55 protein-coding genes and 1 pseudogene (2 of these 56 running past the window's edge) are annotated in these 55,919 nt (G+C 65.5%); 25 read left to right on the top strand and 31 right to left on the bottom strand.

Annotated features, from left to right (window positions below; all coding sequences use genetic code 11):
* Positions 1–358 carry the 3' portion of an META domain-containing protein gene (locus IVB18_RS44195; protein WP_247986348.1) on the top strand. The gene continues 41 nt to the left of window position 1, outside the view, so only the last 358 of its 399 coding nucleotides appear in the window; the start codon falls outside the window, past its left edge; it ends in the stop codon at positions 356–358.
* Positions 359–489: 131 nt separating this feature from the next.
* Here IVB18_RS44195 and IVB18_RS44190 read toward each other — a convergent pair whose 3' ends face one another.
* The 3 genes from IVB18_RS44190 to IVB18_RS44180 form a co-directional block, all read right to left on the bottom strand.
* Positions 490–1,701 (bottom strand): hypothetical protein, encoded by a 1,212-nt coding sequence (locus IVB18_RS44190; RefSeq protein ID WP_247986347.1) that lies wholly within the window; start codon positions 1,699–1,701, stop codon positions 490–492.
* Positions 1,702–1,842: 141 nt separating this feature from the next.
* Positions 1,843–3,468 carry a chaperonin GroEL gene (groL, locus tag IVB18_RS44185; RefSeq protein WP_247986346.1) on the bottom strand — a complete coding sequence of 542 codons (1,626 nt, stop codon included), beginning with the start codon at positions 3,466–3,468 and terminating at the stop codon, positions 1,843–1,845.
* 146 nt (positions 3,469–3,614) lie between these two features.
* Complete coding sequence (locus IVB18_RS44180; RefSeq protein WP_247986345.1) at positions 3,615–3,911, bottom strand: co-chaperone GroES; 297 nt, start codon at positions 3,909–3,911, stop codon at positions 3,615–3,617.
* Between the two features lie 328 nt (positions 3,912–4,239).
* Between IVB18_RS44180 and IVB18_RS44175 the strand changes: the two genes are divergently transcribed.
* Positions 4,240–4,761, top strand: coding sequence for a hypothetical protein (locus tag IVB18_RS44175; RefSeq protein WP_247986344.1), 522 nt, complete (start codon positions 4,240–4,242; stop codon positions 4,759–4,761).
* A 159-nt stretch (positions 4,762–4,920) separates the two neighbouring features.
* Here IVB18_RS44175 and IVB18_RS44170 read toward each other — a convergent pair whose 3' ends face one another.
* Positions 4,921–5,700 (bottom strand): protein phosphatase CheZ, encoded by a 780-nt coding sequence (locus tag IVB18_RS44170; protein ID WP_247986343.1) that lies wholly within the window; start codon positions 5,698–5,700, stop codon positions 4,921–4,923.
* A 314-nt stretch (positions 5,701–6,014) separates the two neighbouring features.
* On the opposite strand from IVB18_RS44170, the gene IVB18_RS44165 reads away from it, so the two are divergent.
* Positions 6,015–6,815 carry a L,D-transpeptidase gene (locus tag IVB18_RS44165; RefSeq protein WP_247986342.1) on the top strand — a complete coding sequence of 267 codons (801 nt, stop codon included), beginning with the start codon at positions 6,015–6,017 and terminating at the stop codon, positions 6,813–6,815.
* A 239-nt stretch (positions 6,816–7,054) separates the two neighbouring features.
* Here IVB18_RS44165 and IVB18_RS44160 read toward each other — a convergent pair whose 3' ends face one another.
* The 6 genes from IVB18_RS44160 to IVB18_RS44135 form a co-directional block, all read right to left on the bottom strand.
* Positions 7,055–7,885, bottom strand: a complete 831-nt coding sequence (locus IVB18_RS44160; RefSeq protein ID WP_247986341.1) for a DUF2076 domain-containing protein — start codon at positions 7,883–7,885, stop codon at positions 7,055–7,057.
* A 126-nt stretch (positions 7,886–8,011) separates the two neighbouring features.
* Positions 8,012–8,857: a ChbG/HpnK family deacetylase gene (locus tag IVB18_RS44155; protein WP_247986340.1), complete on the bottom strand. Its 846-nt coding sequence runs from the start codon at positions 8,855–8,857 to the stop codon at positions 8,012–8,014.
* Positions 8,854–9,900, bottom strand: a complete 1,047-nt coding sequence (locus IVB18_RS44150) for a glycosyltransferase family 2 protein (RefSeq protein WP_247986339.1) — start codon at positions 9,898–9,900, stop codon at positions 8,854–8,856. Before IVB18_RS44150 ends, IVB18_RS44155 begins: the two co-directional genes overlap by 4 nt.
* 86 nt (positions 9,901–9,986) lie before the next feature.
* Entirely contained in the window at positions 9,987–10,964 is a 978-nt protein-coding gene (hisG, locus tag IVB18_RS44145; RefSeq protein WP_247986338.1) for an ATP phosphoribosyltransferase, read from the bottom strand.
* Complete coding sequence (locus IVB18_RS44140; protein WP_247986337.1) at positions 10,961–12,115, bottom strand: ATP phosphoribosyltransferase regulatory subunit; 1,155 nt, start codon at positions 12,113–12,115, stop codon at positions 10,961–10,963. Before IVB18_RS44140 ends, hisG begins: the two co-directional genes overlap by 4 nt.
* Before the next feature lie 294 nt (positions 12,116–12,409).
* Positions 12,410–13,198 carry a 16S rRNA (uracil(1498)-N(3))-methyltransferase gene (locus tag IVB18_RS44135; RefSeq protein WP_247986336.1) on the bottom strand — a complete coding sequence of 263 codons (789 nt, stop codon included), beginning with the start codon at positions 13,196–13,198 and terminating at the stop codon, positions 12,410–12,412.
* Positions 13,199–13,409: 211 nt separating this feature from the next.
* On the opposite strand from IVB18_RS44135, the gene IVB18_RS44130 reads away from it, so the two are divergent.
* Both IVB18_RS44130 and ubiA read left to right on the top strand, forming a co-directional pair.
* Positions 13,410–14,069 carry a hypothetical protein gene (locus IVB18_RS44130; protein ID WP_247986335.1) on the top strand — a complete coding sequence of 220 codons (660 nt, stop codon included), beginning with the start codon at positions 13,410–13,412 and terminating at the stop codon, positions 14,067–14,069.
* A complete protein-coding gene (ubiA, locus tag IVB18_RS44125; protein ID WP_247986334.1) occupies positions 14,066–14,998 on the top strand; it encodes a 4-hydroxybenzoate octaprenyltransferase in 933 nt (310 codons plus the stop codon). Before IVB18_RS44130 ends, ubiA begins: the two co-directional genes overlap by 4 nt.
* Positions 14,999–15,104: 106 nt before the next feature.
* Here ubiA and IVB18_RS44120 read toward each other — a convergent pair whose 3' ends face one another.
* Positions 15,105–15,623 (bottom strand): DUF6101 family protein, encoded by a 519-nt coding sequence (locus IVB18_RS44120; RefSeq protein WP_247986333.1) that lies wholly within the window; start codon positions 15,621–15,623, stop codon positions 15,105–15,107.
* 275 nt (positions 15,624–15,898) lie between these two features.
* On the opposite strand from IVB18_RS44120, the gene IVB18_RS44115 reads away from it, so the two are divergent.
* The 6 genes from IVB18_RS44115 (at position 15,899) to lpxK (ending at position 21,430) form a co-directional block, all read left to right on the top strand.
* On the top strand, positions 15,899–17,308 hold the full coding sequence (locus IVB18_RS44115; RefSeq protein WP_247986332.1) for a TldD/PmbA family protein: 1,410 nt from the start codon (positions 15,899–15,901) through the stop codon (positions 17,306–17,308).
* A complete protein-coding gene (locus IVB18_RS44110) occupies positions 17,295–18,104 on the top strand; it encodes a 3'(2'),5'-bisphosphate nucleotidase CysQ (protein WP_247986331.1) in 810 nt (269 codons plus the stop codon). Before IVB18_RS44115 ends, IVB18_RS44110 begins: the two co-directional genes overlap by 14 nt.
* A 61-nt stretch (positions 18,105–18,165) precedes the next feature.
* Complete coding sequence (locus IVB18_RS44105) at positions 18,166–18,414, top strand: DUF4170 domain-containing protein (RefSeq protein WP_247986330.1); 249 nt, start codon at positions 18,166–18,168, stop codon at positions 18,412–18,414.
* On the top strand, positions 18,411–19,124 hold the full coding sequence (locus tag IVB18_RS44100; RefSeq protein ID WP_247986329.1) for a lysophospholipid acyltransferase family protein: 714 nt from the start codon (positions 18,411–18,413) through the stop codon (positions 19,122–19,124). The genes IVB18_RS44105 and IVB18_RS44100 overlap by 4 nt, the downstream gene beginning before the upstream one ends.
* Positions 19,087–20,421, top strand: a complete 1,335-nt coding sequence (locus IVB18_RS44095) for a 3-deoxy-D-manno-octulosonic acid transferase (RefSeq protein ID WP_247986328.1) — start codon at positions 19,087–19,089, stop codon at positions 20,419–20,421. Before IVB18_RS44100 ends, IVB18_RS44095 begins: the two co-directional genes overlap by 38 nt.
* Entirely contained in the window at positions 20,414–21,430 is a 1,017-nt protein-coding gene (lpxK, locus tag IVB18_RS44090) for a tetraacyldisaccharide 4'-kinase (protein ID WP_247986327.1), read from the top strand. Before IVB18_RS44095 ends, lpxK begins: the two co-directional genes overlap by 8 nt.
* A gap of 328 nt (positions 21,431–21,758) precedes the next feature.
* On the opposite strand, the gene IVB18_RS44085 is transcribed toward lpxK, so the two are convergent.
* Entirely contained in the window at positions 21,759–21,986 is a 228-nt protein-coding gene (locus IVB18_RS44085; protein WP_247986326.1) for a hypothetical protein, read from the bottom strand.
* A gap of 499 nt (positions 21,987–22,485) precedes the next feature.
* Between IVB18_RS44085 and IVB18_RS44080 the strand changes: the two genes are divergently transcribed.
* Positions 22,486–22,800: a hypothetical protein gene (locus IVB18_RS44080; RefSeq protein WP_247986325.1), complete on the top strand. Its 315-nt coding sequence runs from the start codon at positions 22,486–22,488 to the stop codon at positions 22,798–22,800.
* A gap of 16 nt (positions 22,801–22,816) precedes the next feature.
* Here IVB18_RS44080 and IVB18_RS44075 read toward each other — a convergent pair whose 3' ends face one another.
* Positions 22,817–23,044 (bottom strand): DUF2093 domain-containing protein, encoded by a 228-nt coding sequence (locus tag IVB18_RS44075; RefSeq protein WP_247986324.1) that lies wholly within the window; start codon positions 23,042–23,044, stop codon positions 22,817–22,819.
* Positions 23,045–23,255: 211 nt separating this feature from the next.
* Here IVB18_RS44075 and IVB18_RS44070 point away from each other — a divergent pair, with 211 nt between their 5' ends.
* Positions 23,256–24,080 (top strand): dienelactone hydrolase family protein, encoded by an 825-nt coding sequence (locus IVB18_RS44070; protein WP_247986323.1) that lies wholly within the window; start codon positions 23,256–23,258, stop codon positions 24,078–24,080.
* Positions 24,081–24,343: 263 nt separating this feature from the next.
* A complete protein-coding gene (locus IVB18_RS44065) occupies positions 24,344–24,487 on the top strand; it encodes a hypothetical protein (protein ID WP_247986322.1) in 144 nt (47 codons plus the stop codon).
* 266 nt (positions 24,488–24,753) lie between these two features.
* Here the strand turns inward: IVB18_RS44065 and xseA are convergent, their stop codons facing one another.
* Positions 24,754–26,394 carry an exodeoxyribonuclease VII large subunit gene (gene xseA, locus IVB18_RS44060; protein ID WP_247986321.1) on the bottom strand — a complete coding sequence of 547 codons (1,641 nt, stop codon included), beginning with the start codon at positions 26,392–26,394 and terminating at the stop codon, positions 24,754–24,756.
* A 119-nt stretch (positions 26,395–26,513) separates the two neighbouring features.
* On the opposite strand from xseA, the gene IVB18_RS44055 reads away from it, so the two are divergent.
* From IVB18_RS44055 to IVB18_RS44035, 5 genes are all read left to right on the top strand, one after another.
* On the top strand, positions 26,514–27,524 hold the full coding sequence (locus IVB18_RS44055) for an alpha/beta fold hydrolase (RefSeq protein WP_247986320.1): 1,011 nt from the start codon (positions 26,514–26,516) through the stop codon (positions 27,522–27,524).
* Positions 27,521–28,072, top strand: coding sequence for a hypothetical protein (locus IVB18_RS44050; RefSeq protein WP_247986319.1), 552 nt, complete (start codon positions 27,521–27,523; stop codon positions 28,070–28,072). Before IVB18_RS44055 ends, IVB18_RS44050 begins: the two co-directional genes overlap by 4 nt.
* A gap of 2 nt (positions 28,073–28,074) precedes the next feature.
* The gene (locus tag IVB18_RS44045; protein ID WP_247986318.1) at positions 28,075–28,374 is read left to right on the top strand and encodes a transcriptional regulator; all 300 of its coding nucleotides are present in this window, start codon (positions 28,075–28,077) and stop codon (positions 28,372–28,374) included.
* A gap of 215 nt (positions 28,375–28,589) precedes the next feature.
* A complete protein-coding gene (purD, locus tag IVB18_RS44040; protein WP_247986317.1) occupies positions 28,590–29,873 on the top strand; it encodes a phosphoribosylamine--glycine ligase in 1,284 nt (427 codons plus the stop codon).
* Positions 29,874–30,099: 226 nt separating this feature from the next.
* Positions 30,100–31,005 (top strand): alpha/beta hydrolase, encoded by a 906-nt coding sequence (locus IVB18_RS44035; RefSeq protein WP_247986316.1) that lies wholly within the window; start codon positions 30,100–30,102, stop codon positions 31,003–31,005.
* Here the strand turns inward: IVB18_RS44035 and IVB18_RS44030 are convergent.
* Positions 31,002–31,460 carry a nucleoside deaminase gene (locus IVB18_RS44030; protein ID WP_247986315.1) on the bottom strand — a complete coding sequence of 153 codons (459 nt, stop codon included), beginning with the start codon at positions 31,458–31,460 and terminating at the stop codon, positions 31,002–31,004. The genes IVB18_RS44035 and IVB18_RS44030 overlap by 4 nt on opposite strands.
* Positions 31,461–31,579: 119 nt before the next feature.
* Here IVB18_RS44030 and IVB18_RS44025 point away from each other — a divergent pair, with 119 nt between their 5' ends.
* Complete coding sequence (locus IVB18_RS44025) at positions 31,580–33,637, top strand: pseudouridine synthase (protein WP_247986314.1); 2,058 nt, start codon at positions 31,580–31,582, stop codon at positions 33,635–33,637.
* Positions 33,638–33,778: 141 nt separating this feature from the next.
* A complete protein-coding gene (gene rsmD / locus IVB18_RS44020) occupies positions 33,779–34,336 on the top strand; it encodes a 16S rRNA (guanine(966)-N(2))-methyltransferase RsmD (RefSeq protein ID WP_247986313.1) in 558 nt (185 codons plus the stop codon).
* A 1-nt stretch (position 34,337) separates the two neighbouring features.
* On the opposite strand, the gene mutL is transcribed toward rsmD, so the two are convergent.
* Positions 34,338–36,149 carry a DNA mismatch repair endonuclease MutL gene (gene mutL, locus IVB18_RS44015; RefSeq protein WP_247986312.1) on the bottom strand — a complete coding sequence of 604 codons (1,812 nt, stop codon included), beginning with the start codon at positions 36,147–36,149 and terminating at the stop codon, positions 34,338–34,340.
* A gap of 230 nt (positions 36,150–36,379) precedes the next feature.
* Here mutL and IVB18_RS44010 point away from each other — a divergent pair, with 230 nt between their 5' ends.
* Positions 36,380–36,697 (top strand): ribbon-helix-helix domain-containing protein, encoded by a 318-nt coding sequence (locus tag IVB18_RS44010; protein ID WP_247986311.1) that lies wholly within the window; start codon positions 36,380–36,382, stop codon positions 36,695–36,697.
* 154 nt (positions 36,698–36,851) lie between these two features.
* Here the strand turns inward: IVB18_RS44010 and IVB18_RS44005 are convergent, their stop codons facing one another.
* The 4 genes from IVB18_RS44005 to IVB18_RS43990 are packed head-to-tail and all read right to left on the bottom strand — an operon-like array spanning position 36,852 to position 39,810.
* Complete coding sequence (locus IVB18_RS44005) at positions 36,852–38,417, bottom strand: GMC family oxidoreductase (protein ID WP_247986310.1); 1,566 nt, start codon at positions 38,415–38,417, stop codon at positions 36,852–36,854.
* A gap of 28 nt (positions 38,418–38,445) precedes the next feature.
* On the bottom strand, positions 38,446–38,994 hold the full coding sequence (locus tag IVB18_RS44000) for a gluconate 2-dehydrogenase subunit 3 family protein (protein WP_247986309.1): 549 nt from the start codon (positions 38,992–38,994) through the stop codon (positions 38,446–38,448).
* A gap of 33 nt (positions 38,995–39,027) precedes the next feature.
* A complete protein-coding gene (locus tag IVB18_RS43995) occupies positions 39,028–39,423 on the bottom strand; it encodes a VOC family protein (RefSeq protein ID WP_247986308.1) in 396 nt (131 codons plus the stop codon).
* Positions 39,424–39,810 (bottom strand): c-type cytochrome, encoded by a 387-nt coding sequence (locus IVB18_RS43990; RefSeq protein WP_247991878.1) that lies wholly within the window; start codon positions 39,808–39,810, stop codon positions 39,424–39,426. It lies immediately after the preceding gene.
* A gap of 322 nt (positions 39,811–40,132) precedes the next feature.
* Here IVB18_RS43990 and IVB18_RS43985 point away from each other — a divergent pair, with 322 nt between their 5' ends.
* A complete protein-coding gene (locus tag IVB18_RS43985; protein WP_247986307.1) occupies positions 40,133–40,432 on the top strand; it encodes a hypothetical protein in 300 nt (99 codons plus the stop codon).
* A gap of 56 nt (positions 40,433–40,488) precedes the next feature.
* On the opposite strand, the gene arfB is transcribed toward IVB18_RS43985, so the two are convergent.
* The 7 genes from arfB to IVB18_RS43950 form a co-directional block, all read right to left on the bottom strand.
* A complete protein-coding gene (arfB, locus tag IVB18_RS43980) occupies positions 40,489–40,911 on the bottom strand; it encodes an alternative ribosome rescue aminoacyl-tRNA hydrolase ArfB (protein WP_247986306.1) in 423 nt (140 codons plus the stop codon).
* 114 nt (positions 40,912–41,025) lie between these two features.
* On the bottom strand, positions 41,026–42,396 hold the full coding sequence (locus tag IVB18_RS43975) for a pitrilysin family protein (RefSeq protein WP_247986305.1): 1,371 nt from the start codon (positions 42,394–42,396) through the stop codon (positions 41,026–41,028).
* A complete protein-coding gene (locus IVB18_RS43970) occupies positions 42,393–43,784 on the bottom strand; it encodes a pitrilysin family protein (protein ID WP_247986304.1) in 1,392 nt (463 codons plus the stop codon). Before IVB18_RS43970 ends, IVB18_RS43975 begins: the two co-directional genes overlap by 4 nt.
* Positions 43,785–43,988: 204 nt before the next feature.
* Positions 43,989–44,711: a hypothetical protein gene (locus IVB18_RS43965; protein WP_247991877.1), complete on the bottom strand. Its 723-nt coding sequence runs from the start codon at positions 44,709–44,711 to the stop codon at positions 43,989–43,991.
* Between the two features lie 84 nt (positions 44,712–44,795).
* Entirely contained in the window at positions 44,796–45,299 is a 504-nt protein-coding gene (lspA, locus tag IVB18_RS43960; RefSeq protein WP_247991876.1) for a signal peptidase II, read from the bottom strand.
* 154 nt (positions 45,300–45,453) lie between these two features.
* A complete protein-coding gene (gene ileS / locus IVB18_RS43955; RefSeq protein WP_247986303.1) occupies positions 45,454–48,489 on the bottom strand; it encodes an isoleucine--tRNA ligase in 3,036 nt (1,011 codons plus the stop codon).
* Positions 48,490–48,690: 201 nt separating this feature from the next.
* Positions 48,691–49,662 (bottom strand): bifunctional riboflavin kinase/FAD synthetase, encoded by a 972-nt coding sequence (locus tag IVB18_RS43950; RefSeq protein WP_247986302.1) that lies wholly within the window; start codon positions 49,660–49,662, stop codon positions 48,691–48,693.
* A gap of 231 nt (positions 49,663–49,893) precedes the next feature.
* On the opposite strand from IVB18_RS43950, the gene IVB18_RS43945 reads away from it, so the two are divergent.
* Entirely contained in the window at positions 49,894–50,289 is a 396-nt protein-coding gene (locus IVB18_RS43945; RefSeq protein WP_007596883.1) for a response regulator, read from the top strand.
* 163 nt (positions 50,290–50,452) lie between these two features.
* On the opposite strand, the gene IVB18_RS43940 is transcribed toward IVB18_RS43945, so the two are convergent.
* From IVB18_RS43940 to IVB18_RS43930, 3 genes are all read right to left on the bottom strand, one after another.
* Positions 50,453–51,307 (bottom strand): TIGR01459 family HAD-type hydrolase, encoded by an 855-nt coding sequence (locus IVB18_RS43940; RefSeq protein WP_247986301.1) that lies wholly within the window; start codon positions 51,305–51,307, stop codon positions 50,453–50,455.
* Positions 51,308–51,322: 15 nt separating this feature from the next.
* Positions 51,323–52,765 carry an EAL domain-containing protein gene (locus tag IVB18_RS43935; protein WP_247986300.1) on the bottom strand — a complete coding sequence of 481 codons (1,443 nt, stop codon included), beginning with the start codon at positions 52,763–52,765 and terminating at the stop codon, positions 51,323–51,325.
* Between the two features lie 142 nt (positions 52,766–52,907).
* The gene (locus IVB18_RS43930; protein WP_247986299.1) at positions 52,908–54,470 is read right to left on the bottom strand and encodes a winged helix-turn-helix domain-containing tetratricopeptide repeat protein; all 1,563 of its coding nucleotides are present in this window, start codon (positions 54,468–54,470) and stop codon (positions 52,908–52,910) included.
* A gap of 121 nt (positions 54,471–54,591) precedes the next feature.
* Between IVB18_RS43930 and IVB18_RS43925 the strand changes: the two genes are divergently transcribed.
* Complete coding sequence (locus IVB18_RS43925) at positions 54,592–55,431, top strand: class I SAM-dependent methyltransferase (RefSeq protein WP_247986298.1); 840 nt, start codon at positions 54,592–54,594, stop codon at positions 55,429–55,431.
* A gap of 48 nt (positions 55,432–55,479) precedes the next feature.
* On the opposite strand, the pseudogene IVB18_RS43920 reads toward IVB18_RS43925, so the two are convergent.
* A pseudogene (locus IVB18_RS43920) lies at positions 55,480–55,919 on the bottom strand (YihY/virulence factor BrkB family protein); it runs 681 nt beyond the window's last position.

The raw sequence follows: 55,919 nt of genomic DNA, 5'->3' as shown, positions 1-55,919 counted from the left end.
GCTCGTGATGTCCGTTGCCGCGCATGCCGAGGACGGTTTCCCCTTCGGCACCGAGATGACGCTGGAGGCACTGCCACAGCCCGGCTCGAAGCGGATTCCGAACATCGAGATCGGCGACAATGGCGAGGTGGTGCTGGAGCTCTGGTGCAAGGGCGGCAAGGGCCAGTTCTCCGTTGCCGGCAACACCGTGATCTTCGTCCCCGGCCAGACCCAGGACCGTTCCTGCCCGCCCGCGAGGGCGCAAGCCGACGACGATCTCGTCGCAGCCCTCGGCAGTGTCGAGACCTGGAAGCGCCAGGGCGACGTGCTTACGCTCCTTGGCCCCAAGCCGCTACGCTTTCGCGTCAACGGGAATTGAACTCGCCAGCTGTCGTGCCCGGCTTGACCGGGGCACCCAGTACGCCGCGGCCTCTCTATTTAATCACAATCGTCTCGGAGTACTGGATCGCCCGGTCAAGCCGGGCGATGACGGAAAGTTGGTGTGCGCGCCTATTTCCACACCGACTTGTCGGCGTCCCAGCGCTGGCCCTTCAGCTCTTTGACGAGCGCCTCGATCGAGCCGTTGTCGTCGGGCTGATCGCCTTCCTCGTCGGCTGCCGCTTCGTCCGACAGATTGAGCTTGGCGCCGCTGCTCTCGTCGGCGGTCGTGGTCGAGGGGCTGCCGATCCAGAGCATCAGCCGGTCGGTCGCTCCCGGCTTGTCGGGCGAGACCAGGCCTGCGACCTCGATCGTGTCGGTGAGCTCGAGCGCGGGGAAATCCCGGTTCGGCCGCTTGAAGACCAGCTTGAGTTTGCCGGTGGCCGAATTGAAGCTTTGCGAGACCGGCTTTGCCGCGAGCGTCCGGCTCAGCACATTGGCGACGGCGGCGGCGAGCTTGTAGCGGTTGATCTTGTCGCCGTCGCGCCAGTCGGCGGCGGGGATGCGGATGGTGCGGTCCATCTCGGTCATGCCTGCGGTCCAGCCCGCGGCGGTGACGCCCGGCATCGCCTTGAATTTGGCGAGCAGCGCGCCGGCGCGCTCCGGATCGACCGACATGTTGATGGTCTGCTCGCCGGCGCGCAGCGCATCGCAGCCGACGTTGAGGCTCGCCAGCGTCACCTCGACATCCTGGCCCTTCAGGCTCTTCAGGAAGTCGGTCGCAGCATCGAGCTTGACCCTGACCGCGATCGCTTCCGGCGAGACGTCGGTGAAATCCTTCGGTTGCGGCGTGATGCCGTCGTCGGAGGTCTGGTTGTCCAGAAACTCCCTCTCGCTGAGATCGGAATTGTCGGGCGAGGTGACCTCGGTCACGGCCTGTCCGATGCTGATCTGACCGCGGAATTCGAAGGTGTCGCCGCTCGTCTTGCGCAACAGCTTGACGCTGACCGGTGCCTTCTCGCCGAGGCTCTGCGTCGTGCCCGTCAGCGTCTGGCCCGCGACCTGGAGATTGACGACGAAGCGGTCCTTGCGGTCCGAGTTCTTCGCTATCGGATAGCAGACGTCGAGCACCGCCGCCGTAACCGTCTTGCCCTGGCGCGTTTCCTTCAGGATCACGTCGGCATTGCCGTCCATCAGCCCGTCGATCGAGGTGAAATAGCGCGTCTCGGCGCCGCCTGGAGCCGTGGCCTTCGGCGACAGCTTCATCTGGGCGGATGCGACCTCGGGCGAAACGGCAAGCAAGGCCGCCAATAGAGCTGTCGGGCAAACCAGAAGCGCGCGCATCGACGAAATCCTCGAGGAACAGAATCGGGGCCACCGTAGTGGGTTTTGGCCGTCGGTTGAATCGGAAAGCTGGGGCATCGTCGGCAAAAAAGAAGGCCGCCCGGAGGCGGCCTTCGCAACACTGTAACGGAAGAATGGGCTTTAGAAGCCGCCCATGCCGCCGCCCGGCGCGGGCGCGGCTTCCTTCTTCGGCGTTTCGGCGACCATGGCCTCGGTGGTCACCAGCAGGCCGGCAATCGAGGCGGCGTCCTGGAGCGCGGTGCGCACCACCTTGGCGGGATCGATGATGCCCTTCTCGACCATGTCGACATAGTCCTCGGTCTGGGCGTCGAAGCCGAAGGTCTCGGACTTGTTCTCCAGGATCTTGCCGACGACGATGGAGCCTTCGAGGCCCGCATTCTCCGAGATCTGGCGGACCGGGGCTTCCAGCGCCTTCAGCACGATGTTGATGCCGGCCTGCACGTCGGCATTGGCGTTGGTGAGACGGCCGACTGCCTTCTTGGCGCGCAGCAGGGCGACGCCACCGCCGGGGACGATGCCTTCCTGCACCGCGGCGCGGGTGGCGTTGAGTGCGTCCTCGACGCGGTCCTTCTTCTCCTTGACCTCGATCTCGGTCGCGCCGCCGACGCGGATCACCGCGACGCCGCCGGCGAGCTTGGCGAGGCGCTCCTGGAGCTTCTCACGGTCGTAGTCCGAGGTGGTCTCCTCGATCTGCGCCTTGATCTGGCCGACACGAGCCACGATCTCCGGCTTCTTGCCGGCGCCCTTGACGATCGTGGTGTTCTCCTTGTCGATCACCACCTTGCCCGCGCGTCCTAGCATCTTCATCGTGACGTTCTCGAGCTTGATGCCGAGTTCTTCCGAGATGAGCTGGCCGCCGGTCAGGATCGCGAGGTCCTCCAGCATGGCCTTGCGGCGGTCACCGAAGCCCGGCGCCTTGACGGCGGCAACCTTCAGGCCGCCACGCAGGCGGTTGACGACCAGGGTCGCCAGCGCCTCGCCCTCGACGTCCTCGGCGATGATGACGAGCGGCTTGCCGGACTGCACCACCGCTTCCAGCACCGGCAGCATGGCCTGGAGACCGGAAAGCTTCTTCTCGTGCAGGAGGATATAGGCGTCCTCAAGCTCGGCGGTCATCTTCTCGGCGTTGGTGACGAAGTAGGGCGACAGATAGCCGCGATCGAACTTCATGCCTTCGACGATATCGACCTCGGTGTCGAGCGACTTGTTCTCCTCGACGGTGATGACGCCCTCGTTGCCGACCTTCTGCATCGCCTGGGCAATCATCTTGCCGATGGCGGTATCGCCGTTGGCCGAGATGGTGCCGACCTGGGCGACCTCGGAGGAGGCGGCGACCGGCTTGGCGCGCTTCTCGATGTCCTTGATGACAGCCGTAACCGCGGTGTCGATGCCGCGCTTGAGGTCCATGGGGTTCATGCCGGCGGCAACCGCCTTGGCGCCTTCGCGCACGATGGCCTGGGCCAGCACGGTCGCGGTGGTGGTGCCGTCACCGGCGGTGTCGTTGGTCTTGGAGGCGACCTCACGGACCATCTGGGCGCCCATGTTCTCGAACTTGTCGTCGAGCTCGATCTCCTTGGCGACGGTGACGCCGTCCTTGGTGATGCGGGGCGCACCGAAGCTCTTCTCGATGAGGACGTTGCGGCCCTTCGGACCGAGCGTCACCTTGACGGCGTTGGCGAGAACGTCGACGCCGCGCAGCATGCGTTCGCGCGCGTCTCCGGAAAACTTGACGTCTTTGGCAGCCATGTTCTGCAGTCCCTCTTGTTTCGTGATGTGTCTGCCGCTGGTTCGTCGCATCAATTCCGGGGCCCGCAATCGAACCCTGTGGAATGATGGATGCCCGGACCTGAGGATCCGGGCATGGCATTCAGCGGCTGTTCAGGCGTCTGGCCTTAGGCCATCACGCCCATGATGTCCGACTCCTTCATGATCAGGAGCTCTTCGTTGTCGATCTTGACCTCGGTGCCCGACCACTTGCCGAACAGCACGCGGTCGCCGGCCTTGAGGTCGATCGGGATCAGCTTGCCTGCCTCGTCGCGGCCACCGGGGCCGACGGCGACGACTTCACCCTGGGAGGGCTTTTCCTTGGCGGTGTCGGGAATGATGATGCCGCCCTTGGTCTTTTCCTCGGCGTCGATACGTTTGACCACGACACGGTCATGCAGCGGACGAAATTTGGATTTAGCCATGACGTTTCCCTTTGGAGGCTCGCTTCCGAAGCAACAGAAGTAGGTGGGGGCGGCGCTGCCGTCCGCCCTCTCCGAGATCGAACGACGCGCTTAGCAATCGGAGTTTTCGAGTGCTAATAGTGCGCCCGGGAATATGGCTTGGCTGCGATCCTGTCAAGCAAAGGTGGTTAAGCGATTGGTGAGGCGGATATAGGATTGTGGCTCCAGAAACTTATTTGCGGTGCTGGCGTATTAAAGGACGTCATTGCTCCCACAGCGGTTTTGCGCTTGGCTGCCGGAGGGATGCAGCCGCGGTCTTGGTCGGGGGCACTTTGCTCGGGGGAATAGCATGATCATTTCAGCTCACGCGCGCACGGTTGCCAACCTGGCCGCCGCTTCCATGTTGGCGCTGCTGCTGGGCGCCTGCGGCGGTGGCATGAGCCTGCCGTCGTTCTCGTCGTCCTCGCCGCCGCCGGAGGCCGAGCCCGGCACCGGCCCGGAAATGCCGGCAAGCATCCGCGCCGACGAGGTCGTCGGCCGCTGGGGCCTCGCCTCGTTCCAGAACCCGGCCGACCGCGCCCGTACCGAGGCTGCCGCCCGGGCCCAGTGCAAGAATCCCTACGTGATCACCGCCGGCTCTTCCGGCGGCGTGATCATGCATCTCGCCGACCAGGCGACGCCGCAGGAACTGCGGCTGAAGGGCTCGCCGAGCGGCAAGAACTACATCGGACCGGCTGGTCCCACGCCGAGCGAGCAGGATCGCGAGATCGTCTCCTTCGACGGCCGCGTCCTGATCACCCGCTTCATCGACAAGGACGCCGCCACCCGCTACGGCAATATGGTCTACGTCCGCTGCGCGCCGAGGGCGTAAAGCGGGGGCCGGCCTAATCACGCGTGATTGCGAGGAGCGAAACGAATCCAGACTGTTTCCGCGGAGGCAGCCTGGATTGCTTCGCTTCGCTCGCAATGACGAGGCAATAAAAAACGCCGGCTCTCGCCGGCGTTTTTTATTTCGGTATGTCGCGTCCGATCAGTCGAACAGCGCGTCGATGTCGTCCTGCGAGGCGTGGCCGACGTCGCCGGCGAGCTTCGGGCCGTTGAGAAGCTTTTCGTCCTCGCTGCGGGTGTCGGCCTGCGGCACGACGTGAGACTTGATCGCGTCGACGCCGCCCCAGATCTCCATCATCGCGTTGATGTGCTGCTCGATGAATTTCATGGTGCCCATGACCTTGCTGATGCGCTGGCCGGTCAGGTCCTGGAAGTTGCAGGCCTCGAAGATCGAGATGACGCGCTCCTGGATGTCGTCGGCCAGACGCTTCTGCTGGTCGGCCGACTGGACCTTGGACATCGCACTGGCCGCCTGGTCGATCGACTCGGCGGCTTCGAGGATCTGCTGGGTCGCCTGCTCGGTGCCGCCGACCACGGCGCCGAGCTCGCCATTGACCTTGGCCATTTCGCCGCCGTCAAAGCTCTTGCCGTGCAGCGTCGCGATTTCGCGCTTGGTGCGGTCGATGGCGTCATGGATGAGGTCGAGCTCGACCTTCAGCTTCTCGCACTGCTCGATCTGAGCGCGGTAGGTCTCGAGCATCGTGCGCGCGTCGGAGAGCTCCTGGGTCGTGGAGGCGTCGATCGCCGCCATGGCTGCGCTGCCGGACAGCGGGGCAGTGCCCTTCGCCATCTGTACACGGATCGCGCGCAGCTCGGCCATGATCTCGCTATGCATCGGGGCTGCCTCTTCGGTTACGTCGAGGATTGGCATCTCGCCACCGACGATATCTTCGACACGAAAACGTTTGCGGTGAACAGCCATCAGAATACTCCCCCCACCTCACTCACGCGTCTTTGTAGGCAGAAGCGATTTAACACGAAGTTCACAGCAGGAACTGTCGTGCGGCCGCCCGCGCGACGGCTGCAAACGAGCGATTAACCATGCGTGTGCGGTGTTCACCGAAAATAAACGCTGATCGCCAAATTGCCCCTCGCGTGACGGCGTGGTGAATCGAAACGCCGCTTCCGTTTACCAAACAAAACGGCTTTTGCTCTTTATTGACCACGTCGCGAGCGCGGCTCAGCCAGCGCGCCCGACGGCGAATGCAACTAGACGAAACAGTACAGAGTACGTCGATGTTCAAGAAAATGTCTGTCGCGCTGCTTGGCGGCGCTTGCACCTTCATTGCCGGCGCCGACCGCGCAATCGCGTTCGACAATACCGTGCCGAACGATCCGCCCGCGGTGCTCTATTCGCCGCAGGTGCCGCCGGCGCCGGTTCGCGTCGCCTCCAACTCGAACATGGGCGGCGGCTTCATCGAGTTCCTGTTCGGCGATGGGCCCGGCCGTGGTCCAGCTTACGCTCCGCAGCAGCCGATGTATCAGCAGCAGCCGGCTTATAGCGACCCGCGCCGCCTGCCGCCGATGGGCGAGCCGCAGATGCAGGGCGCCAGCTTGCAGCAGGAGACGGTCGACCCGCGGCAACGTCAGCTCGATCCGAGGTTCGAGAAACAACTCGTTGACTATAGCGGCAAGGAAAGTGCCGGCACCTTGGTGGTCGATACGCCGAACAAGTTCCTCTATCTCGTCGAAGGCAACGGCAAGGCGATGCGCTACGGCATCGGCGTCGGACGTCCGGGCTTCACCTGGTCCGGCGTCAAGTCGATCACGGCCAAGCGCGAGTGGCCGGATTGGACGCCGCCGGCGGAAATGATCGCCCGCCGCCCCGACCTGCCGCGACACATGGAAGGCGGCCCGGAAAATCCGCTCGGCGCGCGCGCAATGTATCTGGGCTCGACTCTCTACCGTATCCACGGCTCCAACGAGCCCTGGACCATCGGCACCAACGTCTCTTCCGGTTGTATCCGCATGCGCAACGAGGACGTCATCGACCTCTATGGCCGCGTCAATGTCGGCACCAGGGTCGTAGTGATGTGATCCCTCTTGCCCTCTCCCCTTGTGGGAGAGGGTGCCTCGCGAAGCGAGGCGGGTGAGGGGTCTCTCTCCGCGAATGAAGTTCAGGCATTTGGTTTCGCGGACGCAACCCCTCATCCGGCGCTTCGCGCCACCTTCTCCCACAAGGGGAGAAGGGAAAAGGCCTGTGCAAGACGCTTCAAAATAGAAACGGCCGCCTCATCGGCGGCCGTTTTTGTTTGGTGCAAGGACGAGAAGCAGCGTCACGCGTAATCGCTGCCGCCGTCATCTCCGCCGCCGAAATCGCTGTCGTCGGCCACGTCCATATTGCCGTTGTCGCGATCGTCGTCGTCGTTCTGGTCGTTGTCATTCTGGCCGTCGTTCGACGCGTGATCTGCGAAGCCCTGGCGGGAATTGTCGCCGCGGTCGCGGTTCGAACCGATGTCGTTCAGGCCGGCGTCGCGGGCGAGCGAGCCGCCGGACTGGTCGCTACCGCCCCACGGGCTGCCGCCGCGGTCGCCCAAGGCGTTGGTGTCGCCGAAAGCCTGGTGCGGTCCGCCCATCATGCCGCGGATGCTCGAGAGCAGCAGCGAGCCGCCGACGACGCCGGCCGCAGCGGCCGCTGCGGTGCCGAGGAACGAGCCGCCGCCACCGCCGACCGGCGGAGCCCCGTAACCTTGGCCTTGGCCCTGACCGGGAGCCTGCCCGTAAGGCGGCTGGCCGTAACCCGGCTGGGTCTGCTGCATCGTCTGGCCGCTGTTCCAGACCGGCCGCGCGTCGCGTGGCGGCACGTTGGGAACCGAGCCGCGCGAGGGGCCTGAGCCGAACAGGCTTTCGCGCATGGTATCCAGGAAACCTCCGGACTGGGCTTGCTCAGGTGCATGCCCCGCTTCCAGCTCCTGGATGCGGGCATGCGCGCGCTTCAACGCCTCGTCCTGCAACAGCACGGTCTGCACCAGCGCATAGATCGCGCCGGGTGCCTTGCGCAGCCCGTCGGAGATGGCGGCGATCGCGTCGGGATCGCGCGGTGCATTTTCCAGTTTCGAAAGCCGGTCGAAAAGCTCGTCAACGAGCTGGCGTTCCTGCGGCGTCATGATCTGTCTCCTTCGCGCGAAACCAAGCGCGACGAAGATGTAGGGTTCCATTATGGCCCCAACAGTGGCGCGCGGATTAAATTTCGGTATGCGACAAGCTGCCTCGCAGGCCAGCTTTCGCCGGTTTCACCCCAATGTCACGTTGCTGTCCGCCAGCAGGCGCGCGAAGGCTTCGCCGGCGAGATAGGCGTGCTCGCGTTCGCGGACATCCGTCATCGGGTCGAGGCCGGTAAGGACGTCGTCGACAAAGCCGGGGTGACACATGATGAGGCCGCCATTCGGCAGGCCTTCCAAAAATTGCCGCATCAGCTCGCCGAAATCGGCGGCCCGCGTGAAGTCATAGGCGCCGGCAAAACCGGGATTGAAAGCGAGGCCGACGCTGCCGGCGCGGCGGCGGAATTGCGCGCTCAGGATGTCGAGCACGAGCGCCTTCGGCGACGCAAGGCGTTGCGCCAGTGGCAGGTCGCGGCCGCCCTGGCGCACCCAGGCCTTTGGCGCGGCTTCGCTGACTGCGTCGACAAAGCCGTCGCGCACCTGCGGAAAGAGCTGCACATGCTGGTGGCCGTCGACGAAATCGGGTGCGCGCCCGAACGCTTCTGCGAAGGCTGCCAATTGCGCCTTTACCTCATTGCGAAAGAACTCGCGGTCGAGCCGCCGCGCAAGGCCCGCGCGCAAGAGTTTTGGAAAGGCTAGGAACATGTCGCCGTCGAGCGGGCGGAAATGCATGGTCAGCGGCCGGAACGGCGCCGTCAGCGTCACGTGCAATCCAATCGCGCAACGCGGGCTGGCTTTGGCCGCCGCCTGCAGCGCATCGATCTCGCTGCGATCGATCGCCGGGCCAACCATCATCACCGAGGTGGCGTTGAGGCGGCCGCGTTCGATCAGGTCGCGGATGGCGCGGTTGACGCCCGGGCTGATGCCGTAATCGTCGGCGCAGAGCCAGATCCGCCGCGGCGTCGCGGCGGCGCTCATTCGGCCGCCGTCCTCTTCGAGGCGTCGTCGGCCTTGTCGGCCTCGAAATGCTTCTGGCTGTGCTCGGCGACGAAGTAGATCGGACGCGCCTTCAGCTCGGAGAGGATCTTGCCGATATATTCGCCGACAATGCCGATCATGATGAGCTGCACGCCGCCGATCGTCATCAGGCCGATCACCAGCGAGGGATAGCCGGGCACCTGCTTGCCGGTGGTCCAGACCTCCCAGAGGATCGACAGGCCGAACAGGAAGGCGCCGCCTGCCAGGATCACGCCGAGCAGGCTCGCAAAGCGCAGCGGCGCCACTGAAAATGAGGTGAGGCCTTCGATCGAAAGACCGAGCAGGCGCGTGGCGCTGAAGGTCGTCACGCCGTGGACGCGCGGCGCGGGCTCGTAGTCGACGCGGATCTGGCGGAAGCCGATCCAGCTTGCGAGACCCTTGAAGAAGCGGTTGCGCTCCGGCAGCTGCCTGAGCGCTGCGACCGCGCGGGGCGAGAGCAGGCGGAAGTCGCCGGCGTCCTCGGGGATCTTCTGGCGAGCGCCCCAGTTGATCAGCGCGTAGAAGCCGTGCACCGCGAGCCGGCGCAGGAAGGTCTCGTTGTCGCGATGTGCCTTGGCGGTATAGACGACGTCATAGCCGTCATCGATCCAGTGCCGCACCAGCTGCTCGACCAGAGTCGGCGGGTGCTGGCCGTCACCGTCCATGAACAGCACGGCGCCGAGCCGGGCGTGGTCGAGGCCGGCCATCAGCGCCGCCTCCTTGCCGAAATTGCGCGACAGCGAGACCACCTGGACGTCGATCGCGTCGGCCGGCAGCGCGTGGGCGATCGACAGCGTCGCATCCGCACTGCCGTCGTCGACATAGACGACCTCGCAGGCGAGGCGATAGCGCAGCCGCAAGGTCTTGGCGAGATCACAGATGCGCTGGTGCAGGGATGTCAGTCCCGCCGCCTCGTTGTAGACGGGGACGACAATCGACAGTCCCTTCGCCGCGGCGCCGGTGGCGGTGGTGGTCAGGGCGGAAACGTCAGAGCCCAGCGTCATCGATCAAGGTTCCAGATGCGTTCAAGTCTTCTCAACAGCATATGGTAGCTGCGGTTTGCTGTCGCTACGCTGAACGGACCTGAGGCTCACCGCCGCAGGAACGCCTCGAGCTTGGCGAACAGCGGGTTCTCCCGGTCGAACACGTAGTCGAGCGAGACCACCGAGACCGTCTCGGCGCCGTGGTCGCGCAGGAAGCTCGCGAGCGCATAGAGCTGGCCCGGTGGGCAGTGCAGCGTCAGCATCCCCGACGAGGTCGGGCCGCCGAACGGGGCCTCGACGCCGAAGCGCTCGTGGGCTTCGCCGAGCAGGGCTGCGTCGCATTGCCGGAAGCGGGTGCGGACCTCGCGATACTTGTTGGCCCGCGCCCGCGCCGCGATGTGATCGAGGATGACGCGCGCGGTCTCCCGCGCCTGCGGTGACCAGTCTGCCTCCTTCGAGGCGACCAGATTGGCCTGGCTGCGCAGGATCACGCCGTCGTCGAGCACTCTCAGGCCATTGGCAGCGAGCGTCGCACCTGTCGTGGTGATGTCGACGATCAGCTCGGCGGCGCCGGCTGCCGGCGCGCCTTCGGTCGCGCCGGTGCTTTCGACGATGCGGTAGTCGGTGATGCCGTGGCTCGAGAAAAAGGCACGGGTGAGGTTGATGAACTTGGTCGCGACCCGCATCCGCATGTGATGCTGTTCGCGGAAGCCGGTGGTGACGTCGTCGAGGTCGGCCATGGTGCGGACATCGATCCACGCCTGCGGCACCGCGACGACGACGTCGGCGTAGCCGAAGCCAAGCCCCTCGATCAGGGATACGCGGTTGTCGGCGTCCGCAATGTTCTCGCGCACCAGATCTTCCCCGGTGACGCCGAGATGCGCCACGCCGCGGGACAATTGCGAGGCGATCTCGCTGGCCGAGAGATAGGCGACTTCGACATTGTCGAGGCCCGCGATCGTGCCGCGATAGTCGCGCGCGCCACCGGCCTTCGACAGCTTGAGCCCTGCGCGGGCGAAAAAGGCCTCGGTGTTCTCCTGAAGGCGGCCCTTGGAGGGAACGGCCAGAACGAATGGCGCGCTCATGACTTGAGCTCCTTGCGGCCGATCCGGGTCAGCGCGTCGACCCAGACCGAGAAGCCGACGGCCGGAATCGGGTCGGGCGACCCGAGCTGGGTCATCAGTCCGTCATAGCGGCCGCCGGCAACCAGCGGCTCGGCGCCGTTGCCCCTGTGATGCACTTCGAATTCGAAGCCGGTGTAATAGTCGAGCCCACGCCCGAACGCGGTCGAGAAGCGCGTCTGCTTCACGTCGATGCCGCGCGCGGCCATGAAGCCGACCCGGCTCTCGAACTGGTCGACGGCGGAGCCGAGATCGAGCTTAGCGTCGGCGGTGAGCGCGCGTAGCTCGGCGATCGCATCGTCGGGGTTGCCCGATATCGACAGGAAGCGCTTGAGCACGGTGAGGGCATCACGCGGCAGCGCGCCGCCCTTCAGCGTCGATTGCTCGAGGAAGCGGTCGGCGATCTCGGCCGTGGTGCGGCCGCCGACATTGGTGGTGCCGGCGATCGACATCAGGTCGGTGACGAAGGCGAGCGCCGCCTTGCGGTCGGACCCGGCGAGCGCGGCGAGTACGCCTTCGTATTCGCTGCGGGTGGCGGTCGTCGTGCGCGCCAGCCGTTCCAGATCCTGTTCCAGGCTGATCTTGCGGTTGAAGTCCTTGATCAGCCGGCGGCGCCAGACCGGATAGAGGTCGAGCGCATCGAGCAAGGCATTGAACAGCGCCACGTCGCCGGTGCGGATCTCGACGTCGCGCACGCCGAAGGCGGCGGTTGCTTCCAGCGCCAGCGCCAGCATCTCGGCATCCGCCGCGGCGCGGTCCTGACGGCCGAAGGATTCGATGCCGGCCTGGAGGAATTCACTGGCTTGCCCGCTGCGGTAGCGGAACACCGGGCCAAGGTAGCTGAACCCCGCCGGCTGGCCGGCGCGCCCCGAGGCGAGGTAGTCGCGCGCCACCGGGATCGTCAGGTCCGGGCGCAAGCAGAGCTCCTCGCCGGACAGGTCCGTCGTCAGGTACAGGCTTTTGCGGATGTCCTCGCCGGAGAGATCCAGAAACGGCTCGGCCGGTTGCAGGATGGCGGGCTCGGCCCTGACATAGCCGGCCTGCGCGAACGACAACAGCAGCGTATCCGCCCAGGCGGGGGAGCCGGCAGCATTTGAGGTGGCAGTCGCGGTCATCTCGAGGTCCATCGTCCCGGGGCAACCGGGCAGGAAAGGGGAATTGGCGCAGCCCTTAGCATGGCCGGAAAGCGGTTTCGACCTCGAAAGGATCAATCGCTTAATGGTCGGCCAATGCGTGCGGCCGCGAAACAGGTGCGCTCCCTCTCCCGCTTGCGGGGGAGGGCTGGGGTGGGGGTATCGCCGCAGGCGATATTCCCGACGTGGTGAGAGCCCCCACCCGCCGGGCTTCGCGCGTCGACCTCCCCCGCAAGCGGGAGAGGTTGACGGAGCCAGCGGCCCGATCGAGCCAATTCAGTCTCGTCCGGGTTTCCAGGCCGATGTTCCGCCCCAATCGCCCAGCACCGCCTGCACCAGCGCCAGCGCCGCCACCGCGGCCGTGTCGGCCCGCAGGATCCGCGGGCCCAGCGCCAGCCGCAGGATCTTGGGCTGCCGCAGCAGCAGTGCCCGCTCTTCCTCGGCAAAACCGCCTTCGGGGCCGATCAGCACATCGATGCCAACTCTGCCTTGGTCATGTCCGTCCTCGCGCGCTCCATGCAGGCTCTGAACGGGGCTTCCGACCTCGGCGGCCTCGTCGCAGAACACCAGCAGGCGGTCGGATGCGCGCTGGCTGAGAAAGCGTTCCAGCGGCACCGGCTCGGCCACGGCGGCGAGGCTCAGAATGCCGCATTGCTCGGCCGCCTCGGTAACATTGGCGCGCATCCGTTCGGTGTTGACGCGGGAGGTCTGGGTGAATCGCGTCAGGACGGGTTGCAGGGTGGCGGCGCCCATCTCGACGGCCTTCTGCACCATGTAGTCCAGCCGGGCATGCTTGAGCGGGGCGAAGACGTAAGCGAGGTCGGGCAGCCGGTCCTGGGGACGGGTCTGCTGGAGGATCACCAGGCCATCCGGGCGCTTGCGGCCTTCGATCGCGGCCTGCCACTCGCCATCGCGGCCGTTGAAGGCCAGTATCGGGGCCCCGGCGGCAAGTCTCAGCACATTGCCGAGATAATTGCTCTGGTCGCGGTCGAGCTCGACCCTGGCGTCCTGGGCAAGGGGGGCGTCGACGAACAGGCGGGGGGCGCGAAAATCGTAGGCGGGCATCGTTCAAAAGTCCGATTTGCCGCCGTTCTTAACCGAAAGCAGCCAATTCGGGGGTAAATTTTGCCGAATTCGTGCGTGCCCGCGCCGCGCTCTTGCCCTATTCGACGGGTTGTTAAGGGCCGGCGGGAATCGTAAAATCGCGAACACGCTGGTTGCGCTTCAATTGGGAAGACGCCGCACCCCGTAAGCTCCTGCCGGAGAGACTGCCTTGATGATCCGTCATTTGATGGTTCCGATCACTGCCGCCATGGTCACCATGGGCGCCGCGGGAGCTTATGCGCAGGGATTCCCGGCGCCGCTGCCCGGCCAGGCTACAACCAGTTCCGCGTTTCCGCCGGTGAGCGGCTCGGCGCCGGTCGCCTCCGTCGGCGGCGCGCCGCAATCGTCCTTTCCCGTGAACGGCGCCGCGCCCGTCGGCGGTTCCGGCGCCTTCAGCGCTGCGCCTCCCACACAGGGCGGTCCCGGCGAGGATTGCATGAAGGCGTTCATGCCCCTGCGCGAGGAGGCCGAGAAACGCGGCAAGCTGATCAAGGCCGCGAGCGATCGCCATGCTCCGCCGGACGAGGCCTGCAAGCTGATCGGCAACTTCAGCCAGGCTGAAGTCAAGATGATCAAGTACATCGAGACCCACGCCGCCAAATGCGGAATCCCGCCGCAGGTAGGCGATCAGATGAAGACCGGCCACAAGAACACCGAGGCCATGCAGAAGAAGGTCTGCACGGTGGCGCAGCAGATGCAGCAGCAGCCGCGCGGTCCGGCCGGCCCGTCGCTGAGTGAGGTGCTGGGTTCGGGCTCGGCGCCGGAAGCCAATGCCGGCAAGAAGGGCGGCAGCACCTTCGATACGCTCAACGGCAACGTCCTGACCCGATGAGTGATGCATCCGCCCGCGTTGCCGATTCCACCGGCAACTGGGTCGATACGCTCGCTCCGCAATGGGCACGGCCTTACTTGCGGCTCTCCCGCTTTGATCGTCCGATCGGGTCCTGGCTTCTGCTGATGCCGTGCTGGTGGTCGGCGGCGCTGGCTGCCGGCATGGCGCACGATTTCAGCCGCCTGCCGCTCACCATCATCCTGTTCTTCATCGGCGCCTTCGTGATGCGCGGGGCGGGCTGCACCTGGAACGATATCACCGACCGCGACCTCGACGCCAAGGTCGAGCGCACGCGCTCGCGCCCGCTGCCGTCGGGACAGGTGAGCGCGAAACAGGCACTGGCCTTCCTGGTCGCGCAGGCCCTGATCGGTCTCATCGTGCTCCTGCAATTCAACCGCTTCGCGATCCTGACCGGCATTGCCTCGCTCGTGATCGTCGCGGTCTATCCGTTCATGAAGCGCATCACGTGGTGGCCGCAGATCGTGCTTGGCCTTGCCTTCTCCTGGGGCGCCCTGATGGGTTTTGCCGTCATTTTTGCGCGCATCGATGTGACTGCACTGGTGCTCTATGCCGGCGCGATTTCCTGGGTGATCGGCTACGATACCATCTACGCGCATCAGGACACCGAGGACGACGCCCTGATCGGCGTCAAGTCGACCGCACGTCTGTTCGGCGCGCACACGCATCAGGCGCTGATCATGTTCTACGGGCTCGCGGTGATGCTGATCGGCGTCGCGCTCGCGTCGGGCGATGCGCGCTGGCCGGCGTGGCTCGGGCTGGCGGCGTTCGCCGCGCATTTGGCGTGGCAGATCAGGCGGCTGAACATCGACGATTCCGCGCTCTGCCTGCGCGTGTTCAAGTCGAACCGTGATGCGGGGCTATTGCTGTTCGCGGGATTGCTGGTGGACGCGGTGATGCGGGCTTCGTAACGCTGTAGGGTGGGCAAGGGCGCTCTTGCGCCGTGCCCACCTTCTCTCCACGATTGCGACAGAAGAGGTGGCGCGCTTTCGCTTTGCCCACCCTACCAAATCTCACTCAGCTCCGCGCGATGATCTCGCGCTCGTCGCGATGAATTGGCAACTCGCGTGCGACGCCGGTGCGACGGCGCATCAGAAATTTCGGACGGCGGGTGCGGATCGCGTTGCAGCGGCGACGGCGCGGCGCCGGCTTGCGCGTACCTTCGTCGAGTTGCGGAAGCGCGAAGATCTCGCTCCAGATTGCCCAGGCTTCGGCGAGCTCGTCGCCATCGGCGCTGACGAGCAGCGGAACGGAGAGCGAGGGGTCGCGATGAACGAGGACCAGGGTCTGCGCCTCGTCATTGCCACGCAGCGCGACGCCGGTGAAATCGGTGACACGGACGTTGATCGCCATCCGCATGCCGCGGACGGCACGGCGCAGCACGACGCGTTCGCGATGAAGCTCGATCTGCCGGACATATCCGTCGGCGCGCGGATCATGCGCATCGAAGCGGACCGGAAGGGAAAGAGGGTCGAGCCGCAGGCTGCGGCTCGACCCGGCGGGAGTGGCCCCGCATGTTGCTGTTTGACGCCTCACGGCTTTAGTCTCCCCGCCAGGATTATGTTCCCGGTCGATGCGAGGACCTTAGCGCGGCCGCTTCCGAAACCGCTTAAAAATGCTGGTTAATCCAGCGTCACCGCCGCGCATGATTGACAAGACCTTGGCGCGCATGATTGACGAGACGTTGCGCGCAAGCTGCCAATCTGAGCTTTTTGCGGGCTGAAAACGCTTGAAGTCCGTGCCAATTGGGCACATCTGGTGTTGAGGGCCGGTATCGCCCCGAAACCTCCCGCCGCAACAGGATTTCGTTTGTGAACCCTTCACCATCCGCAAGCTCGACGCTTTCGCCCCAGGATTCGTCTAAAGCCAACCGCGACCTGTTCGATCAGTCCGCGCTCTCCGATCTCGCACAGCGGCTGGTCGAGGCGGCAAAGCGCGCCGGTGCCGACGCGGCCGATGCGGTCGCGGTGCGCGGCATCTCGCAAGGCGTCGAGGTGCGCGACGGCCGCGTCGAGGAATCCGAGCGTTCCGAGGGTGACGATGTCGGCCTGCGCGTGCTGGTCGGCCGGCGCCAGGCGGTGGTTTCGACCAACGACGCCAGCGGCGATGCGGTGACCAAGCTTGCCGAGCGCGCCGTTGCGATGGCACGCGTCGCGCCCGACGACAAATATGTCGGCCTTGCCGATCCCGCGCTGCTCGCGCGCGACTTCCCCGATCTCGATCTGCTCGATCCCGATGTGCCCGCGACCGCCGAACTCGAGCGCCGCGCGCTCGAAGCGGAAGCCGCCGCGCTCGCGGTCAAGGGCGTGACCAAGTCCGGCGGCGCCTCGGCCTCCGCCGGCATCGGCGGCATGGTGCTGGTGACCAGCACCGGCTTCCACGGCTCTTACTTGCGCTCGAGCCAGGGCATCTCGGCGACCGCGATTACGGGCGAAGGCACCGGCATGGAGCGCGATTACGATTTCACTTCGGCGCCCCATGCCGCCGATCTGCTGTCGCCGGAAATCGTCGGCCGCTCCGCGGGCGAGCGCACGGTGGCGCGCTCCAATCCGCGCAAGGTCGAGACCTGCAAGGTGCCGGTGGTATTCGATCCGCGCGTCGCGGGCTCGCTGGTCGGCCATGTCGTCGGCGCCATCAACGGCGCATCGATCGCGCGCAAGACGAGTTTCCTGAAGGACAAGCTCGGCCAACAGCTCTTCGCCAAGAACATCCGCATCATCGACGATCCCCTGCGCAAGCGTGGCCTGCGCTCGCAGACGTTTGACGCCGAGGGCGTGGCTGTGAAGAAGATCGCGCTGATCGACGAAGGCGTGCTCACGACCTGGCTGCTCGACTGTGCGACCGCCCGTGAGCTGGGCCTCGTCACCACCGGACACGCCCATCGCGGCGTCTCGTCCTCGCCGTCGCCCGGTCCGTATAATCTGCATCTCGAAGCAGGCACGCCGACGCCGGCTGAGCTGATCTCCGACATCAAGCAGGGTTTTTACGTCACCGATCTGATCGGCTCCGGCGTCAACGGCGTCACCGGCGATTACAGCCGCGGCGCCTCCGGCTTCTGGATCGAGAATGGCGAGCTCACCTACCCCGTGAGCGAGGTGACGATCGCGGGCCATCTGTTCGAAATCTTCAAATCGATGCAGCCTGCGAACAATCTCGAATTCCGCTACGGCGTCAATGCGCCGACGGTGCGCATCGAGGGCTTGACGCTTGGCGGACGCTGACGCGAACGAGACCATCCTGACGCGCGACGCGGCGCTGCTGAAAGACACGGTGCGGGAGGCGGGCGCGCTGGCGCGGTCGATGTTCGGCACCGAGCTGAAGAAGTGGACCAAGGGCGCGTCCTCGCCGGTCTCGGAAGCCGACATTGCCGTCAACGACCTCCTCGAAGCGCGATTACGCTCCGCCACGCCGGACTATGGCTGGCTGTCGGAGGAGAGCGCCGACGACGAGTCGCGGCTGTTGCGGCGGCTGACATGGGTGGTCGATCCCATCGACGGCACGCGCAACTATCTGGGCGGCCATGACGACTGGTGCGTCAGCGTGGCGCTGGTCGAGGATGCCTCGCCGGTCCTTGCCGCGGTGTTTGCGCCGACCAGCGGTGAATTCTTTTTCGCCGCACGCGGACACGGCACGACCCTCAACGATGCGCCCGTGCGGGCGACACCCGGATCCGAGCTCGACTTCTCCCGCGTCGCCGGCCCGAAGCCGCTGGTCGAGCGTCTGAAGCCGTCACTGGGCGAGATCAGGCTGCATCCGCGAATCGGTTCGCTCGCGCTCCGGCTCTGCCGGGTCGCCCATGGCGCGCTGGATGCGGCTTTTGCGGGGGGCAACAGCCACGATTGGGACCTTGCGGCGGCCGATTTGATCGTGCAGGAAGCGGATGGTAGGATGAGCGACCTCTCCGGAGAACCCATCCTTTATAACCGCCGGGAAGTCACGCACGGGGTGCTGATGGCAGCGGGCCGCGATCGTCATGCGAGCATTGTCGCGCATTTTCGAGACCGTCCCTTGCCGTGAAGCGCGTCCGTTGTGCTTGTCGACCACTGCTTTGCCGGGCAGCCCGTTAGGAAGAGAACCCATGCCAGATAGTGCCCCGCAACAACTGCTCCACCTTGTCATCGGTGGCGAGCTGCTCGATCTCGAGCACAACACCTTCAAGAACCTGGACGACGTCGAGATCGTCGGCCTCTATCCGAACTATGCGACCGCGCACGCCGCCTGGCGGGCCAAGGCGCAGAGCACGGTCGACAACGCGCAGATGCGCTATTTCATCGTCCACCTCCATCGGCTGCTCGATCCGAATCAAGAACCGAAGCCGGCGCGTTGAAAAAGCTGCTTCGCAATACGCTACGAAGCAGCTGGTTTCAGCGTGCCGTCGGGATTCTGGCGGCCGAATATCTGCGCCTGGTCTGGCGGACCAACAAGTTCACGTTCGATCCGCCGGACGTCTATGATCGCGTCGAGCCGCAGATCCCCGCGATCTTCGCCTTCTGGCACGGCCAGCATTTCCTCACCCCCTTCATCAAGAACAAGGACCGGTACAAGGCTAGGGTCCTGATCTCCCGCCACCGCGACGGCGAGTTCAACGCGATCGCCGCCGAGCGGCTCGGCATCGGCACCATCCGCGGTTCCGGCGACCACGGCAGCGCCTTTCACCGTAAAGGTGGCGTCGGCGCCTTCAAGGAAATGGTGCGGACTCTCCAGGACGATTGTAATGTCGCGCTGACCGCCGATGTCCCGAAGCGCTCGCGCGTGGCCGGGCTCGGCATCATCATGCTGGCACGGGAATCGGGACGGCCGATCATGCCTTTCGCGATGGCAACCAGCCGCTTCATCCGGCTCAAGAACTGGGACCGCACCACCATCAATTTGCCATTCGGGCGCGGCGCATTGGTCGGCATCAAGGAAATCCACGTTCCACCGGATGCCGACGCCGCGACCATGGAAGCGCTACGGCTGGAGCTGGAAGAGACGTTGAACGAAGCGACTCGCCGCGCCTATGCGCAACTCGGCCGTCCGGGACCCGAAGATGCCTAATTCGCTGCCGATGACGCTGCGGATGTATCAGCGCCTGGCTAGCGGCCTGGTGCCGCTCGCGCCTGCGCTGATCAAGCGGCGGCTGAAGCAGGGCAAGGAGGATCCGGCGCGCGTTGGCGAACGGCGCGGCCTCTCCCAGGACGTGAGGCCGCACGGCCCGCTGGTCTGGATCCATGGCGCCAGTGTCGGCGAGGTGTTGGCTGCGGCGGCGCTGATCGAGCGGCTGCGCGATCTGAACCTGCGCATTCTCCTGACCTCGGGCACCGTCACCTCGGCCGCAATGGTGGCCAAGCGCTTTCCGCCCGACGTCATCCATCAATACGTGCCGTATGATTCTCCGCGCTATGTCGCGCGCTTCCTCGATCACTGGAAGCCGTCGCTGGCGCTGTTCATCGAATCCGACCTGTGGCCGAACCTGATCCTGGCGGGCGCGACGCGGCGGGTGCCGATGGTGCTGATCAACGGACGGATGTCGCCGCGCTCCTTCCCGCGTTGGCGGCGGATGTACGGCACCATCTCGGCGCTACTGTCGCGGTTCGATATCTGCCTCGCGCAGTCGAAGACCGATGCCGAGCGCTTCTCCGCGCTCGGCGGTCGCGACGTTGTCGCTACCGGCAATCTCAAGCTCGACGTGCCGGCGCCGCCTGCCGATCCCGCAAAGCTCGAGCGGCTGATGGCGATGACGCGCGGGCGTCCAATCATCGTCGCGGCCTCGACCCATCCGGGCGAGGAAGAGATGCTGGTTGCGGCGCATCGCAGCCTCACCGGTTTCTTCCCGCAACTCTTGACCGTGATCGTGCCGCGGCATCCGAATCGCGGCTCCTCGATTGGCGGTTTGATCACGGCGTCAGGCCTGAAGCCGGCCTTGCGTTCGCGCGAGGAACTGCCGGGGGCTGCGACCGATGTCTATGTCGCCGACACCATGGGCGAGCTCGGGCTGTTCTACCGCCTGTCGCCGATCGTGTTCATGGGCGGCTCGCTGATTCGTCACGGCGGGCAGAATCCGATCGAGGCGATCAAGCTGGGTGCGGCGATCATCCATGGTCCGCACGTCTTCAACTTCGCCGATGTCTTCGAGGCGCTCGATCAAGCCGGCGGGGCGCGGCAGGCCGAGACGCAGGAGGCGCTGATCAAGCAGCTCGGCCAGTTGCTGGCCGATCCCACCGTGCGCGACAGGATGCAACGGTCGGGCGCGGGCGTGGTGGAGCAGCTCGGCGGCGCGCTCGACCGCACCATGACGGCTCTGGAGCCGTATCTGATGCAGTTGCGGATCGAGATGGGAGCCGCCAATGCGTGAGCCGGCCTTCTGGTACCGGCCTCGCTCCTTCAAGTCGCACGCGTTACGGCCGTTGGGCGCGCTCTATGGCGCGATCGCCGAACGGCGCATGCTGCGCACAGGCGTAGATGCCGGCATCCCCGTGATCTGCGTCGGCAACTACCATGTCGGCGGCGCCGGCAAGACGCCGACCGTGCTCGCGCTGACGAAACTGTTGCGCGAGCTCGGCGAGACCCCTGTCGTGCTCAGCCGCGGCTATGGCGGGCGATTGCAGGGCCCAGTGATGGTCGATCGCGAACGTCACACCGCAACTGACGTCGGCGACGAGCCCCTGATGATGGTGCGCGACGTGCCGGTCGCGGTCGCGCGCGACCGTCTCGAGGGTGTGGCGCTCGCAAAATCACGCGGCGCGACCGTGATCCTGATGGATGACGGCTTTCAGAATCCGGGCATCATGAAGGACGCCTCGCTGATCGTGATCGACAGCGCGCGCGGGCTCGGCAACGGCAAGGTGTTTCCCGCCGGTCCCCTCCGCGCGCCGCTGAAGGCGCAGCTCGCGCGCACCGACGCGCTGGTACTGATCGGCGATGGACATGCCGCCGACGATGTCGCGGCCGAGATTGCTGCGCGCGGCAACCCGGTGCTGCGCGCGCGCTTGAGGCCGGATGCGGCTTCGGTCGGGCAGCTGTTCGGCAAGCAGGTTTTGGCCTTCGCCGGCATCGGCGACCCCGAACGCTTCTTCCGCACGCTGCGTGCCAGCGGAATCGAGGTTGTGCGCACGCGTCCCTTCGCCGACCACCACATGTTCTCGCAAGCCGAGATCGCTGCGCTGGCGGCGGACGCGAAGCGCGAGCAGCTCACGCTGGTGACGACGGAAAAGGATCTTGCGCGCCTGCGCGGCAGTGAGGGCCTGCCTGACGGTATCGTGCCGTTCGCGGTTCAGCTCGAGTACGACGATCTGGCTGCGCTTCGGCAACTGGTCAGCGACCATCTCTACAAGGCGCGTGAGCGAAGATTCGGCGGGCGATAATCCCGCAAAGTGGGCAAAGCGAGGGGCTTTGCGCCGAACTGCTGAGCTTTGAGCCGCTTAGATGCGACGGCTGTAACGACCAGTGCGGAACGCCGGCGCCATAGGCCCGACCGAGCGTGCTTGCCAGCGGCTGTAACAGCCTGCATTCGCAGTTCAGCGGTAAGTCATGCTCACCACGCCCCAACGACCATCAATCCGACAATGGTCAGGCACGAGACGCAAGCCACCATGACAGTATAGCATTCCGGCGTATTCATTGCTGCCTCCCAAACTGTTGCCAATTGCTCGGCACTGCTACGCGGGAGAGGTCGCCGGTCTTGGGGCCGCTTCAATTCGGCGCGCGGTGACCGGTTTTGCGGTGTGTGTCCACCTTGTCATCGTCACCCTGATCCGCAGGATGATGATCCGCGTCCAGAGCTTCGGCGCGTTCAGTTGCGATCAGAAGCTGTTTCCGCATTTCAGCGAGGCGGGCGCGGCAATATTCACGATAGAGCAGGTCTAATATGGCGGGCATGATCACCCCCATCGTTTGAGTTTCGATATACAGATATTCCACCGCGAATTTTCTTGATGATCGTAGCCCGTCAGATGGCTCTTCGATATGAGCCCGTTCACAGACGGCGCCAATTCCAAAGCTCAGTGGCCGATTGGTCGACTTGATTGTCTGTGCGATAAAAAGAACAGGGCTAATGACCTAAGCTCCACTATAGCAGCCCTGTGTTTCACCAAGACTTCGTCAAACAACCTAAGGGCACCAAGCCGCAACAAAAACGCCAACCACAGCGCGAAATGACTTACCCCAGAGTGCAAGCACTATTCGATGCAACGCGAATCGGCACGACGGAGATTATTTGCTGTGAGACGCGCACTTCAGGCGCGCGCGAACATCGTCGGGACGCCGACGCGGACCATTTCCACGCCTCGCGATAAGCTGCACCGCTCGTGCGTGCTACGCCGGCAGGGCAGCTGCGCTTTGCCCATCCGGCAGCAGGCCTGCCATTCACGCGTCGTTCATCGCAAAACTCCTACCAGTTTCAGACGACCAGGAGAATTCAATGAAACTGCTGTCCGCGGCCGTCGCCGCAAGCCTTGTGTGTCTGATCATTGCGCCCGTGTTCGCACAAACGACGCCGCCGGCGGCTTCCGCTGCTCCGACCAGCACGGTGCCGGTTCCCGCGACCAAGCGCGTGACGTGTCTCGCCACGACTCAAAACATGAAGGGACAGGACAAGCGCGACCAGATGCAGCTCTGCATAGCGCAGGCGCGGGTCGATTGTCTGAAGCAGGCGATCGATCAGAAGATCGTCGGCGAGCCCAGGAAGAATTTCGTGAAGAGCTGCGTGGGCGCGGATGGCACCGAGCAACAATAGGCGTGCGGCCGCGGCCTTACGGCTGCGGCTTCGGCGCGCCGGGGAAATGCCGCTGCAATACGGCGGCGGGCGTGGCGTAGGCTTCCTGGAGGTCGACGCTCCAGTATTTCAGTTCGTCGAGCGGGATCCGCGTGTCTGATATCGCGCAGCGCACATAGGTCCCCGGCGAGATCACGCGGAAATCGCCGTCGAGATACTGCACCTGCGCTTCGCCATGGCCAGAGGGGCCGAACTTGTTCAGCACAGTCGATAGTCTCCGTGGAAAGCCTCTCCGTGGAAAACCCTGGAGGGCATGATGTGATGAATTCGATCTACCATAAATAGGATGCCTTGTCCGCCCGTCAAACCCACCGATTTGTGATGTTTTGCCGCTGTTGTCGCATGATAGTGCTGCGGCGAAGCATCGCTGGTTCCGGCCCGCTTGCGACCGGCACCTTATTACCCGGCAGAGTCCGATGCGCCTTCGACTGACCGCCCTGTTCCTGATTCTGCTGATGTCGGCCGCGCACGCTGCGCCCGCGCCGCAGCAGGTCGAGATTCCACTCTCGTCCGGCATCTTGCATGCGCAGCTCTACAAGCCCGAGGGCGAGGGGCCGTTTCCGACCGTGATCGCGCTGCATGGCTGCGGCGGTCTTGGCGGCCATTCCGATCCGGTGCTGCCGCGCTACCGCGACTGGGCGCTGCAACTGCTCAAGGCCGGCAACGCCGTGCTGCTGCCCGATAGCTACGGTTCGCGCGAGCTCGGGCCGCAATGCCGCGTCAAGGAGATGCACGTCAAGGCGCGGCGCGAGCGTGTCGCCGACGTCGCGGCGGCGCGAGGCTGGCTGATGAAGCAGCCCTGGGTCGCGCGCGGCCGCATCAGCCTGATCGGCTGGGCCAACGGCGCGAGCGCGCTGCTATGGGCGGTGCGGCCGCAGAACGTTGCGCGCGACGCCGGTCCGGATTTTCGCGCGGCGATCGCCTTCTATCCGGACTGCCGGATTTCCGCCGGCCTCGGCTGGAGCACGCGCCTGCCGACGCTGGTGCTGATCGGCGCCAATGACGACGTGTCGTCGCCCCCGGCCTGCCGCCAGATGGTCGATGGTGCGCATGGCCGCAGCGCGCTCGCGCGCATCGTGGTCTATCCCGGCGCCTATCACGATTTCGACCGCGCCAACACGCCGCTGCACGCGCTCGCCGGCAGCAGCGATGCAGCCGCACCGGAGCACGGCCATCTCGGCACCGACGCGGACGCGCGCGCGGATTCGCAGAAGCAGGTCGCGGAGTGGCTGGCGCGGTAGCGGTCGTGTTGTAGCCCGGATGGAGCGAAGCGTAATCCGGGTGGTGCCGCGCGCTGCGACGTCCCGGATTTCGCTTCGCTCCATCCGGGCTACGCGTTCCGAAGCGGGGCCGCCCGAGGAACAATGTGGAGCGGACAGCCCCGCATCGACCACCGCCCTGCACGGATAATGGCCGACCGGGAATCTACGGATTGGGCGTCCGGCCGGTTTCAGTATGTGGCGGCGCCTTAGTTCGACCACGATGTCCGTCGAACGCATTCCGCATGCGCCTCGTCCTCTTCTCCTCCGCACTGATCGTCTTCACCGTCGCGATCTTCCTGATCGAAGCCCAAGCCGGCGCGCCGCAGCTCGCCCCGGAACATTGCGGCTTCTGGACCACGATTGACGCGGGATTGTCCTGCCGGTAGGCATACGACGGTCTTGTAGCCCGGATGAGCGCAGCGATATCCGGGGCGACTGCTCCCGCATCGCTTCGCTTATGCGGCTACGATCTCTCCCAGCGTCGTCCTGGCTTTCGCCAGGACGACAGCGCGTGTGTGTGGCAACACGCATCCCACATACTCGGTGTCATCGCCCGACTTGATCGGGCGATCCAGTACCCCGAGGCGTCCGTAGTTCATCGAGAAGCTGCGGCGTACTGGATTCCCCGCCTACGCGGGGAATGACAGAGACCCTAAAACAAACTGCCCTGATCCACCGGCTTGCCCACGCGCTTCGGCGCGGGCTTGGCGTCCTGCGCGGACGACTTCGGTTGCGATGCCGCGCGCTTTGCGGCCGGGGCGGGGCGATCCGCATCCGCGGTCGCGCCGACACGGCCATCGCCAAACTCGATCTCGAGCCGCGCGTTCGGCCCGACCGCGTCCGCCGAATGCAAGGGATGGCCGGCCTCGTCGCGCACCAGCGCGAAGCCGCGGGCGAGAACGCCGCGATAGGATAGCGCCGAGAGCAGCTTGCCGCTGTTTCCGACGCGTGCATCGAGCCGTTGCAGCAGCGTGATCAGCGCGCGGCTGGCGCGCTCGGCAAGACGATGCGTGCGCTCGCGCTGGCGGGCAATCGCGTTGCGCTGCGCCTGCGCGTTGGAGAGTTTTGAGGCGCGTAAGCGCACTTCAAGTCCGGCAAAGCGGTCGCGCCGCCGCCGCAACAGCGAGCGCGCGGACAGGCCGAGCCGCTCGCCGCATACGGTGAGCCGATGATCGGCCTGCGAAATCTGCCCGTGCAGCACCCGCAGCGTCAGTTTTGCGCTGGCGGCGGTAAATCGGCGGAAATGTGCGTGCGTGTTGGCCTTGAGGCCGCGGGGCAGGGAGGCGCCGGCCGAATCCAGCCGCTGCCGCGGAATCGCCAAGAGATCGCCTGCCGCCGGCAGCGCGCGCGCGGCGGCGCGCAACTCGTTCCGTCGGCTTTCATGGCCGCGTTGCCAGCACGCACGGGTGCGGCGCGCGAGATCGGCGACCTCGACGAAGAGATCGCTGCGCACCGGCACCGCCATCTCGGCGGCGGCCGTCGGTGTCGGCGCGCGCTTGTCGGCGACGAAGTCGATCAGCGTGATGTCGGTCTCGTGGCCCACCGCCGAAATCAGCGGGATCATGCTCTCGGCCGCGGCACGCACCACGATCTCCTCGTTGAACGACCAGAGGTCCTCCAGTGAGCCGCCGCCGCGCGCCACGATCAAGACGTCCGGCCGCGGAATCTTGCCGCCTTCCGGCAGTGCGTTGAAGCCGCGGATCGCGGCTGCGACCTGCTCGGCCGAGCCCTCGCCCTGCACCTTGACCGGCCACACCAGCACGTGGCGGGGGAAACGGTCCTCGAGCCGGTGCAGGATGTCGCGGATGACGGCGCCGGTCGGCGAGGTCACGACGCCGATCACCTCGGGCAGCCAGGGCAGGAGCTGCTTTCGCGCCTCGTCGAACAGGCCTTCGGCAGCGAGCTTCTTCTTGCGCTCCTCCATCAGCGCCATCAGCGCGCCGATGCCGGCCGGCTCCAGCGCCTCGATCACGATCTGGTATTTTGAGGAGCCCGGATAGGTCGTGAGCTTGCCGGTGGCGATGACCTCGAGCCCCTCCTGGGGCTTGAAGCGCATCCTTCCGTGCACGCCCTTCCAGATCACCGCCTCGATCTTGGCGCTCTCGTCCTTGAGCGCGAAATAGCAGTGGCCGGAGGAATGGGCGCCGCGAAACCCCGAGATCTCGCCGCGGACCCGGACGTGGCCATAGGCGTCCTCCACCGTCCGCTTCAGGGACTGCGAGAGCTCGGAGACGGTGAATTCGGGGGCGTTGAGCAGTTGTTCCGCAGGCGGCATCGGCAAACGATTCGGCATGTTGGGGTCGGATCCGACGTTAAGGATTTTCGCCGGCCGGCGCCAATCCAGGGATTGATTGAGCGAGTACTCTGTTGTATAGAGTTCTCTATTGATCGAAGGTTTAATGGAGTTCAGCCATGGCTGTGCGGTTGCTGCGAAGTGCCTTGAACCTGCTGAAATGGGGTCTGTGCGCGGCCGGCGCGGTGGCGCTGCTGCTGACCGCGTTGATCGCGACACCGCTGGAGCGCCCCGCCGAGATGCGCTCGGTCTCGGACTCCGCGAAGGCCGTCGACTTTTCCACCCTGCCGGCACTCGAGCGCTTTCAGGCTCGCGACGGCACCTGGCTCGGTTTCCGCCACTACGCGCCGAAGGGGTCGGACGCCGGACGCGGTGCCATCTTCATCCACGGCTCCTCGGCCTCCTCCGCCACGGTCAATCACGCCCTGACGGCGGCGATGGCCGCGCGCGGCGTCGAGACCTGGGCGCTCGACATGCGCGGCCACGGCGCATCGGGTACACGCGGCGACATCGGCTATGTCGGCCAGCTCGAAGACGATCTGGTCGATTTCGTTGCCCATGTCCGCAGGAGCGCGCCCGACCTGCCGCTGACCCTGATCGGCCATTCCGCCGGCGCCGGCTTCTCGCTCCGCGTTGCCGCCACGCCGATCATGCAGGATCTGTTCGTCCGCACCGTGTTGATCGCGCCCTATCTCGGTTACGAGGCGCCGACCAACCGGCCGCATGCCGGCGGCTGGGCCAATGCCGATCTGCCGCGCCTTTTCGCGCTCGCCGCGCTGCGCAAGCTCGGCATCGATTGCTGCTCGCAGCTTCCGGTGCTCGCCTTCGCGGTGCCGCCGAACTCGCAGCGGATTCTGGTGCCGACCTATTCCGATCGCCTCATGCGCAACTTTGCGACGCGCGGCTATCGCCTGGATCTGGCGGCGGTGACGCATCCGCTGACGATCTTCGGTGGCGCCGAGGACGAGATGATGATCTCGGACAAATATGCGGAAGCCGTTCAGGCGGTGAAGCCTTCCGTCGACGTCAAGGTGCTCGACGGCATCAACCACATGGGCATGGTCACCAACCCGAAGGCGGTCTCCGCGATCGCCGAGGACGTGGCAACGCGGGGAAGCGGGCAGTCATGATCGACAGCAAGCAAGCCACGGACGCGCTGGCTGATATCGACGACACCGTCCGTCGCGTGCGGCAGTCGCAGATCTACCAGCTCTCAAGTCTCATCATGTTGATGTGGGGCGTGCTCGTCTTCGCCGGCAACATCTCGGGCTGGCTCTGGCCGCGCTATGGGCTCTATCTCTGGATCGGCGTCTACGTCCTCGCGACCGCCGGGCTCTTCGCCATCAGTGCCTACAATCATGCGCAATCCCGCATCCGCACGTTTGACCGGCGCTATCTGCTGACGTTCCTGTTCATCGTTGCCTTCGGCATCTTCTGCTGCGTCTTCGGCCAATTCACGCCGCGTCAGCAAACGGTGTTCTGGCCGGTCTACATCATGCTGTTCTACATGTTGGCGGGCGTGTGGTTCGGCTATGCCTTCATCGTGATCGGCGCCTCGATCATCGCGCTGACGCTGATCGGATATGTCTACATCCCCGGCATGCCGTTCCTGCTGTGGATGGCGGTCGTCAACGGCGGCGGACTGTTCGTCGGCGGCCTCTGGATGCGGCGGAGCTAGAAGTGGCCGAGCTCGACGACATCATCCACCAGCCGTTGCGGCTGAAGATCATGGCGGCGCTGAACGCGCTGCCGGCGGCGACAGGTCTGGAATTCGCGCGGCTGAAGAAGCTGACCGGCGCCACCGACGGCAATCTCGGCGCGCATATCGAGACGCTGGCCAAGGCCGGCTACGTCCAGGTCGACAAAGCGTTTGTCGGCAAGAAGCCGCAGACCACAGTTACCGCCACCGCGGCGGGCCGCGGTGCGTTCGCCCGGCATGTCGCGACATTGCAGGAGATCATTGCTGGGAAGCAAATCTAACCCCATTGTCATTCCGGGGCGTCGCGAAGCGACGAGCCCGGAATCCATCGCGCCTCCATCGCCGCAGCTCGATGGATTCCGGGCTCGCGTCCAAGTGGGCGCGCCCCGGAATGACAGGGGAATTGAATGACGGGGGAATTGGAGACGCTCCCCCTTGAGACCCGCCCGGATTCGTGCGACCGACGCGCTCAGCACATCCCTGTTTTGAGCCTTCCATGCACATTCTCCTGCTCGGTTCCGGTGGCCGCGAACATGCCCTCGCATGGAAAATCGCGGCCTCTCCCCTGGTGACCAAATTCTGGTGCGCGCCCGGCAATGCCGGCATCGCGCGGGAGGCGGAATGCGTGGCGCTCGACGTCGCCGACCATGCCGCCGTGATCGACTTCTGCAAGAAAAATGCGGTCGCGCTCGTGGTGGTCGGCCCGGAGACGCCGCTTGCCGCCGGCATCGTCGATGATCTCACCGCCGCCGGCATCAAGGCGTTCGGGCCGAGTGGGGCGGCAGCGCAACTCGAAAGCTCCAAGGGTTTTACCAAGGCGCTGTGCACCGAATTCGGCATTCCGACCGGCGCCTACAAGCGCTTCACCAACGCCAATGACGCGCGCGACTATGTCCACAGCCAGGGCGCCCCGATCGTGGTCAAGGCCGACGGCCTTGCCGCCGGCAAGGGCGTCGTGGTCGCCAAGACCGTGCGTGAGGCGGAGGACGCCATCGCCATGATGTTCGAGGGCGCGTTTGGCGAGGCCGGCGCCGAGGTCGTGATCGAGGAATTTCTGCCGGGCCGCGAGATCAGCTTTTTCGCGCTGTGCGACGGCGAGACCGCCATTCCGCTCGCCTCCGCCCAGGACCACAAGCGCGTGTTCGAACACGACGTCGGCCCGAACACCGGCGGCATGGGCGCCTATTCGCCGACGCCGCTGGTCACACCGGCGATCCACGACGCGATCATGGCCAGGATCATCCAGCCGACGGTTGCCGGCATGAAGCAGCGCGGCACGCCGTTCAGCGGCGTGCTCTATGCCGGGATCATGCTGACGACGCAGGGCCCAAAACTGTTCGAGTTCAACGTCCGCTTCGGTGATCCCGAGTGCCAGGTGCTGATGCTGCGCATGATGTCCGACATCGTGCCGGCGTTCCTTGCCTCCTGCGACGGGCAGTTGAAGCATTTCGACCTGCGCTGGCATCCGGACTCTGCACTCACCGTGGTGATGGCGGCGAAAGGCTATCCCGGCGACTACCAGAAGGGCACGCGCATCGAGGGCCTCGATGACGCCGCCAAGGTCGAAGGTGCCGAGATCTTCCACGCCGGCACGGTGGCGACAGACGGCGCGATCCTCGCCAATGGCGGCCGCGTGCTCAACGTCTGCGCGCTCGGCAAGACCGTGACGGAAGCGCAGGCGCGCGCCTATCAGGCCGTCGACCGCATCAACTGGCCCGAAGGCTTCTGCCGCCGCGACATCGGTTGGCAGGCGGTGGAAGCGGAGAAGGCCAAGGGCTGACAGCGGTTTTCCCGGACGGCGCGCAAAGCGCGTCGATCCGGAACCTCGAATTGTCGAGCCCAGCGCTCCGCCACATCGACATTCAAAAAATGCGCAATTGGGCGCTGGGGTTAGCATCCCTTGCCGGGGACGACCGTGCTACTTTGCATGGGGTTGTTTTCGACATTTTTGGTTTGGGCACACTGCGGGTGCCCGCTTCGGAATGACAATTGAGGTGATGGAACCCATGTCCGATCTCGCCGACCTCTATCCGGGCTTCGCCTCCGAATGGATCAACACCTCCTTCGGCCGCGTCTTCGCGCGCATCGGCGGCAAGGGGCCGCCGCTGCTCCTTCTGCACGGCTTCTCCGAGACGCATGTGATGTGGCACCGCGTGGCGTCTCAGCTCGCGGACAAGTTCACGCTGATCATCGCCGATTTGCCGGGCTATGGCTGGTCCGACATGCCCGCGACCGATGCGCTGCATATGCCCTACAGCAAGCGCGCGATGGCGAAGGCCATGGTGGAGGTGATGGAGAGCCTCGGCCATGTGCATTTCGCACTCGCCGGCCACGACCGCGGCGGACGCGTCTCCTATCGCCTCGCGCTCGACCATCCCGGCCGGCTGTCGCGGCTCGCCGTGCTCGATATCCTGCCGACCTATAATTACTGGGAGCGGATGAACCGCGCTTACGCGCTGAAGATCTATCACTGGACCTTCCTCGCGCAGCCGGCGCCACTGCCGGAGACGCTGATCGCGAGCAATGGCGAGTTCTTCCTGCGCTTCAAGATGGCGAGCCAGACCAAGTCGAAGACGCTCGATGCCATCGACAAGCGCGCACTCCAGCACTACATCGCGCCGTTCCGCGATCCCGCTCGCGTGCATGCGATGTGCGAGGACTATCGCGCCGGCGCCTATATCGACTACGACCTCGACAAGGCGGATTTCGAGGCCGGCAAGAAGATCACGATCCCGATGCTGGCGCTGTGGGGCAATGCCGGCGTCGCGCAAGCCGCCGCCACGCCGCTCGACATTTGGAAGCAATGGGCCACGAACGTCGACGGCGTGCCGGTGGATTCGGGGCACTTCCTGACGGAGGAGAACCCGGACGTCACCGCGAAGGCGCTGCGCGAGTTTTTCTCAGGCAGCTAACGCCGCTCCCGAAAGAACTCCCGCAGCAGCCGCGCCGCCTCGCTCTCGCCGACCCCGGAATAAACGTCCGGGACGTGATGGCAGGTCGGCGACGTGAAGAAGCGCACGCCGGACTCGACCGCGCCGCCCTTGGGATCGGCCGCGCCGTAATAGAGCCGCCTGACCCTTGCAAAGGAGATCGCGCCCGCACACATGGTGCATGGCTCCAGCGTCACGTAGAGATCGCAGTCGACCAGCCGCTCGCTGCCGATTTTTTTCGCGGCTTCGCGCAGCGCAATGATCTCGGCATGGGCCGTAGGGTCGTAATCGGTCAGCGTCCGGTTGGCCGCGGTCGCGATGACCTCGTAATTGCGGACCACGACGCATCCGATCGGAACTTCGCCCGACTTTCCGGCGTTTTCGGCCGTTTTGAGCGCCAAATCCATGAAAGAAGGGGCTTTCATGCCTCGTATCATCGCCAGAAACCTGCTAGTAGCTGCGCCTTCAGCAAGAGTGAATACCGGTTTTGCCTGAGCATGCGGCTCGAAAAGAGCGCGCACAATGCCCTTTTGACCATCCCCCAGTGAGACGATTCATGCCCCGCGACAGCGACAAAGACAACGATTCCTCGCGCGGCCGGCGTGATCGGGGCCCCGCCAAGGGTCGCTCCGGCAAGCCGCGCGGTCCGGAGAAGAAGTTTTCCAAGCGTGGTTTTGAGGGCAAGGGCGACAAGCGGCCGTTCGCCGGCAAGCGCGAAGACCGTCCGTTCCGCAGCCGGGACGGGGACGCGCCGCGGCCCGATCGTGGCGACCGGCCGAAGTTCAATCGCGAAGACCGGCCGCGCGGTGAACGCTCTTTTTCCGATCGTCCGTCGCGCGACGGCGAGAAGCGCCCGTTCAAGCCGCGTGGTGACCGTCCGAAATTCGATCGCGACGACCGCCCGCCGCGCAGCCGTGATCGCGACGATTCCCGCCCCGCCGGCCGGTCGGGCGAGAAGAAGTTCGGCGACAAGCGGCCCTACGCGCCGCGCGGCGAACGCCCGGAACGCAGGTTTGACGGCGAGCGGAAGTTCTCGCGGGGCGCACCGGACCGCAGCGACCGCCCGCGTGATCGTGGCGAGCGCGGCGATTCAAAGCCCTGGCAGAAGCGCGATGCGGCTCCGCGCGGCGACCGGCCGCCGCGCAAGGACTTTGGCAAGGGCCCCGGCAGGGATTTTGGCGGGCGCGACCGCGGCGAGCAAAAGCCCTGGCAGAAGCGTGAAGGCGGCAGCGAAGGCGGCCGCGGCGATGATCGTCCGCGTTTCTCGCGCTCGCGCGACGATCGTGCATCGGGCGATCGTCCGTTCCGCGAGCGGCCCAAATTCGATCGGCCCAAATTCGATCGCCCGCGCGAGGATCGTCCAAAATTCGATCGGCCCCGTGGTGACGGCGATGCCGACCGCGGTGGGCGCGGCGGCGAACGCCCGAAATTCGATCGTCCGCGCCAGCGTCCCGAAGGCCGCTCCGACTGGCACGAGCATCCGCGCAGCGAAGGCCGTTCCGGCGATCGTCCGCGGCGTGAAAACGAGGATGACAGCAGGATTTTTGAGAAGCGTCCGGCCTTCGGCGGCCGCGGCGCTTATCGCGAGCGCGATCATGATTTCGACCGGCGGCCGCGGCGTGAAGAAGAGCCGAAGCCGAAGAAGGACGGCGAGCGCATCGCAAAAGCGCTGGCGCGCGCGGGGCTCGCCTCGCGCCGCGATGCCGAGGAGATGGTCACGCAGGGCCGCGTCACGGTCAACGGCCGCGTGATCAATTCGCCGGCGCTCGACATCACGCAGAACGATGTCGTCACTGTCGACGGCAAGCCGTTGCCGGAGCGCGAGCGCACGCGGCTGTTCCTCTATCACAAGCCGCGCGGCCTGATGACGACGCATGACGACCCCGAGGGCCGTCCGACCGTGTTTGACAATCTGCCGGAAGGCCTGCCGCGGCTGATCTCGATCGGCCGGCTCGATTTCAACACCGAAGGCCTGTTGCTGCTCACCAATGATGGCGGGCTCGCGCGCACGCTCGAATTGCCCGACACCGGCTGGCTGCGCCGCTACCGCGTCCGCGCCCATGGCGACGTCACCCAGGCGCAGCTCGACGAGTTGAAGAACGGCATCGAGGTCGAGGGCGTCAAATACGGTCCGATCGAAGCGACGCTGGAGCGCGACCAGGGCGCCAATGTCTGGCTGGTGTTCGCGATCCGCGAAGGCAAGAACCGCGAGGTGCGCAACGTCTGCGCCCATCTCGGGCTCGAGGTGAACCGGCTGATACGGGTCTCCTATGGCCCGTTCCAGCTCGGCGAGGTCCCGGAAGGCCAGGTCGAGGAGATCAAATCCCGCGTGCTGCGCGACCAGCTCGGTGACAAGGTGATCGAGAAGTCGGGCGCGCAGTTCGACGTGCCGCAGAAATCCGCCTCGCGCGACGACGATGCCCCGCCCGAGAAGAAGCCGGTCAAACGCGCCGTGATCAACGACCGCAAGGGCCGCCGCGTGCTGGTGCAGCGCACCGGCAGCGACGAAGCGCGCGAGCGCAACGAGTCCGAGGCCAGCGGCTACGGCCCCCCGCGCCGTCCCAAGCGCGGCTATCACGGCAAGCGCGACCTGACGCCGAAGGACGACGAGTAAGGTCGGATGGTTGAAACGACCCTGAGGCTCTGCAACAGATCGTCATGGCCGGGCTTGACCCGGCCATCCACGTCTTGCTTGCGTCCACGGCTGAAGAACGTGGATGCCCGGGACAAGTCCGGGCATGACGGGGACAATTAAATGCGCGTCGTCGGCGGCCGATTGAAGGGGCGAAATCTGGCCTCTCCGTCCTCGCGCGACATCCGTCCGACGGCGGATCGCCTGCGCGAGGCGGTGTTCAACATCCTCGTGCACGCCTACGACGATCCGATTCAGGACGCGCGCGTGCTCGACCTCTTCGCCGGCACCGGCGCGCTCGGCATCGAGGCGGCATCGCGTGGTGCGAAGTTCACGCTGTTCGTCGACAACGGCGCCGAGGCGCGCGCGCTGTTGCGCAACAATGTCGAGACGCTCGGCCTCGGCGGCGTGACCAAGATCTATCGCCGCGACGCAGCCGACCTCGGCCCAGCGCATCCGGTCGAGCCGTTCTCGCTGGTGTTCCTCGATCCGCCCTACGGCAAGGGTCTTGCCGAGCAGGCGCTTGCCAGTTTGCGTGACGGTGGCTGGCTCACGCCGGGTGCGCTGCTCGTGGTGGAGGAGGCGAAGGCCGCGCTGTTCGTGACGCCGCAGGGGTTCGAGGAACTGGAGCGGCGCGCGTATGACGACACGGAGTTCGTGTTTTTGAAGCGCAACGCGTAAATCACCTCCGCCCGAACAGCTTCTCCACATCGGCAAGCTTCAATTCGACATAGGTTGGCCGGCCGTGATTGCACTGGCCGGAGTTCGGCGTCTCCTCCATCTCGCGGAGCAGCGCGTTCATCTCCTCAGGTCTCAGTCTGCGGCCGGCGCGCACCGAGCCGTGACAGGCCATGGTGGCGGCGACGTGCATCAGGCGGCGCTCCAGCGGCAGCGCCTCGTCCCATTCGGCCATGTGCTCGGCGAGATCGCGCAACAGGCCGCCCGCGTTGGCCTTGCCGAGCAGTGACGGCGTCTCGCGCACGGCGACCGCGCCGGGGCCGAAGGACTCGATCGCAAGCCCGAACGATGCAAGCTCGTCGCTGCGCGCCAGAAGCCGCTCCACCGTGGCTTCGTCCATCTCGACGATTTCCGGGATCAACAGGATCTGCCGCTGCACGCCGTTTGCGGCCAGCGACGCCTTCAGCCGCTCATAGACGATGCGCTCATGGGCGGCATGCTGGTCGACGATGATCAAGCCGTCGCGGGTCTGTGAGACGATATAGGTCTCGTGGAGCTGCGTGCGCGCCGCACCGAGCGGACGGTCGACCATATCGCTCACGGGCTGCGCGTCGATCCGCACGTCCGCACTCGGTGCGCCGACGTCGAACGCGGCCTGGGTTCGTTCGGCGAAAGCGGGCGCCGCGGCACCGCCGAAAGACGGCAGCGGCCCGCTCGGGGCGGACGGCGATGCCCGCCAGTCCCAGCTCGCCGGGCGCGGCGTGAAGGCTGGCCGGAACGCGGACAGCGCGCTGTCGCCGCTGTTGGCCGCCGTGCGCCGGCCCTCGCGCGCGAGGCCCTCCTTCAATCCATGCACGATCAGCGCGCGCACCAGACCGGCATTGCGGAAGCGCACCTCAGTCTTGGCGGGATGGACGTTGGCGTCGACCTCGCGCGGATCGAGCGTGACGAACAGCGCCACCACCGGATGGCGGTCGCGCGGCAGATAGTCGGAATAGGCCGCGCGCACCGCGCCGAGGATCAGCTTGTCGCGCACCGGGCGGCCGTTGACGAAGAGATATTGCCCGAGCGCATTGGCTTTCGTCAGCGCCGGGGCCGCGGCATAGCCGGCGACCACGACGCCCTCGCGCTCGGCATGCACCTCGATGGCGTGGCTGCGAAACTCGGCGCCGAGGATGTCGCCGAGCCGCGTCAGGCGTCCGGCGGCGCCGGGCAGCGCCGCGGCCCAGGTCACGGGCGCGCGTTCCTCGCCGGCCAATGTGAAGGCGATATCGGGCCGTGCCATCGCCAGCCGCCGCACCACCTCGCGGATCGCTTCGGCCTCGGTGCGGTCGGTCTTCAGGAATTTCAGCCGCGCCGGCGTCGCGTAGAAGAGGTCGTTGACCTCGACGCGCGTGCCGTGGGCCAACGCCGCCGGCATGATCTCGGACTTCTCGCCACCCTCGACATTGAGCGCCCAGGCATGCGGCTCGCTGGCGTGCCGCGTGGTGATCGACAGCCGCGCCACCGAGCCGATCGAAGGCAGCGCCTCGCCGCGGAACCCGAGCGTGCGGATCTGCAGCAGGTCTTCGTCATCCAGCTTGGAGGTGGCGTGGCGCTCCACCGCCAGCGACAGGTCCTTCGCGGTCATGCCGCCGCCGTCGTCGGTGATGCCGATCCGGCGCCGGCCGCCGCCGTCGGTGAAGACGTCGATCCGGCTCGCGCCGGCATCGATCGCGTTCTCGACGAGCTCCTTGACCACGCTCGCGGGACGTTCGACCACCTCGCCGGCGGCGATGCGGTTGACGATCTGCTCTGGAAGCTGGCGGACGGGCATGGGCTTTCGAATTGGATTCGCGGACGATGCTATTCTAGGCCGTGTTGCGTCAAAAGCATGTGTTGGGCAACAGGAACGTGACGGGCTGGGGAAGAGGGATGTCTATCACATTGAAGACATTGGGCGTTCGCGAAAATTGCTGAAGCGGCGATGCTGCGAGGGTCCTGATTGTGAGGTGCCGGGCACGGGTGTAGCATCGTGAAAAAACGGCAACAGGACGGGAGGACGCCATGTGCCATTTGTTCGCGCACCAGCCCCAACGCGACTACGAGTCCCAGACCCGCTCGCTGCGGATCGACGGGCATTGCACCTCGATCCGGCTGGAAATGGCGTTCTGGGACACGCTGGACGAGATCGCGGCCAGAGAGAACATGAGCGTCGGCAAGTTCCTGACGACGCTCTACAACGAGGTGCTGGACCACCATGGCGAGGTCAATAATTTCGCCTCGCTGTTGCGCTGCTCCTGCCTGATCTACCGTTCAAGGAACGTGGCGCCCTTGCAGGCTTTCAAGAGCACCGTCGAGCCCGTTCTCGATGCGGCTGAATAGCCCCCGCCGTCGTCCTGGCGAAGGCCAGGACCCATACCGCGGAATCCATCGATTGCGGTCGGTATCAGTACCGAATGACGAGTCTTCGCCAAATTCCTCCCTGGGGTAATGGGTCCTGGCTTTCGCCAGGACGACGGCCGAGAGCAGTCGGACCTCAGATTTCCTTCTGCATCGCGCCGGCGATGTAGTCCGCCTGCCGGATCGCCAGCGCGACGATGGTCAGTGTCGGATTGCAGGCCGCGCCGCTGGTGAACTGGCTGCCGTCGGAGACGAACAGATTCTTGACGTCGTGGCTCTGCCCGAACTTGTTGACCACGCCATCCCGCGGCTTCTCGCTCATCCGGTTGGTGCCGAGATTGTGGGTGCTCGGATAGGGCGGCGTCGGATAGGTCACGGTGGCGCCGACGGCGTCGTAGACGGCTGATCCCTGCTTGTAGGCGTGGGCGCGCATCGCGACGTCGTTGGGGTGATCGTCGAAGTGTACGCTGGCGACCGGCTGTCCGAACCTGTCCTTCACCGTCGGATCGAGCGTGATGCGGTTGGTCTCCTGCGCCATGTCCTCGCCGACCAGCCACATGCCGGCCATGCGCGGATAGCCGTCGAGCGCCGCAGTGAACGGACGCCCCCAGGCGCCGGGGCTGAGGAACGCCGCCATGAAGGGCAGGCCGAGCGATAGCGTTTCCATCTCGTAGCCGCCGACGAAACCGCGCTTCGGATTGTTGGCGGCCTCGTCGCGGATGATGCCGGCCATGGTGGTGCCGCGATACATGTGCACCGATTTCTCGAACACGGCGTACACGCTGCCGGTCATATGACGCATGTAGTTGCGGCCGACCTGTCCCGATGAATTGGCAAGACCATCGGGGAACGTACTTGAGGCACTGTTCAACAGAAGCCTAGGGCTTTCGATCGAATTGCCGGCGACCGCGACGATGCGCGCCTTCTGACGCTGCATCGCGCCGTTCTCGTCGGCGTAGACGACGCCGGTGACCTTGCCGCTCGCATCGTGCTCGATCTTGACCGCCATGCTGCTGGGCCGGACCTCGAGATTGCCGGTCGCCTCGCCGTTCGGGATCTCGGTGTAGAGCGTCGACCATTTCGCGCCGGATTTGCAGCCCTGGAAGCAGAAGCCGATCTGCTGGCAGGAGCCGCGTCCATCGCGCGGCTGGCTGTTGATCGCCATGTTGCCGGTGTGCACGGTCTTGTAGCCGAGCTTCTTCGCGCCGGCTTCGAGCACCCTGAAATTGTTGTTGCCGGGAAGCCCGGGAATGCCGTTGGTGCGGGTTACACCCATCTTGTTCTCGGCCTTGGCGTACCATGGCTCCATCTCGGTGAGCGTGACCGGCCAGTCCAACAGGTTGGCGCCGGCAATGTTGCTGTAGGTGCTCTTCACCCGGAACTCGTGCTCGTCGAAGCGCAGCGAGGCGCCGGCCCAATGCACCGTGGAGCCGCCGACCGCCTTGACGATCCAAGCGGGAAGACCCGAGAAGTCCTTGGCAACGCGCCATGTTCCCGATGTGGTGCGGGCGTCGGTCCAGGCCAGTTGGGAAAAGCTGTCCCACTCGTCGTTGATGAAGTCCTGGTTCTCGATGCGCGGCCCGGCTTCGAGAATGACGACCTTGACGCCCTTCTGCGCCAATTCGTTGCCCAGTGTGCCGCCGCCGGCGCCGGAGCCGACGATCACCACAACGCCGCTGTCGTTCAGATCGAATTTTGCCATATGCGTTCTCCTGAACTGTTGATGTGACTTAAGCTTTCGGCAGCCAGTCGATGTCGGCAAAGCCGCGGTTGATGTAGCCGCCGTGTTCGGCGGAGGAGCCCTCGTAGCCGAACCGCGGCCAGACTTCCTTCTGGTTGTAGAGCGACACGATGAGGTCGCCACGCACCTTCTGGAAGAAGTCGCTCTGCTCGATCTCCTTCAGCAGCACCACGCGATCGGATTCCCAGGGTACTTCGCCATAGGGCACCTTGTGACGGTCGCGCGCGTTCTGATCGAGCCTGGTGATGCCGTCGCTGATGAGCGTCTTGACAGCAGGGTCCTTGGCCGCCTTGCCGTCCCACGGCTTGATCGCCGTGATGTAGTAGCTGTCGCCGAGAACATCGTGCGGATAGATGTCACGCGCGACCTTCAGCAGTGTCTTCATCGTCGCGGGAGAGAGCGCGCTGGCCCCATCGGCCCAGGCGCCCTCGATGCTGACGGCGACGCTGGTCGCTACGGCCGCGACCGGCACGGCGGTTGCCGCGCCCTTGAGAAAGACGCGGCGGCTATGCTTGCTTCGACGATCGACTTCTCTCATGGGTTCCTCCTCAATTTTGATTTTATGATTTGATCAGTTGAAACGCCCGCCCCGCTGGATCACCTCGATCTTGTAGTTATCGGGATCGCTGACGAAGAAGAAGCGCGCCAGCGTCCTGCCGTCGTGCTTGAAGTCGCGCAGTGGTCCCGGTGCGAGCTTCTCGCGTTCGAAGCGGGCATGTTCGGCATCGAGGTCTTCGACCACCACGGCGAGATGTCCGTAGCCGTCACCAAGCGCGTACGCTTCCTTGCGATCGAAATTGACCGTCAGCTCCACCTCGAAGGATGAGGACGGGTGACGCAGATAGATCAGGGCAAAGTCCGCGAACTTCAGATGGTCGGCGACCTCGAGGCCGAAGGCGCGCTTGTAGAAATCGAGCGAGCGTGCCTCGTCGAGCACGCGGATCATGGAATGGACCGGCTTTGCCATTCAGTTCTGCTCCTTGAGAAATGCGATGATGGCCGCACGCGTCTCCGGCTTCGCCTGCCGGTAGACCATGATCACGCCGGGAACGACGGCCTGCGGATTGGTCAGCCAGGCGTCGAGCCTGGCCTCGTCCCAGGCGAAGTCCGCTTTCGCGAGGCTCTCCGAATAGCGAAAGCCTTCGACCTTGCCGGCTGACCGTCCCACGATCTTCATCAGCGGCGGGCCTTGCCGCATCGGTTCCGACAGGTTGGTCGTGTGGCACACCGCGCATTGCTGCTTGAAGAGCGTCGCGCCATCCGGCGGCTTTGCGGCCGGCAAAGGCATTTGCGCGTCGGCGACCCGCACCACCAGCACCACTGCGGTGCACAATCCCAGCACGACTGCCCGCATCGCCAAGAGCCTGCCCATCCACATCAACGTGCGCAAACTCTAGGCGGCGCCAAACATGCGGTGGTAGTAGCGGGCTGTTTCGCTGCGAAGCAGTCCGCATATCGAACGTCGGATGTGTTCGCGGCTTGCGTGTGTTCCGCGCTGCCGCATATGAGGACTGCAATTCCGCGAAATGGCCGCGAAATTCCTAAACGATGACCACATGACGCGGATTGCATGGGGTAACGCCGTTCGGATCTCGGCGCGATGGGATGGTTCGGCCCAGCGAACGGCGTGGGGATAGACCGAACCGTTCATCGCGAACAAAATCCAGGAGAAATGGATGAAGTTGATGAAGACCTCTGTGATCGCATGCGCTCTCTCGGCCCTGCTCGTGGGGCCGGTTCTCGCGCAGGGCGCGTCGTCCGACACCAAGCTGCGCGGCGGGCAGGGCAAGACCATGCAGGCCCCAGGCAGCGATGACGAGGACTTGAGCGCGCAGCCGCCGGGTGCCGCGGGCGAGAAGACCGGCATGAAGTCGACCACCAAGGGGACGAAAGGCACGGTCGGTACCACCGGCAGCGCACCGCACAAGGGCACGGCCGACGATGCCGCCACAGGCGGCACCAGCAAGCGCTACTGACGCTATCCAGCACCGCAAACCTCCGGTCGCTCGGCGGCCGGAGGTTTTTTCGTCGCTCAGTCGTCGAAGCCGCGACCGCCGCCGCGGCCGGCCTTGACGTTGCTGCGACGCTTCTTGCCCTCGAGCCTGCGCTGCTTGGAGGCAAAGGTCGGCCGCGTCGCGCGCCGCGGCGTCGGCCGCACCATGGCCTCGCGCAGAATCTCCAGGAGGCGGTCGATAGCGTCCTGGCGATTGCGCTCCTGGGTGCGGAAGCGCTGGGCCTGGATCACGATGACGCCGTCCTTGGTCATGCGCTGGCCGGCGAGGCGGGCAAGGCGCAGCGCCGCATCCTCCGGCAGGGTGAGCTTGCGGGTGTCGAAGCGCAGTTGCGCCGAGGTGGCGACCTTGTTGACATTCTGCCCCCCGGGGCCGGAGGCGCGGACAAAGCCGATCTCGATATCGTCCTCGTCAAAGACGAGGTCGCGGGATATCCGCAGCATGGTGGCACCATTCGTGATGCCCGGACATATCCCGGACATCTACGTTCGGCAATGGCGCCTGAAACGCAAAATGGCCGGGCGAGCCCGGCCATTTCAGGAAGCGTACCGAAGAAGTCAGTTCGACTTCGGCGCCGCGGCCGCCGGTTGCGCGGCGGCCTGGGGCGCGCGACCGACGACGACGGTCAGGAGCCCCTGGCCCCAGAGGCGCTTCGCGGCCGCCTTGGCGTCGTCAAACGTGACCGCATCGACGACGGCGTTGCGCTTCTCGATATAGTCGATCGGCAGCTTATCCTGCTGGTATTGTAGCAGCGCCTGCGCGAGCTTGGAGGAGGTATCGAGCGCCAGCATCTGCGAGCCCTTGAGATAGGACTTGGCCTCGTCTAGCTCCTTCTGCGTCGGGCCCTCCTCGGCGATGCGGCGCACCTCCTTGTCGATGGCATCGATGGTGTCGCCGGCGCGGTCGGCGCGCGTGCCGGTGTTGCCGATGAAGACCGCCGAATGTTCCATCCACAGCAGGGATTCGAACACCGAATAGGCCAGCCCGCGCTTCTCGCGGACCTCGCGATAGAGCCGCGAGGACAATCCGCCGCCGCCGAGGATGTGGTTGACGACATAGGCCGCCATGAAGTTCGGATCGCTGCGCTTCACGCCCGGGCCGCCGAAGGTAATCACGGTCTGCGGCACGTCGAGCGGCACGAAGGCGCGCTGCGGCGGCTTCGCAGCATCGACGTCGGGCACCGGCACGAGATCGGCCTTGGCGGGCAGGGCGCCAAAGGTGTGGTCGAGCAGCTTGCCGAGCGTGGCCGGATCGACGTCGCCGACCACCGCGACCTTCAGCCCGTCCTTGGCAAGCACCCGGCGGACATAATCCTTCATGTCGGCGACCGTGATGGTCGGCACGCTATCGAGCGTACCGTTGCTCTGCCGACCGTAGGGATGATCGCCGAATGCGACCTCCAGGAATTTGCGGCTCGCCAGCGACGTCGGGTTGGTGGTCTCGCGGCGCAGGCCCGAGACGACCTGCGAGCGGATGCGCTCGACATCGGCGGTGTCGAAATGCGGCGAGGTCAGCGCCGTCCGCAACAGATTAAAGGCCTCGTCCCTGTTGTCGCGCAGCATGCGCAGGCTGCCGCGGAAGGTATCGCGGCCGGCGCTGAAGGAGAGCTCGATGGCGCGGCGGTCGAGCCGCTCGTGGAAGGTCTTGGAGTCGAGGTCGCCGGAACCTTCGTCGAGGAGGTCGCCGACCAAATTGGCGACGCCCGACTTGTCCTTCGGATCCTGCGCCGAGCCGCCGGCAAAGGAATATTCCATGGCGATCAGCGGCACGGTCGCATCCTGCACGAACCAGGCCTCGATGCCGCCCGGCGAGGTCAGATGCTGGATCTTTGCAGCCGCCTGTGACGGCGAGACCGAAGCCAGCGCGAGTGTCGCGCCGGTGGCAAGGGACAGTGCAACGCGCCGCGCGCGAAAGAAGGGATAGGTCACGAACGCTTCTCCTCGCGCTTGGTGGTAGCAGTGTCCTTGATCAGATAGCCCGTCACCGAGCGCTTCTTCTCGAGCCACTTCTGCGCGACGGCGCGAACCTGCTCGGCGGTGACGGCGCGGATGCGGTCCGGCCAGCTCCGGATGTCCTCGATCGACAGGCCCGTGGTGAGCGCGCCGCCATACCAGCGTGCCAGCACCGCCTGGTTATCCTGAGCGTAGATCGCCTCCGCGATGAGCTGGGTCTTGACCCGCTCGAGATCCTCGGCGCGGATCGGGTTCTGTGCGACGTCGGCGATGACTCCGTCGACCACCTGCTCGACCTCGGCGAAGCTGACGCCGGATTTCGGCGCGGCCGAGATCGCGAACTGGGTCGGATCGAGCGAGATGCTCGAATAGCTGGCGTTGGCGGAGACCGCGAGCGGCTTGTCGACCACGAGGGCGCGGTAGAGATAGGAATTGCTGCCGCTCCCCATCAACTGGGCGAGCACGTCGAGCGCCGCGCTCTCGCCGGCCGCAGCCGTCGTTGCCGAGGGCACCAGATAATTGCGTCGCATGCTGGGCTGCTCGACGCGCGGATCGGACAGCGTGACGGTGCGCGGCGCCGCCGGCTCCGGCTCCTGCGGGCGGATGCGCCGCACCGGGATCGCGGGCTGGGCCGGGATCGGGCCGAAATTGCGTTCGACCAGCGGACGGATGTCGGCGGCCTCGACGTCGCCGGCGATGACCAGGATCGCGTTGTTGGGCGCGTAGAAGCGGCGGTAGAACGCGAGCGCGTCCTCGCGATCGAGCTTCTCGATCTCCTGGTGCCAGCCGATCACGGGACGGCCGTAGGGATGGTTGAGATAGAGCGCGGCCATGATCTGCTCGTTCAGCCGTGCGTCGGGATTGTTGGCGACGCGCATGTTGTACTCTTCGAGCACGACGTCGCGCTCGGGCAGCACGTTCTCGTCCTTGAGGATCAGGCCGGTCATGCGATCGGCCTCGAACTCCATCATGGTCGGCAACTGCTCGCGCGGTACGCGCTGGTAGTAGTTGGTGTAGTCGACCGAGGTCGAGGCGTTCTCGTTGCCGCCGACGCGGAGCACGGTCTGGGAGAATTCGCCGACCGGGTGCTTCTCCGTTCCCTTGAACATCAGGTGTTCGAGGAAATGGGCGAGCCCGGACTTGCCCGGCGTCTCATCGGCCGAGCCGACCTTGTACCAGATCATCTCCGTGACCACGGGCGTGCGATGGTCCGGGATCACCACGACCTGAAGGCCGTTGCTGAGCGTAAAGCTGGCGGGCGGGGCCGATGTTACCGTGGTCTGGGCGAGGGCGCCGCCGGCCGAGAGGACACTCGTCGAAAGCAGCGCGGCAAGGATGCAGGCGGCCGATCGGTAAGAGGACATCATGATCCTTATGAAAGGCCGAGCCCGGATGTCCGGCTCGGAGGCACGGCATGCTACACCGTGCGGCTGAGGCTTCGCGTCACGAAGCAGAGAACTCAACGCGTGGGCAAGTTACTGATAAGCAATTTATAGACCGCGTCCGGCGTGCAGGAGCCGCCGGCGCCAGGTTCGCGTCCGTCAGGGTGTCGCGGCGGAACAGGAGCGCTATTGTTCCTTGTCCTTGCCGGACATGATGTCGAAATAGGTCCGCCGCGACTTGTCCGGCCCCGAGCCGTAGGCGTAGTTCGGCGACGGCGTCTGATATCCCGCCGGCGGCTCGACCAGCGACTGGCGCGGCGGCTCGGTTGTAAATGACTTGGACTCGGAGCTGTTCCCGCCCTTCATCATATTCCACAGACCGCCGCTGTAACCGAGCTCGGCCGGCATCAATGACGGGTTTCCGTTGGTACCCGGCTGGATGGGATCATTGTTGGTGCGGGGAGCTGCGGCGGTCTGGCCTGCCTTCATCTCGGCGGGCGTCAGGGGCTGCGCAGCCTGCCAGTTCTCCGTTGCCTTGACGGCCTTCTTCCGTGCGGCGATGGCTTCCTTGCGGCGCTTCTCGTCGGGGTCCTTCGGCCAGTTCGGCGCGGCCTTCGCCTGGGTCTCGGCGGGCGGCGGCAGGTCGAGCTTGGGCGGCACCACCAGCGGCGAGCGCTCGCGGTATTCGATGCCGGGCTTCTCCATGCTCTTGGCGCCGATGCCGGACATCAGATTGTCGATGAGCTTTTCTTCGAAGGTCATGTCGTCATCGTCGTCGTCACCGGCGCGGGCCGCGCCTGCCGACATGACGAGACCGATGCCGAGCGCGACAGCGGACAATTTCAGTGCCCGCCAGATCCCTTGCCGGGGGTCTCGAACCATCGAAATGCTGGTCTCGGAGCTGCGCATCACTGTACCTGTTCCAAATTGTGGCAGATTACCGCGTCGCGCGCGGCCGGCTCTCGGAGCCAAGGTTCCGCCTGCCGGCCCGTATCAGCCGGGATCAGGGCGCTTTTGCGGCGGGTACCCCAGGAAGGAATCATACAATAAGGCTGCCACCCCAGCAACGATGGCCACGTCCGCCAGGTTAAAGACGTACCAATTATAGGTGTTTCCGCCGATCTCGACATGAAAAAGGGCGAAATCGACCACCGCGCCATAGGCCAGGCGATCGATGCCGTTGCCGATGGCACCCCCGATGATGAGCCCCAGCGCGACGGTTGCAAGGAAGGTGTGCGACCTGGCCATCCAGATCGCCAGCGCGACCACCGCGATGACCTTCACCGCCATCAGCGCTATCTGGGCCGCCTGGCCGTCGTTCTGGAGCCAGCCGAAGCTGATGCCGATATTCCACGCCAGCACCAGGTCAAAGAACGGCGTGACCTTCACCGCGCCGCGACGGGCGAGATCGAACACGTTCAGGAGCCAGAGCTTTGAGGCTTGGTCGAGGATGACGGTGACGGTGGCCGAGATGATGCCGAGACGGAGGGGAGTCATGGCGAACTGATCGCCACAAACACCGCCGTCGTCCCGGCGAAGGCCGGGACCCATATCCCCAAGCGGTCGTTGTTGGAAAGACTCGGAGTCATCAGCCTTCGCGACGATTAGTTGCGGTGGATATGGGTCCCGGCTTTCGCCGGGACGACGGGAGTCAAACCCCCACCCCCAGCGCCTTCCATTCGCGCAGCGCCTTGGCGTCGCGCGGGGTGACGTCGGGGTATTCAGGATCCTCGCCGACTGTCGGCGAAATCTTCCAGGAGCGGGCGCATTTGGTGCCTACCGCCTTCTCCACCACGACCGCCACACCGGGCACGGCATCGAGACGGAACGCGCTGGCCGGCGCCTCGCCCTCGCGCACCTCGTAGTTCGAGGTGATGCAGATTTCGGCAAGGTCGACGTCGAACAGCGTCGCCAGCATGTCGCGGTCGGCGACATAGATGACCGGCGAGGCCTCGAGCGACGAGCCGATGTTCTTGGCGGCGCGTTCGAGCTCGAGCGCGCCGGTGACGACGCGGCGCACGTTGCGGATCGCCTCCCATTTCGCGGCGAGCTTGTCGTCGCGGAGCGTTTCGAGATCCTCCGGAAACTGCGCGAGATGCACCGAGGGTTCGGCGTCGGGCTTGTACATGCGCCAGGCCTCCTCCGCGGTGAAGCTCAGGATCGGCGCCAGCCATTTCAGGATCGTGTTGCACAACAGATCGATCGTCGTCAGCGCCGCCTTGCGCGTCAGCGAGGAGGGCGGATCGCAATAGAGCGTGTCCTTGCGGATGTCGAAATAGAATGCCGAGAGCTCGCTGTTCAGGAAGGCGGACAGGGTCGCGACCACGATCTTGTAGTCGAACTCCTGATAGGCCTTGCCGATCACGCCGGCGCGGACTGCAAGCTCGTGCAGCATCAGCCGTTCGAGCTCGGGCATGTCGGCCGGCGCGACCGCGTCGGCCGGCTTGTAATGATGCAGCGTGCCGAGCATCCAGCGCACGGTGTTGCGCAGCTTGCGGTAGGTCTCGACCGTGTTCTTGAGGATCTCGGGGCCGATGCGCTGGTCGTCGGTGTAGTCGCAGGCGGCGACCCAGAGCCTCAAGATGTCGGCGCCGGATTCCTTGATGACGGTCTGAGGCGCGATGGTGTTGCCGAGCGACTTCGCCATCTTGCGGCCGTGCTCGTCCTGGGTGAAGCCGTGCGTCAGCACGATGTCGTAGGGCGCGCGACCACGCGTGCCGCAGCTTTCCAGCAGCGAGGAGTGGAACCAGCCGCGGTGCTGGTCCGAGCCTTCCAGATACATCACGGTGTCTTTGCCGCCGTCGACCTTGCGCTTGATGCCGGCAAGGCCGGGGAAGTGCACGGGATCTTCGAGCACGAAGGCGTGCGTCGAGCCGGAATCGAACCAGACGTCAAGGATGTCGTCGACCTTCTGCCAGTCCTCGTTCGCACGCGTGCCCAGGAAGCGCTCGCGCGCGCCTTGCGCGTACCAGGCGTCCGCACCTTCTTTCTCGAAAGCATCGCCGATGCGGGTGTTGACGGCCTCGTCCTGGAGGATCTCGGCAGAGCCGTCGCCCTTCTCGCGCACGAACACGGCGATTGGCACACCCCAGGCGCGCTGGCGCGAGATCACCCAGTCCGGGCGGGACTCGATCATACCGTTGATGCGGTTCTCGCCCGACGGCGGCACCCATTGGGTCACCGAGATCGCGCGCAGCGCGCGAGCGCGCAGCGTGTCGCCGGACTTGGTCTTGCCGCCGGCGGCGATGTCCATAGTCCCGGGCTTGCCCGGGGCGTCCACAATAGGTTTGTCCATCGCGATGAACCATTGCGGCGTGTTGCGGAAGATCACCGGCTTCTTGGAGCGCCAGGAGTGCGGATATTGATGCTTCAGCCGGCCGCGCGCGAGCAGCATACCCTTTTCGACCAGCGCCTTGATCACGGCCTCGTTGGCCTCGCCCTTCTCGCCCTTGTCGTTGATGACGCGCTTGCCTGCAAAGCCGGGCGCCTGGTCGGTATAGGCACCGTTCTCGTCGACGGTGTAGGGGATCGCGGTCGGGATGCCGCGCGCATCGAGATCGCGCGTATTCGCCGTCCAGACGTCGAAGTCCTCGCGGCCGTGGCTCGGCGCGGTGTGCACGAAGCCGGCGCCGGTGTCGTCGGTGACGTGATCGCCGGAAAGCAGCGGCACGGTAAATTCGTAGCCGCCGGCGAGGCCCTTGAGCGGATGGGCGCATTCGATCGCGTCCATGGTGTCGCCGGGGATATCGCGCACCTTCTTATAGGCGCTCACGCGCGCCTGCTTGAATACTTCCTCCGCCAAAGCATCGGCAAGGATCAGGAGATCGCCGGTCTTCGCCCAATTGTCGGCCGGCGCGTCCGTGATCTCAAAGAGGCCGTAGGCGATCTTCGGCGAGAACGAGATGGCGCGGTTGCCGGGCAGCGTCCAGGGCGTGGTGGTCCAGATCACCACGCTCGCAGTGGCGAGCGCGCCATGGGCGGGTGAGGTGACCGGGAATTTCACCCAGACCATGTCGGAGGTGTAGTCCTCGTATTCGACCTCGGCCTCGGCCAGCGCGGTCTTCTCGACCACACTCCACATCACCGGCTTGGAGCCGCGATAGAGCGTGCCGTTGGCGGCGAACTTCATCAACTCGCGCGCGATCTGGGCTTCGGCCGGATAGCTCATGGTGGCGTAGGGATGATCCCAGTCGCCGATTACGCCGAGACGCTTGAACTCCTCGCGCTGCACGTCGAGCCAGTGGGTCGCGTAGGCGCGGCATTCTTTCCGGAAATCGATCATCGCAACACTGTCGCGGAAGTCGGGCTTCTGCTTGCCCTTCTTGCGATAGTGCTCCTCCTCGACCTTCCACTCGATCGGCAGGCCATGGCAGTCCCAGCCCGGCACGTAGTTGGAATCGAAGCCGAGCATCTGCTGGCTCTTGGTGACGAGATCCTTCAGGATCTTGTTGAGCGAGGTGCCGATATGGATGTTGCCGTTGGCGTAGGGCGGGCCGTCATGCAGCACGAACTTGTCGCGGCCCTTCGCGCTCTCGCGCAGCTTCTCGTAGAGGCCGATCTCGTACCAGCGCTTGAGGATCTCCGGCTCGCGCTGCGGCAGGCCGGCGCGCATCGGAAATTCCGTCTGCGGCAGGAACAGGGTTTTCGAATAGTCTTTGGCGTCGGACTTTTGCGGCTTTTCGGACATTTGGCTGACTGGCTCGGAAGGGCGCGGAAACAGATGGCGACTGGGATCGCGGGGTGAAACGACAACATCCCGGTCTTGCGCCGAGCCAGAGCTCAGGCGGAAGCCGGGCCGCTAATCCCTATGATGCGCCGCGCAAACATGGGCTCTCCATAGCAGCCGGGCCGGGGAAGCGCAAAGGGCCGGCAGGCCGGCTTTGGGCCCTCAATCAATCGTCCCTAACCTTGGAAACGCATCCGGAGCCGCAGCCAGCATGGCGCGGGCGCGGGCGGAATCGTCGTCCATCTGGCGGATCAGGGCTTCGATGCCGTCGAATTTCAGCTCCTCGCGGATGAAGCCGACGAAGGCACAGTCCAGCGCCTGCCCGTAGAGGTCGCCTTTGAAGTCGAACAGGAAGATTTCCAATAGCGGGGCGCCATTGTCGAAGGTCGGACGGCGGCCGAAGCTGGCCACGCCGTCGAGGCGCTCGGCGCCGCGGCCGACCCGCACCGCATAGATGCCGTGCTTCAGGCCGCAATTGGCGTCGAGGCGGATGTTGGCGGTGGGATAGCCGAGGTCGCGGCCGCGCTTCTCGCCGTGAACGACCTCGCCGGTGACGAACCAGGGGCCGCCCAGCATGGTGGTGGCGTCGTCGAGCTGGCCTTCGGCGAGCGCGATCCGGATGGCGCTGGAGGAAACCGGCCGTTCGTCGATATCGACATGCGGCTGGACGTCGATCTCGATGCCGAGCCGGGGCGCCTCGTTGGCCAGCAGGCTCGGCGAGCCGACCCGCCCCTTGCCGAAATGAAAGTCGTAGCCGACCGCTATGCCGCTCACCCCGAGGCGCCCGATCAGGTCATGGTGAATGAAGTCTTGCGCGCTGGTGCCGGCGCGGGCCTTGTCGAAGGTCATGACCACGGCGCCGGCAAGCCCGGTGCCGGCCAGGAGCCGCAGCTTTGCACGCTCGTCCGTCAGGCGGAATTGCGGGGTGTTGGGGCTGAAAAACCGGCGCGGATGCGGCTCGAAGGTCAACGCCAGCGCAGGGCGGCCATGCGTCCGGCCCATTTCCAGGGCCGCAGCGATCACTGCGCGGTGGCCGAGATGAACGCCGTCGAAATTGCCCATGGCGACCACGGCGCCCCTCAGAATCGCGGAATCCGGCGTGGTGTCGCGGATAACGGTAAAATGCGGGGCCATCAGGAGAATTCTCGAGCCGGGCAGGACGGGCCGGGACCGTGGCTTGACCCGCCGGATGAAGTCAAGCCGGGGGATGCGACCGCATCGAACACGATTTCAGTCCGTCAGGGGCGCGCCCAGTTAACGCGCTGTTTAACGCCTTGGTGCTAGTCCTTGAAACGTGGAACTGCGGGGCCCCTGCCCGGCGGGTCCGATCGTAAATGTTCCTTGGTTTGCGTTGGGGGAGTCGAGATGGCGGTTGATTTGTCGATGTCGGTTCTGGTGGTGGATGACTACAGCACCATGATCCGTATCATCAGGAATCTGCTGAAGCAGCTTGGCTTCGAGAATATCGATGATGCCAGCGACGGTTCGGCGGCGCTGAACAAGATGCGCGGCAAGAAGTACGGGCTCGTGATCTCCGACTGGAACATGGAGCCGATGACGGGTTATGACCTGCTGCGCGAAGTGCGGGCCGATCCCAACCTCGCCACCACGCCCTTCATCATGATCACGGCGGAATCCAAGACTGAGAACGTGATCGCGGCCAAGAAGGCCGGCGTGAACAACTACATCGTCAAGCCGTTCAACGCGGCGACGCTGAAGACCAAGATCGAGGCGGTCTTCCCGGACATGGCGAGCGCGTAAGGCGCGCGATCGAAGCCATCAGGTGAATTCGGAAGGCCCGGGCTCGCCCCGGGCTCTCTGCGTTGGCCCGTCATTCCGGGGCGATGCGAAGCATCGAACCCGGAAGCTCGAGATCCCGGGTCCGGCTCTGCGAGCCGCCCCGGAATGACGACGGGTTAGATCGTCACCACTTCAATTCGCGCATCAGCGCCTTCGGCGGGTGGCCGAACAATTCCATCACGGAGGCCGGGTCGAGCTGGTCGAGGCCCTCGAACTCCTCGGAATGGATGCCGCGGGTGACGAACAGGCAGTCGATGCCGAATTCGCGCGCGCCGGTGAGGTCGGTGCGGACGGAATCGCCGATCGCCAGCACCTTCTTGCGGTCGATCTGGTGGCCCTGGCGTTCACCGGCGAGCGCCATCGCACGCTCGTAGATCGGCCGGTGCGGCTTGCCGTAGAAGATCACCTCGCCGCCGAGCTCGCGATAGAGCTCCGCGATCGCGCCGGCGCAATAGATCAGCCGGTCGCCGCGCTCCACCACGATGTCGGGGTTGGCGCAGATCAGCGTCAGCTTGCGCTCGCGCGCCTTCAGCATCATGCCGCGATAATCTTCCGCCGTCTCGGTCTCGTCGTCATAGAGGCCGGTGCAGACGATGTAGTCAGCCTCTTCCATCGGCGCGAGCACCACATCGAGGCCGCGATAGATCGAGTTGTCGCGCTCGGGGCCGAGCCAGAACATCTTGCGGCCGGGGTGGTCGGCGACATAGAGCCGCGTCAGGTCGCCCGAGGAGACGATCGCGTCATATGTCTCATCGGCGACGCCGAGCTTGCGCAATTGCCGCTGCACGGAGTCGGCTGGACGCGGCGCGTTGGTGATCAGGATCACCGTGCCGCCGCGTCTGCGGTAGGTGTGCAGCGCCTCGCAGGCCTCGGGGAAGGATTCCAGGCCGTTATGGACCACGCCCCAGATGTCGCTGAGCACGACCTCCACGTCGCCGACGAGTTCACGCAGGCTTTCGGCGAAATGCAGCGTGGTCATGATGCGCGCGACCGATCAGACGCGGCGCGCGAGCGCTGCGTTGCCCGTGATACGCTGTGGCGGAGACGCGGTAGACGTCGCGCCTGACGATGTGCCGGAGCCATTGGATCCCTGAGTGTCCTGCGCCTGGGTCGGCGAGGTCCCGCCGGTAGCAGATGCCCCTTCCGGCCGCAATGGCCGGGGCGGCGCGAACAGAAAACCCTGGCCGAACCGCACGTCATAGTCGAGCAGGTCGATAACCGAGCGCTCGCCCTCGATCCGCTCGGCGATCAGGTCGATGCCGAAGCGGCCGAGGAGGTCGGACAGGTCGGAGGGATGGATGTCCGAGGTCGAGGCCTGCCTGGGGTCGAGCAGGAGGGAGGCCGGCACCTTGATGAAGCGCACGCCGCGATCGGCGAGCTCGCGCGGCTCGATCCGCAGGTCCGTGACATGGTCGATCGAGAAACGGAAACCGCGCTGGGCGAGCGCGGCGAGATTCTCGGTCTCGGCGGGGCCGAGACTGCGGAAGGTGGATTGCTTGAACTCCAGCACCAGCGAGGGCGCCAGTGCCCGGTTGGCTTCAAGGAAATCGAGGCACTGTGCGAAGGTTGTGGAGTTGCCGAGCGTGGAAGCGGCAACGTTGCAGAACACGCCGACATCCTTGTTGCGCACCATCAGCCGGCGCAGCACCTGCACACAGCGCAGCATCACCATGTTGTCGATGCGCCCGATCAGGCCGGAGGCTTCGGCGATGCTGATGAATTCCTCGGCGGCGATCAACTGGTCGCGCTCGTCGCGCAGCCGCGTTACCGCTTCGTAGAACCGCACCTTGCGCTGCGGCAGCGTCACCATCGGCTGGAGGAAGATGTCGATCCGGTTCTCGTCGATCGCATTGCGCAGCGTCGCCAGCATCTGGGTCTGGTTGCGTCCGCCAGGAGGAGCTTGGACAACCGCTGCGAGCGTGGACTTCGGCGCTGCCGGAAGCGGGGGCGGGGCGAGCGGCCTGTCCTCGGGCATTGCGGCAAATTCGATCAGCGCTTCCGGCTCCAGCTTGGCGACCGGGGCGGGCGCGCCGGGGGCCAGCAGGTCCTCATGGACCGACACGGTGGCGGCGAGCTGCCTGACCAGCCCGCCGAGCTCGTTAATCTCGCCGACCACCGACTGGATGCGGTCGGAGTTGGTCGAATTGGCCGAGGCGACGCGCCCCTCGATTGCCGCGAGCCGGCGGCCGAACTCGGCTACCTGGCGGGCGAGGTCGGCGGTGCCGCGCGACAAATCGGCGATCTGGCCGCCAACGTCGCTGCGGTCGCGCAGCCGCATCGAAACCGCGTTGTAGAGGATCAGGAAGGTCAGCGCGGTCAGCGCCACGATCGCGGATTCGGTTCCGCTGATGCCGGCGACGGAGTAGAGCACAAGCCCGAGCGAGGCCGCGACCAGAACCATGCAGATGGCGATGAAGATCGTCGAAATGCGAATCATGCCGCGCGTTACGCCTCTAGTGCTGACTGCCTCACCCGGGAAAACACGGGCCGCCGTCCGGACCCGTCACGCCTCATGCTCCCCCAAGCGGCATGACCTTAACATCATTGTTGATTCGAGGGGATAGCAGCCTGTTCGCGGCTCAGCTCAGGCCAGCCCGGCGAAAGCCTTCGAGATAGTGCTCGCGGTCGGCGGCGAGCTTGATCGGCATCAACTCGGCGATCCAGGCAAGCGAGACGTTCGGCTGGGCGCGGCGGAGTTCCTTCAGTGCCGCGCGGGCGATCTCGTTTTGCCCCGCCATGCCGGCGGCCGCGGTCAGCACCCGGTGCCCGCCGACGAAGTCGCTGCGCTGGCGCAAGGACTCCTGCGCCAGCCGGATGGCTTCCTCGTAGTCGCCGCCGAGAAAGCGGGCATAGGCGGCTATCCCGAAATAGACCGGCGCATAGGGATCTCGCGGGCTGAGGCGGATCGCCCGGCGCGCAGCCTCGTCGGCATCCTGCCAACGGCCGCAATAGCCGAGCGACAGACCATAATAGCCCTGCGCGAGCGCGAAGTTCGGATTGAGTTGCAGCGCGGTCTCGAATTCGGCCAGCGAATCCTCGAACCGCCGCGCGAACAGATGGACGTGGCCGAGCGCATTGTGCGCCCAGGCATCCTCGTCGTCGGCGCGGGTCGCGGCCCTCGCCGCGCGCTCGGCGAGCGATATTGCGGCGGCCATCTCCATCCAGCCCATATGCGCCGTGAACATGTAGCTGGTGCCGAGCAGCCCGAGCGCCTTGCCGTAATTCGGGTCGAGCGCGATCGCCTTTTCGAGCAGGGCCTGGGCGACCACATGATCCTGCCGCGTCACCCGCCAGTAGTGAGAGAGGGCGCGCATCACGAGATCCCAGGCGTCCATGCTGTCGGGCGGCTTGCGCTGGGCGCGAAAATTCTCGGCGGCATAGAGCTGCGGCTCGATCGCGGCGACGATCGCTTCCGTGATCTCGTCCTGCACGGCGAAGACGTCGGCGAGCTCGCGGTCGTAGCGTTCGGCCCAGAGATGGCTGCCGGTGGCGACATCATTGAGCTGCGCGGTGATGCGGACACGGTCGCCGTCCTTGCGGACGCTGCCTTCGACGACATAGCGCACGCCGAGCTCCTCGGCGACCTCACGCAGATGAACCGTGCGGCCCTTGTAGATGAAGGAGGAGTTGCGCGCGATCACGAAGAACCAGCGCAGCTTCGACAGCGCGGTGATGATGTCCTCACTGATGCCGTCGGAGAAATAATCCTGCTCGGCCTCGCCGCTCATGTTGGTGAACGGCAGGACGGCGATCGCAGGACGATCGGGCAGCGGCAAGCCCGTCGGCGCCGCCTCGGACGGTCTGCCCGGCGCAGCTGGCGCGGCTGCATGAGAGAGCTCGGTCACCTCGCCGACGAACCGCACGCCCTTGCGCGCGACGGTGCGGATCAGCCGCTGCTCGTCACCGTTGTCGTTGACCGCGCGTCGCGCCGCATTGATCCGGCTGGTCAGCGTCGAGTCCGAGACGACGCGTCCGTTCCAGATCGCATCGAGCAGATTGTCGCGCGTCACCACGCGCTCGCGGTTGCGGACCAGATAGAGCACGAGATCGAACACCTGGGGCTCGAGCGCGACGAGCGTGTCCGCCCGCCGCAATTCGCGGCGCTCGGGATCGAGCACGAAATCCTCGAACTGAAACGCCACGGCTCACCTCGGCTTTCGCCCGGAAATCAAGCTGTTCTCAGTGTAAAATAACGCCGGTCTCAAGGCCAGCGAACCGCATGCGCCCTATCGTCCCGGCACTTTTCAACCGCAGGAGATTGCCATGTCGACATCCGCCGCGCTCGAGCCCGCCGCAGCCCAACCCGATCTCGCTGCCGTCAAGCAGCGCCAGCACGGCGCCTGGTCGTCCGGCGACTATGCCATCGTCGGCACCACCTTGCAGATCGTCGGCGAGCAGCTTTGCGAGGCGCTCGACTTGCGCGCCGGCAGCAAGGTTCTGGACGTCGCCGCCGGCAACGGCAATGCAACGCTGGCCGCCGCGCGGCGCTGGTGTGACGTCACATCGACCGACTATGTGCCCGCGTTGCTCAAGCGGGGCCGCGAGCGGGCAGCGGCGGAGCATCTGATGATCGAATTTCGCGAGGCGGATGCCGAAGCGCTACCGTTTCCAGATGCCAGCTACGACGTCGTCCTCTCGACCTTCGGCGTGATGTTCACGCCGGATCAGGACAAGGCGGCCGCCGAGCTGTCGCGGGTCTGCAAGTCCGGCGGCAAGATCGGCCTCGCCAACTGGACGCCACAGGGCTTTATCGGCCAGCTCTTCAAGGCCATCGGCAAGCATTTGCCGCCGCCGGCAGGCGTGAAGTCGCCGGCGCTGTGGGGCACGACGGCACGGCTTCAGGAAATGTTTGGCGGTCACGCCTCGGAGATCGCCGCCGAACCGCGCATGTTCGTATTCCGCTATCGCTCGCCGGAGCACTGGCTCGAGGTCTTCAAAAGCTTCTATGGGCCGATGCTGAAGGCGTTCGCTGCGCTCGACGAGACCGGCCAGGCGACGCTGAAGCGCGATCTCCTAACCCTGCTCGGCGAGTTCAACCATGCCGACGACGGCACGGTCGTGGTGCATAGCGAATATCTGGAGGCGGTGATCAGCAAACGCTGATTGCGGTCGTGATCCGGTCAGGCCGGGGTTCGGCCTGACCGCCAGCGATCAGAATGGCGCGGTAGCGCCAACCGTATCGGCTCGCGGCTGCCGAGCGGTTTCGGCCGCCCGGTGGTCGTGTCCCGCAGGGTCTGCCGTTCGATCTCCGAGTTCAGCTCGGCGCCGAACATGATGACGATGGCGGACATCCACATCCACATCATCAGGCCGATCGCCGCGCCGAGCGAGCCGTAGGTCGCGTTGTAATTGGCGAATTCCGAGAGATACCAGGACAACAGCGCCGAGCCGGCGATCCAGAGGATGGCAGCCGTCACGGCGCCGAGGCTCAGCCATTGCCAGCGTGGCGCGTCGCGGCTGGGCGCGAAGCGGTAGAGGACGGCAAGCGCCGCAAGGAGAATGACGAGCAGCACCGGCCATCGCGCGAGAGCGACGATCAGCTTGCTTTCGGGCGCGATGCCGAGATGGTTGAGCGCGAGCGGAAAGGCGAC

This window comes from Bradyrhizobium sp. 186 (genome assembly GCF_023101685.1).
Taxonomy (GTDB): domain Bacteria; phylum Pseudomonadota; class Alphaproteobacteria; order Rhizobiales; family Xanthobacteraceae; genus Bradyrhizobium.
Note: the sequence above shows the minus strand (reverse complement) of the source record. Positions and strands in the feature narration are given on the sequence as shown.

Bases quoted from the DNA above. Each gene is read 5' to 3' on its own strand.
- IVB18_RS44190 (WP_247986347.1), bottom strand. From the start codon at position 1,701: ATGCGCGCGCTTCTGGTTTGCCCGACAGCTCTATTGGCGGCCTTGCTT.
- groL (WP_247986346.1), bottom strand. From the start codon at position 3,468: ATGGCTGCCAAAGACGTCAAGTTTTCCGGAGACGCGCGCGAACGCATG.
- IVB18_RS44180 (WP_247986345.1), bottom strand. From the start codon at position 3,911: ATGGCTAAATCCAAATTTCGTCCGCTGCATGACCGTGTCGTGGTCAAA.
- IVB18_RS44175 (WP_247986344.1), top strand. From the start codon at position 4,240: ATGATCATTTCAGCTCACGCGCGCACGGTTGCCAACCTGGCCGCCGCT.
- IVB18_RS44170 (WP_247986343.1), bottom strand. From the start codon at position 5,700: ATGGCTGTTCACCGCAAACGTTTTCGTGTCGAAGATATCGTCGGTGGC.
- IVB18_RS44165 (WP_247986342.1), top strand. From the start codon at position 6,015: ATGTTCAAGAAAATGTCTGTCGCGCTGCTTGGCGGCGCTTGCACCTTC.
- IVB18_RS44160 (WP_247986341.1), bottom strand. From the start codon at position 7,885: ATGACGCCGCAGGAACGCCAGCTCGTTGACGAGCTTTTCGACCGGCTT.
- IVB18_RS44155 (WP_247986340.1), bottom strand. From the start codon at position 8,857: ATGAGCGCCGCCGCGACGCCGCGGCGGATCTGGCTCTGCGCCGACGAT.
- IVB18_RS44150 (WP_247986339.1), bottom strand. From the start codon at position 9,900: ATGACGCTGGGCTCTGACGTTTCCGCCCTGACCACCACCGCCACCGGC.
- hisG (WP_247986338.1), bottom strand. From the start codon at position 10,964: ATGAGCGCGCCATTCGTTCTGGCCGTTCCCTCCAAGGGCCGCCTTCAG.
- IVB18_RS44140 (WP_247986337.1), bottom strand. From the start codon at position 12,115: ATGACCGCGACTGCCACCTCAAATGCTGCCGGCTCCCCCGCCTGGGCG.
- IVB18_RS44135 (WP_247986336.1), bottom strand. From the start codon at position 13,198: ATGCCCGCCTACGATTTTCGCGCCCCCCGCCTGTTCGTCGACGCCCCC.
- IVB18_RS44130 (WP_247986335.1), top strand. From the start codon at position 13,410: ATGATCCGTCATTTGATGGTTCCGATCACTGCCGCCATGGTCACCATG.
- ubiA (WP_247986334.1), top strand. From the start codon at position 14,066: ATGAGTGATGCATCCGCCCGCGTTGCCGATTCCACCGGCAACTGGGTC.
- IVB18_RS44105 (WP_247986330.1), top strand. From the start codon at position 18,166: ATGCCAGATAGTGCCCCGCAACAACTGCTCCACCTTGTCATCGGTGGC.
- IVB18_RS44095 (WP_247986328.1), top strand. From the start codon at position 19,087: ATGCGCAACTCGGCCGTCCGGGACCCGAAGATGCCTAATTCGCTGCCG.
- lpxK (WP_247986327.1), top strand. From the start codon at position 20,414: ATGCGTGAGCCGGCCTTCTGGTACCGGCCTCGCTCCTTCAAGTCGCAC.
- IVB18_RS44080 (WP_247986325.1), top strand. From the start codon at position 22,486: ATGAAACTGCTGTCCGCGGCCGTCGCCGCAAGCCTTGTGTGTCTGATC.
- IVB18_RS44070 (WP_247986323.1), top strand. From the start codon at position 23,256: ATGCGCCTTCGACTGACCGCCCTGTTCCTGATTCTGCTGATGTCGGCC.
- IVB18_RS44065 (WP_247986322.1), top strand. From the start codon at position 24,344: ATGCGCCTCGTCCTCTTCTCCTCCGCACTGATCGTCTTCACCGTCGCG.
- xseA (WP_247986321.1), bottom strand. From the start codon at position 26,394: ATGCCGAATCGTTTGCCGATGCCGCCTGCGGAACAACTGCTCAACGCC.
- IVB18_RS44055 (WP_247986320.1), top strand. From the start codon at position 26,514: ATGGCTGTGCGGTTGCTGCGAAGTGCCTTGAACCTGCTGAAATGGGGT.
- IVB18_RS44050 (WP_247986319.1), top strand. From the start codon at position 27,521: ATGATCGACAGCAAGCAAGCCACGGACGCGCTGGCTGATATCGACGAC.
- purD (WP_247986317.1), top strand. From the start codon at position 28,590: ATGCACATTCTCCTGCTCGGTTCCGGTGGCCGCGAACATGCCCTCGCA.
- IVB18_RS44035 (WP_247986316.1), top strand. From the start codon at position 30,100: ATGTCCGATCTCGCCGACCTCTATCCGGGCTTCGCCTCCGAATGGATC.
- IVB18_RS44030 (WP_247986315.1), bottom strand. From the start codon at position 31,460: ATGATACGAGGCATGAAAGCCCCTTCTTTCATGGATTTGGCGCTCAAA.
- IVB18_RS44025 (WP_247986314.1), top strand. From the start codon at position 31,580: ATGCCCCGCGACAGCGACAAAGACAACGATTCCTCGCGCGGCCGGCGT.
- rsmD (WP_247986313.1), top strand. From the start codon at position 33,779: ATGCGCGTCGTCGGCGGCCGATTGAAGGGGCGAAATCTGGCCTCTCCG.
- mutL (WP_247986312.1), bottom strand. From the start codon at position 36,149: ATGCCCGTCCGCCAGCTTCCAGAGCAGATCGTCAACCGCATCGCCGCC.
- IVB18_RS44010 (WP_247986311.1), top strand. From the start codon at position 36,380: ATGTGCCATTTGTTCGCGCACCAGCCCCAACGCGACTACGAGTCCCAG.
- IVB18_RS44005 (WP_247986310.1), bottom strand. From the start codon at position 38,417: ATGGCAAAATTCGATCTGAACGACAGCGGCGTTGTGGTGATCGTCGGC.
- IVB18_RS44000 (WP_247986309.1), bottom strand. From the start codon at position 38,994: ATGAGAGAAGTCGATCGTCGAAGCAAGCATAGCCGCCGCGTCTTTCTC.
- IVB18_RS43995 (WP_247986308.1), bottom strand. From the start codon at position 39,423: ATGGCAAAGCCGGTCCATTCCATGATCCGCGTGCTCGACGAGGCACGC.
- IVB18_RS43990 (WP_247991878.1), bottom strand. From the start codon at position 39,810: ATGCGGGCAGTCGTGCTGGGATTGTGCACCGCAGTGGTGCTGGTGGTG.
- IVB18_RS43985 (WP_247986307.1), top strand. From the start codon at position 40,133: ATGAAGTTGATGAAGACCTCTGTGATCGCATGCGCTCTCTCGGCCCTG.
- arfB (WP_247986306.1), bottom strand. From the start codon at position 40,911: ATGCTGCGGATATCCCGCGACCTCGTCTTTGACGAGGACGATATCGAG.
- IVB18_RS43970 (WP_247986304.1), bottom strand. From the start codon at position 43,784: ATGTCCTCTTACCGATCGGCCGCCTGCATCCTTGCCGCGCTGCTTTCG.
- IVB18_RS43965 (WP_247991877.1), bottom strand. From the start codon at position 44,711: ATGCGCAGCTCCGAGACCAGCATTTCGATGGTTCGAGACCCCCGGCAA.
- lspA (WP_247991876.1), bottom strand. From the start codon at position 45,299: ATGACTCCCCTCCGTCTCGGCATCATCTCGGCCACCGTCACCGTCATC.
- ileS (WP_247986303.1), bottom strand. From the start codon at position 48,489: ATGTCCGAAAAGCCGCAAAAGTCCGACGCCAAAGACTATTCGAAAACC.
- IVB18_RS43950 (WP_247986302.1), bottom strand. From the start codon at position 49,662: ATGGCCCCGCATTTTACCGTTATCCGCGACACCACGCCGGATTCCGCG.
- IVB18_RS43945 (WP_007596883.1), top strand. From the start codon at position 49,894: ATGGCGGTTGATTTGTCGATGTCGGTTCTGGTGGTGGATGACTACAGC.
- IVB18_RS43940 (WP_247986301.1), bottom strand. From the start codon at position 51,307: ATGACCACGCTGCATTTCGCCGAAAGCCTGCGTGAACTCGTCGGCGAC.
- IVB18_RS43935 (WP_247986300.1), bottom strand. From the start codon at position 52,765: ATGATTCGCATTTCGACGATCTTCATCGCCATCTGCATGGTTCTGGTC.
- IVB18_RS43925 (WP_247986298.1), top strand. From the start codon at position 54,592: ATGTCGACATCCGCCGCGCTCGAGCCCGCCGCAGCCCAACCCGATCTC.